Genomic DNA, 49310 nt, shown 5'->3' with positions numbered 1-49310 from the left:
TCGGCTAGGGGGTCATCCCGACTTACCAAACCGATGCAAACTCCGAATACCTACAAGTGCCGAGCATGGGAGACACACGGCGGGTGCTAACGTCCGTCGTGAAAAGGGAAACAACCCAGACCGTCAGCTAAGGTCCCAAAGTCATGGTTAAGTGGGAAACGATGTGGGAAGGCTTAGACAGCTAGGAGGTTGGCTTAGAAGCAGCCACCCTTTAAAGAAAGCGTAATAGCTCACTAGTCGAGTCGGCCTGCGCGGAAGATGTAACGGGGCTCAAACCATGCACCGAAGCTACGGGTATCATCTTTTGATGATGCGGTAGAGGAGCGTTCTGTAAGCCTGTGAAGGTGAGTTGAGAAGCTTGCTGGAGGTATCAGAAGTGCGAATGCTGACATGAGTAACGACAATGGGTGTGAAAAACACCCACGCCGAAAGACCAAGGTTTCCTGCGCAACGTTAATCGACGCAGGGTTAGTCGGTCCCTAAGGCGAGGCTGAAAAGCGTAGTCGATGGAAAACAGGTTAATATTCCTGTACTTCTGGTTATTGCGATGGAGGGACGGAGAAGGCTAGGCCAGCCTGGCGTTGGTTGTCCAGGTTTAAGGTGGTAGGCTGAGATCTTAGGTAAATCCGGGATCTTAAGGCCGAGAGCTGATGACGAGTGTTCTTTTAGAACACGAAGTGGTTGATGCCATGCTTCCAAGAAAAGCTTCTAAGCTTCAGGTAACCAGGAACCGTACCCCAAACCGACACAGGTGGTTGGGTAGAGAATACCAAGGCGCTTGAGAGAACTCGGGTGAAGGAACTAGGCAAAATGGCACCGTAACTTCGGGAGAAGGTGCGCCGGTGAGGGTGAAGCATTTACTGCGTAAGCCCACGCCGGTCGAAGATACCAGGCCGCTGCGACTGTTTATTAAAAACACAGCACTCTGCAAACACGAAAGTGGACGTATAGGGTGTGACGCCTGCCCGGTGCCGGAAGGTTAATTGATGGGGTTAGCGCAAGCGAAGCTCTTGATCGAAGCCCCGGTAAACGGCGGCCGTAACTATAACGGTCCTAAGGTAGCGAAATTCCTTGTCGGGTAAGTTCCGACCTGCACGAATGGCGTAACGATGGCGGCGCTGTCTCCACCCGAGACTCAGTGAAATTGAAATCGCTGTGAAGATGCAGTGTATCCGCGGCTAGACGGAAAGACCCCGTGAACCTTTACTATAGCTTTGCACTGGACTTTGAATTTGCTTGTGTAGGATAGGTGGGAGGCTTTGAAGCGTGGACGCCAGTTCGCGTGGAGCCAACCTTGAAATACCACCCTGGCAACTTTGAGGTTCTAACTCAGGTCCGTTATCCGGATCGAGGACAGTGTATGGTGGGTAGTTTGACTGGGGCGGTCTCCTCCTAAAGAGTAACGGAGGAGTACGAAGGTGCGCTCAGACCGGTCGGAAATCGGTCGTAGAGTATAAAGGCAAAAGCGCGCTTGACTGCGAGACAGACACGTCGAGCAGGTACGAAAGTAGGTCTTAGTGATCCGGTGGTTCTGTATGGAAGGGCCATCGCTCAACGGATAAAAGGTACTCCGGGGATAACAGGCTGATACCGCCCAAGAGTTCATATCGACGGCGGTGTTTGGCACCTCGATGTCGGCTCATCACATCCTGGGGCTGAAGCCGGTCCCAAGGGTATGGCTGTTCGCCATTTAAAGTGGTACGCGAGCTGGGTTTAGAACGTCGTGAGACAGTTCGGTCCCTATCTGCCGTGGACGTTTGAGATTTGAGAGGGGCTGCTCCTAGTACGAGAGGACCGGAGTGGACGAACCTCTGGTGTTCCGGTTGTCACGCCAGTGGCATTGCCGGGTAGCTATGTTCGGAAAAGATAACCGCTGAAAGCATCTAAGCGGGAAACTTGCCTCAAGATGAGATCTCACTGGAACCTTGAGTTCCCTGAAGGGCCGTCGAAGACTACGACGTTGATAGGTTGGGTGTGTAAGCGCTGTGAGGCGTTGAGCTAACCAATACTAATTGCCCGTGAGGCTTGACCATATAACACCCAAGCAATTTGCGTCGAACGACCAGATTGCGGTGACTGTGAAGATGACACGAACCGAAAGTTTGCGTCACAAGCGACACCTGAATAACCGACTGTCACATACCCGATTTGCTGAAGCGCGCCGTATGGCACGACTCGGTACCCGAATTTCTTGACGACCATAGAGCATTGGAACCACCTGATCCCATCCCGAACTCAGCAGTGAAACGATGTATCGCCGATGGTAGTGTGGGGTTTCCCCATGTGAGAGTAGGTCATCGTCAAGATTGAATTCCAGAAACCCTCATCGCTTATGCGTTGAGGGTTTTTGTTTTTATGGCGTTCGCCAAACTTCATCCTGTCGATCAGGCAAGCCTGCCAATATCCGGTAGTCATCCGGATCAACATGCTTATAGCAATCCAGCGCGCTTGCCCTTATGGTTCGGCCTCAGGTTCCAATCGCACTCGCCAAGGAAGCAAGCATGTCCGTAACGACCTCTCTAAGCGCAGGTTTCATGGTGGTTCAAGGTAACCGCCCGGATGAACTGCGCAGTCTGGTCGTGTCCTGGATGCGTCGTTATCCCTTGGCGCCGCTTGAGAACGAGATTGCCCTGGTGCAGAGCAACGGCATCGCCCAGTGGCTCAAGCTCGCATTAGCCGAAGACGCTCAGGATGATGACAATGGCGGCTGCGGCATTGCTGCAGCCATAGATGTTCAGCTACCCGGCAGTTTCATGTGGACGCTGTATCGCACGGTGTTGGGCAGCGATGAAATCCCTTCGGCGTCTTTGCTCGACAAGACTCCGCTGACCTGGCGCCTGATGCGCCTGCTACCCGCACTTATCAATCAGCCGCACTTCGAACCGTTACAGCGTTTTCTGACAGACGACACGGACCTGCGCAAGCGCTATCAATTGTCCGAGCGCCTTTCCGACCTGTTCGACCAATATCAGGTTTATCGCGCTGACTGGCTGAATGACTGGGCCGCTGGCCGTCATCAGCTTCTTGATGCACGGGGGCAGTCCAGACCACTGACAGATGCCAACTGTTGGCAGGCCGAGTTATGGCGTGCCTTGCTGGATGATGTCGGAGCCGAGGGTATGTCGCAGAGCCGCGCTGGCGTGCATCAGCGCTTTATCGAACGCATCGGCAGCATGACCGAAGCGCCACCGGGCTTGCCGGCACGAGTCATCGTTTTCGGTATCTCCTCACTGCCGGCACAGGCGCTCGAAGCATTGGCAGGGCTGGCCAAGTTCAGCCAGGTGCTGCTCTGTGTACATAACCCTTGCCGCCATCACTGGACTGATATCGTTGCCGACAAGGACCTGCTGCGGCACCAGTACAAACGCCAGGCGCGCAAGACCGGCATGCCGATGATCCTCGATCCACAGGCGCTTCATCAACATGCGCATCCGCTGCTCGCCGCTTGGGGCAAGCAGGGCCGTGACTACATCAACCTGCTGGACAGCCATGACGATCCGCGCAGCTATCGTTCGTCCTTCAAGGACGAACGGATCGATTTGTTCAGTGATGCCGAACCCCTCAACTTGCTGAATCAGTTGCAGGACGACATTCTCGAGTTGCGCCCACTGGATGAGACGCGAGAAAAGTGGCCAGCGGTTAATCCTCTGGAAGACCGCTCTGTTCGCTTCCATATCGCCCACAGCGCTCAGCGTGAGGTGGAAGTGCTACACGATCAGCTCTTGGCGCGGTTCAGCAAAGACCCCAACCTGCGCCCTCGTGACGTAATCGTCATGGTCCCTGATATCGACAGCTATGCACCGCATATTCGCGCTGTCTTCGGCCAGATCGAACGGGACGATCGCCGCTTTATCCCGTTTACCCTCGCGGACCAAGGGCAACGTGGTCGTGAGCCGTTGCTGATTGCAGTCGAGCATCTGCTCAAGCTCCCCGATAGTCGTTTCCCGGTCAGTGAAATTCTCGACCTGCTGGATGTTCCTGCGCTGCGAGCGCGCTTCCGGATTCAGGAGCGCGATCTGCCAACCCTGCACCGCTGGATCGAGGGTGCAGGCATCCGCTGGGGGCTAAACGCAGAGCAGCGCGCCGGTCTGGGTTTGCCGAATGCTCTCGAGCAGAACAGCTGGCATTTCGGTCTGCGCCGCATGCTGCTGGGCTATGCCGTGGGGGCCGGTACTGCTTACGATGGCATTGAGCCCTACGATGAAATCGGTGGGCTGGATGCTGCATTGATCGGCCCTCTGGTGGCGCTGATCGATGCGCTTCAGGTCGCCCACACGCAGCTGTCACTTCCAGCAACGCCTGACGAATGGGGCGCGCGTTTGCAGGCGCTGTTGCAGTTGTTTTTTCAGGCCGACAGCGAACATGACGACTACCTGCTGGCTCAGCTCGAAACGTTACGTGAAAACTGGCTGGAGACCTGCGCAACGGTAAAGCTTATTGAAGAGTTGCCGCTGACCGTGGTTCGCGAAGCCTGGCTGGCCGGCCTTGATCAAGGCCGTCTGTCCCAGCGTTTTCTCGCCGGTTCTGTGAACTTCTGTACCCTGATGCCCATGCGGGCCATCCCGTTCAAAGTGGTGTGCCTGCTGGGTATGAACGACGGTGATTATCCCCGCGCTCAGCCGCCACTGGATTTCGACCTGATGGGCAGTGATTACCGCCCTGGCGACCGTTCGCGGCGCGAAGATGACCGCTATCTGCTACTCGAAGCGCTGCTTTCGGCCAGGGATCAACTGTACGTCAGCTGGGTTGGCCGCAGCATCCGTGATAACAGCGAGCGTCCCGCTTCGGTGCTGATAGGCCAGTTGCGTGACCATCTTGCCAGCGGCTGGAAACTGGCTGGCGAAAGCGATGCCGAAAGTAGCCTGGACGACGGCGAGCGCTTGCTGAAAGCCCTGACGGTTCACCATCCGCTTCAGCCGTTCAGCGCCAGTTACTTCCATGCAGGCACCGGCTTTTTCAGCTTTGCCCGCGAATGGCGTCTGCTTCACGAGACCGATGCCCAAGCGCCTGCTCCCATCGAGCTGCCGCCCCATGAACAGGAGGAGCCGCTGTCCATCGCGCAATTGCAGGACTTCCTGAGAAACCCGGTGAAGCACTTTTTCAGTCAGCGCCTGAAAATCTATTTTGAGGTCGCCGAAGCGCCGCTCGCTGATGAAGAGCCGTTCGTGCTGGATGCCCTGGAGCGCTATGGCCTCAGTGAAAGCCTGCTCAGTGCCGCTATGGTTTCTCCCGACAATATCGATGTCGCCCTCAAAACCCAGGCCCTGAAACTGCAAGCCAGCGGCCTGTTGCCTCTTGCCGGGTTCGGTACCAGCATGCAGGACGAGTTGATCGAGCCATTGCCGGACGTACTCAAGCGTTACCACGACCTGCTGACGCTGTGGCCCGAAACCCTGAGCAGTGCATTGCCGATCAGCTTCAGCCACAGCGGTGTGAGCATCGATGGCTGGCTTGGCGGATTACATCGCAACGGCAGCGGCGAGTTACTGCTGGTTACGGCGATCCCCAACAGCATCGGTTCGAAAAAGACCCGCAAATGGCATCGGTTGATTCGTCCGTGGGTGAATCATCTGGTGGCTTGCGCCTGTGAACTGCCGTTGAGCACTGCATTGGTGGCCAGCGATGAAACGCTAATGCTTGAGCCAATGGAAAGAACTGCAGCCGTCAGCACACTCAATCACCTGTTGATGGCCTGGCTGCACGGCATGCAGCGACCACTGCCGGTAGCCGTCAAGACTGCGTTCGCCTGGTTGGGCCAGCCTGCCGACAAAGCGGAAGCCGCAGCCCGCAAAGCGTATGAAGGCGACGGGCAAACCACCGATGGCGAGCGTCGCGAAAGCACCGCACTGGCTCGGCAGTTTCCGGATTTTGACGCTTTAATGGAAAGCGAAGAATTCGCTGGCTGGTGCGAAACGCTCTACAAACCGATTTACGATGCGCCCTGGCAGTCCTTGTCTGGCGGGGAGGGCGGCGCATGAACCAGCAATCGCTCCCTCTGGCGCTGCGTTTTCCGCTGCGCGGCAGTCAGTTGATTGAGGCCAGCGCCGGTACGGGCAAGACTTTCACCATATCCGCGTTGTACGTGCGTCTGGTGTTGGGGCACGGTTCAGAAGAGTCCGGCTTCGGCCGTGAATTGCTGCCGCCGCAGATACTCGTAGTGACCTTTACCGACGCTGCGACCAAGGAGCTGCGCGACCGGATTCGTACGCGACTGGCCGACGCTGCGCGGTTTTTTCGGGACGAGATAGCAGCGCCGGATGGCCTCATCGCCGAGTTGCGCGAGCAGTTCGAGGTCGAGCAATGGCCAGCCTGTGCCAGCCGCCTGGACATCGCCGCGCAATGGATGGACGAAGCGGCCGTATCGACCATCCACAGCTGGTGTCAGCGCATGCTGCGCGAGCATGCTTTCGACAGCGGCAGCCTGTTCACTCAAACCCTCGAAACCGATCACAGCGACTTGCTCGGCGAGGTGCTGCGCGATTATTGGCGCCGGTTCTGCTACCCCATGAGCGGCGACGCGCTGGCCTGGGTACGGAAAAACTGGAGCGGTCCGGCGGCGCTGTTGCCTCGCGTGCGAGGCTTGTTTGGCCGGGACCGTAGCACTATTGGCCAAGAGCCTGCCGAGCTGATCGAGGCGTCTTTGCAGGAGCGTCGGGCAGCACTCGCGGCCCTTAAAGCCCCTTGGGCTGCATGGGCTGACGAACTGTACGCCCTCTGTCAGGACGCCGTGGCGCGCAAGGTGGTCGACGGTCGCAAGATGCAGGAACGCTTCTTCAAACCCTGGTTTGAAAAGCTGTCCGCATGGGCCGCAGACGAAAGCCAGGAAGCGCTGGACCTCGGCACGGGCTTCACACGTTTGACGCCGGAGGGTATTGCCGAGGCCTGGAAAAGCGATCCGCCCTCGCACCCGGCGTTCCAGGCCATGGCCGAACTCAAGCCCGCGCTCGACGGCTTGCCCACACCGGATGCCGCCGTGTTGCAGCATGCTGCGCAGTGGGTCAGCGCCCGTTTTGAAGAAGAAAAGCGCCGTCGTGCCGAAATGGGCTTTGATGACATGCTGCTCAGGCTTGACGCCGCATTGCGCGGTGCGGGCGGCGAGCGACTGGCCACCTTGATTCGAGAACAGTTTCCTGTCGCACTGATCGATGAATTCCAAGACACCGACCCTGTGCAATACCGGATCTTCGAAAGCATTTACCGCCTCGAAGACAACGACCAGCAAACCGGACTCTTTCTGATCGGCGATCCCAAGCAGGCGATCTATGCCTTTCGTGGCGCCGATATCTACACTTACCTGCGTGCCCGCCAGGCCACCAACGGGCGTTGGCACACGCTGGACACCAACTATCGCTCCAGTCACGCGATGGTCGAGTCGGTCAACCACGTCTTCACCCGCGCCGAGCAACGTGTGGAAGGTCGTGGCGCCTTTCTGTTTCGTGACGATAAGGGCAACCAGGTGCCGTTCTCCGACGCCTTGGCCCAAGGTCGCAAAGAGACGCTGCAAGTCGATGGCAGCCCGTTGACTGCATTGACCGTCTGGCATCTGGAAAGTGAGCAAGCGGTGTCCGGCGTCGCTTATCGCCAGCAACTTGCAGCCAGTTGCGCCAGCGAGATCGTGCGCCTGCTCAATGCCGGCCAGCAGGGCAGTGCCGGTTTCGCTTCAGCTGACAAGACACTGCGTGGGCTGCGGCCTGCCGACATCGCGATTCTGGTCCGCGATGGCAAGGAAGCGCAGGCGGTGCGTCAGCAATTGACTGCGCGCGGCGTGCGCAGCGTCTACCTGTCGGACAAGGATTCGGTATTCGCTGCTCAGGAAGCTCATGATCTGCTGTCTTGGCTGAAGGCTTGCGCCGAACCGGATTCCGAACGCACGTTGCGTGCCGCACTGGCGTGTATCACGCTGGATCTGTCGCTGGCCGAGCTGGAGCGTCTGAATCAGGACGAACTGGCGTGGGAGCTGCGCGTGATGCAGTTTCGTGGTTATCGTGCCGTATGGCGCAGTCAGGGTGTGTTGCCGATGCTGCGCCGCCTGTTGCACGACTTCGCACTGCCACAGACATTGATGGCACGCACCGATGGCGAGCGAGTGCTCACCAACCTGCTGCACTTGTCCGAACTGCTGCAGCAGGCCGCCGCCGAGCTGGATGGCGAACAGGCATTGATTCGTCATCTTGGTGATCACCTGGCATTGTCCGGCCAGGCTGGAGAAGAGCAGATCCTGCGCCTGGAAAGCGACGAGCAACTGGTCAAGGTGGTGACCATCCACAAGTCCAAGGGGCTGCAGTATCCATTGGTGTTTCTGCCGTTTATCTGTTCGTCAAAACCCGTCGATGGCAGCCGCCTGCCGCTACAGTTTCACGACGCCGAGGGTCGCCCTCAGATCAGTCTGCAGCCCACTGAAGCGCTGATCCGACAAGCCGACGACGAGCGTCTGGCAGAAGACCTGCGCTTGCTGTATGTCGCGCTCACCCGCTCGGAATACGCTTGCTGGCTGGGCGTCGCTGACCTCAAGCGTGGCAATGCCAACAACTCGATGCTGCACCGTTCGGCGCTGGGTTATCTGCTGGGTGGTGGCACGCCGCTGCCCGAGTCGTCTGACCTCAAGGTGTGGCTGCGTGACCTGGCAGAAGGCTGCGGCGCGATTGTCTTGCAGACAGTTCCCGAGTCCACCGACAACAGCTTCAGCGCGCCGCGCAACGACGCCTCGCTGGTCAAACTGCTGGTGCCTAAACGCCGTGCTGCCGAGAACTGGTGGATCGCTTCCTACAGTGCTCTGCGCATTGGCGATACGGTAACCGCCGGTGCCGACCAGTCGCCTGACAGCCCGCAGGCGCAGAAGCTCTTTGATGACGAGCGTCTCGACCCTGAGGCCCCTCGCGATATTCTGCTTGGCGGCGGCGATATCCATCGTTTCCCGCGTGGCCCCAACCCCGGCACCTTTCTGCACGGCCTACTGGAATGGGCGGGTAATGAAGGTTTTGCAAACACCGCGCACGCTCCAGACAAACTGGAAGATGCCGTTGCCCGTCGCTGTAATCGGCGCGGCTGGAAGGGCTGGATCGAGACCCTGCGCGACTGGTTACAGCAGACGCTGACCATGCCGTTGCGTCTTTCGCCCGATGCCTCTCCAGTCGCGCTGGGCGATCTGGATCAGCCTAATCAGTACCGCGTCGAGATGGAGTTCTGGTTCGCCAGCACCAACGTCAATGTGGCGCAAATGGACGCACTCGTGCGCCGCTTTACCCACGACAACGCGCCACGAGCGGCGACCGAAACCGTCTCGCTCAATGGTATGTTCAAAGGTTTTATCGACCTGACCTTCGAGCACGAAGGCCGCTATTACGTCGCCGACTACAAGTCCAACTGGCTGGGCAGCGATGATGACGCCTATACCGAGCTGGCGATGGAGGCTTCGATTCTCGACAATCGCTACGACCTGCAATACGTCCTCTACCTGCTGGCCCTGCATCGACAGCTCAAGGCACGAATGGCCGACTACGATTACGATCAGCACATGGGCGGCGCGCTTTATCTGTTTCTGCGCGGCAGTCGTGCAGCGTCTCAAGGTGCCTGGTTCACCCGCCCGCCACGCGAGCTGATCGAAAGCCTGGACTTGCTGTTTCAGGGCAAGCCGATACCGCATGATCTGCCGGGAGCATTGGCATGAACCGCTCGTTTGACGATCTGTTGCCTGCCACCCTGGACGACGCCGGCCTTGCCGAATTGAGTCCGCTGACTCGTGTGGATGACCTTCTGATGTTGCTGGAACGCTGGGTCGAACGCGGCTGGTTGCGCGCGCTGGACCGGGCGTTCGTCGCGTTCCTCAGTGAGCTTGATCCCCAGTCTGATCCGCTGGTTTTGGTCGCTGCGGCACTCACCAGCCATCAATTGGGCCACGGTCATGTCTGCCTTGATCTATACGAGACCCTGAAAGAGCCTGACTTTGCTCTCTCACTGCCGCCTGAAGGTGATCAACAAAGCGGAACAATGCTGCCCTCGCAATTGCTCGCAGCGCTGGAGGGAGCGGCCTGGTGCCAGGCGCTCGCCCGCAGCTCGCTGGTGGCCGAGGCAGGGAACTCCAGCGCCGAGGGGCTGCAAAAGCCACTGGTGCTGGCGGAGCGGCGGCTATACCTGCGCCGTTACTGGACCTATGAACGGCGCATTGCTGCAGCCTTGCGCCAGCGTCTCGCGCAAGCCGACGCTCCTCCTGGCGATCTGCCGCAGCGTCTGAACGCATTGTTCAAGCCCGCCAGCCCTGCGTCGGACGCTGTCATCGACTGGCAGAAGCTTGCCTGTGCGCTGGCCACCCGTCGAGCGTTCAGCATCATCACGGGCGGTCCAGGCACTGGCAAGACCACTACCGTGGTGCGTTTGCTGGCGTTGCTTCAAGCTCCCGCCGTGCAGAGCGGACAGCCATTACGCATTCGCCTGGCAGCACCTACCGGCAAGGCAGCGGCACGTCTGACCGAGTCCATCAGCCAGCAGGTCCAGAGCCTGGACGTCAGCGACGACGTGCGCCAAAAAATTCCCAGCGAAGTCACCACAGTTCACCGCCTCCTCGGCAGTCGCCCGGGCACCCGGCACTTCCGTCATCACGCAGGCAACCTGCTGCCGCTGGATGTATTGGTAGTCGACGAAGCGTCCATGATCGACCTGGAAATGATGGCCAACCTGCTTGACGCACTGCCGCCGCATGCCCGTATGGTACTGCTGGGCGACAAGGATCAGTTGGCTTCCGTCGAGGCAGGCGCCGTGCTGGGCGATTTGTGCCGCGACGCTGAAGAGGGCTTCTACAGCCCCGAAACCCAGGCCTGGCTGGAAGCCGTTGGCGGCGAAGACCTCAGCAAGGGCGCGCTGCGCCAAGGCGATGCACAGCAACATCCGTTGGCCCAGCAAGTGGTCATGTTGCGTCACTCGCGCCGGTTCGGGCAGGGCAGCGGCATTGGTCAACTGGCCCTGCTGGTCAACCAGCAGCAGGATCAACAGGCGAGGGCGTTGCTGTCGGCTGGCAGCCACGCCGACCTGTTCGCGCTGACGCTCAAAGGCGAGCAGGACCTCAAGTTCGAGCGTCTGGTGCTGGAAGGCCTTGGCAAGGGCGAGCAAGGTCCGCAGGGGTATCGGCATTACCTGAGCGTGCTGGCCGCCGAGCGCCCGGTCGATGGCGCTGAACTCGACGACGCGTGCTGGACCCGATGGGCGCGCTCGGTGCTGAACGCGTTCGATTCATTCCAGCTACTCTGCGCTGTCCGCAAAGGCCCTTGGGGCGTGGAAGGCCTGAACCAGCGCATCACCCATGCGCTGTTCAATGCCAGCCTTATCGAAAGCGAGCAGCAATGGTACGAAGGTCGGCCAGTGCTGATGACCCATAACGACTACGGCCTTGGCTTGATGAACGGCGACATCGGCATCACCTTGCGCCTGCCCGAGCGTGAGGGCGAGGGCAAACAGGTACTGCGCGTCGCCTTCCCGCGCAATGACGGCAGCGGCGGCGTACGCTTTGTCCTGCCGAGCCGCCTGAACGAAGTGGAAACCGTCTACGCCATGACCGTACACAAATCCCAAGGCTCGGAATTCGCTCACACTGCTCTGATCTTGCCCGAAGCGCTTAACCCGGTACTGACCAAGGAACTGATCTACACCGGCATCACCCGCGCCAAACACTGGTTCAGCCTGATCGAACCGCGCCAGGGTATCTTCGAAGAAGCCCTGCGCCGCAAAGTAAAACGCCTGAGCGGCTTGATGCTCGGGCTTTGAACCTGCCAGCGTGCATCGCCGACCCGCAGCGTTGCGCGCTATCAGGCTTCGCTGCAGACCAGAAGCCACAGGTCATGAGCTGTAATCCACATACTGCGCCATAAGGTTCGGGCGGCTAAAAGTGTCAATCGCGTACACCCGCTGCCACATGGCGTCGACCTCGGTTTTGAACGTGTCGTCATCCATGTCGATCCAGTAGCGAGGGTTGCGGCCGCGCTGCTGATCGTAGTCGGCAGTGACAGGGTCCAGGTGCCGGTACGGTTCGAACAGCGGAATGTCCGGAATCGGGCCGCTGATGTCCATGTAATTCTGCAGGAAGTCCCAGAGTGCGCAGGGACGTTGTTGGAAGTCGTCAGCATTCATCAGCATATGAAAATTGATTTTGTGGTCTTCGTAGCGGTGCTGAAGCAGAAGCCCGTACGTAGGGCCGTGACGATTGCTGGTGGTAATCATATAGGCATCGAACTCATAAAACGGCGCGATGAATTTGTCGATTACACCTTCTTTCCGATGGCGTTTATAGTCGAAGATAGTGACCAGGCCGGTTCTGCGGTTGAGTTCCCACTCAGGGCCTTTTGGGGGGCGGAACCATATTCTGGGGAAGTGATTGATAATAATGTGGCTGATTAACCAGAGGAGTAACGGGCCGCCTAAATACAGTAGGTAAGCCCCTGAAAGTAAATCGACGGTCACTGCCTGCCATGGTCTATGGGATACCGATATCAGAGACAGGTGGGCTAATATTACGAAAGGGGAAAGCACGATAAATCCTCCTTTCCCAAGTTGTAATAGCATTAACCAGAACTGTGACCGTAGGGCAAGAGGCGAGAATCTGAATCTCTCATGGTCACGCTTGTTATGAATGTCGACTTCCTCAAAAATTGCCGGTGTATTGGTTCTGCTTCTATGCTTTTCTTTAGCGATTTCCTTCCAGAATCTCATGTTTTCGGGGGTGGATTCCTCCATGAGCTTCATTGACGTTGCCGGCTGGGTTGCCCCCCAAGGAAGGCGTCTCGAGCAAGAGGTATAAACTCTTGTCCGCAAAGACGGTATTTGCTCCGGAATAGTGTCAGGCCGATAGGCTAGAGACCCGTAGTAGGACCGTCCATTCAAATCAACCATTGGAAAATATCTTATGAGTTTCTTCATCGGCCCAGAAGGGTTGGTTGGTTTTCTTGAAGTTGGGTGTTGCCCAGTCTTGACTGTATTGAGTCGGGTCTTTGACAGGCGGGCCAGGAAAGTAAAGTTTCTCTCCCCCGCGGCTCAGAATGAACTGGGCCCTCACGGCCCACTGGTAATGGTGTCTACTGCTGCCAGTGGGTGAAACCTGATTAACTGGTGTGGCAAAAAACAGTTCCAATGCGTCCAGTTGAAGACGCTGAGCTTGGGGTATTTCAGATCTGTCGGCAATTTCAATTCCTGCGCGATAAGGTACGCCTTGGTTATTCGCTTTTTCGGTAACGCGGCACAGCCTGCAGTCAGCTTGAATGCTTAGGCTGTCGAGACTGCCGATCAGTCCAGGCAACCGACTCTGCAAGCGAATAATTGTGTCCGCGCTACGTATGGCATGGGGTATCTGCGCGTGATAATCAAAGGTGGCATGCGGCTCATAAACCGGATTTTTTTCTATTGAAATACTGATGCCGGCAAGCAGGCTTGTTAGCCGGTAAAAAGCCTGTGATGGATCCTGTAAATAACTGTCGATTGAATGGCTTTCACCGAACGGACCGTTCGCCAACCATGACTCCAGTGGCGTCGAACTCATTAATATGACCAAGCCTACGCCGGCTCCGATCAGCAGTAATGCGGCCCAACCCAATACCGTGAGACCCAGAAGCGTTCCGGCCGCTCCGAACAAGGTTCCCAGCGAGCCTGCTAGCCCACCCAGAGATATCAGCAGATATCCGTACATGGCTTGGTCGTTCCATTGCCATGCGTGCCATGTGTCAATAGCATTTACGACAGAAAGAATTCCTCCGGAAAAGAAAATACCAATCATTCGGCCAGTCACTTTCTCAGTTAACTTTTTGGCTAGAGCTTCACCAAAAAAAGTGGCGGCCTTTTTCGAGGAGATATTAAACAGCGTCTTTCTGGCAATAGAGAGTGATGACCGTTGGCCCGCTAGCTTGACGGCCAGAGCTTCGATAGCAATTGCCATGTCCAGATACGCACCTCCAATACCACCAATTGCTCTCGCGTCATTTTTTCTCGAGCGGTTTGTTCCAGTGCCTCATATTCCGAACTCACATTCCAAACCTCCAGCATCAACACCGCCAGGCAAAACGGCGTCGACCCCAATACCTTGTAAGCCGCCTTGTTCCTCTCCGAATCCAGCCCCTCTATAGCCTCACTCAAGCCGCTCTTCGCCCGGATATGACCGCGTTGCGCCTCACCCACTGCGCCTGCTGCTTCACGAGCGGTTTTAAGTGTTCGGTTCATGTCGCCGACCACCTGCGCGGTCTTGTGTCCGCGAGGAATCACCAGGACCAGATTGTCGCCCTGAGTCAGCCGGGTAGAGGACGGCGGCGGTGGGGCGATATCGCCAAAGGGCGTTCCGTCAGCACGCAGGTATTCGCCATAACGTGTTTTGGGCAGTGACTCTCGACCGGGCAGGTCTTCCAGGCCGAATACATAGTGTTGCGCAGTGACCTTATTACGACGGGTCAGGAAGGCAGCAGCAAAATGCTCGGGCATCATGCTGCGCAGTTGTTGTACGCCCCGGCCTTGGCGTTTGACGTCGATCTTGTGGGTATTGGCACCGAGCCGCTCTTGTATCTTGGCCAGCCGATCGTTTGCCGAGGGGGCATTGGCATGGGTACTTTTTAAACCGCCTTTGGCAGACGCGAGTGCCTGGTTGGCTTTGGCGACGGCGTTCGCGGCGCCGTCCGAGGCGCTTTGCAGGTTTTCAAAGATCCCGATCAGCGCCGCCGTTGTGGCTTTGCCGTTGTTGATGAGAAAAAAGTTCTGCAGGTTGTCTCCCGCCAGCAGGTTGGCGAGGGTGGTGGCATCCAGCGTGACCTGAGTGACAGGGTCAGGCGCTGGCCGGGTCTCGAAACGAGCCAGTTCAGTGGCGCGAAAGCGGCCGTCGCCCATGTTCTTGTCATCGCTAAGCGGCACGACATAGGGCGCGCAAGCAGTCAGCAGATCGCATTCTGGCCAAAGCATAAGATGCAGAGGCGACGTGTCATCGCTGGCGATATGCTCCAGAAACTTCTGCCCCGGGCTCACGGCCTGATCCCAAAGACCAATACCTGTGACTGCATCCACCATATCGCCGCCGGGCGCCAGCGGATCGACAGTGGACGGCAGCAGCGCCAGGGTCGCCAGGGTCCGGCTCAACTCATACATTGCCGCCACGTAGTCGAAACCTTCCAGGCTCAAGTGATCAGCCAGCATTTGTTCCGTGGTGCTTTGTTTCAGACTGTCTATCAGTGCGTCCTGAGCGCTGAGCATGTGCCGCCAGACCACCGCGCGCTGAACCGTGGCCGTGCATTGGTTGATCATTTGCCTGCCAGGCTCATGCAGCTTGGCCATCGTCGTATGCAGCGGGTTTTCCTGGCCGCGAATATTGCGCGGCACCACCAGTTGTTGCACCAGCAAAGCGCTGGCATGGTGCGGGTGGCGAATGGCGTGTCGGGCGCAAAGCGCAAACAGTTGCTGGCATGTATCGACACGTTGCCGCAGATGTCGCACTCGATAGCAGGCATCGTCCAGCAGCACACCGCAGACCTGCCTTTGGCGAGCTTTCTCCAGCACATCGGCGACACTGGTCTGTGCTTCCCAGAGCACACCCGCATCAACGGGCTCTGCGTCGTCCTCGACCGGCAAGCTGGCCAGCAGCGCATCGGCCATCGCTGTCAGTTCCAGGTGCCTGACGTTCTGCACTGTGATGCCTCTGTCAGCTTGGGCGAGAAATGCCCTGGCTTGTCTGAAAGACTCGACCGGAAACTGCCCCGACAGATCGCACAGGTACCGCGCTGGATGATCGAGCAGTCTTTCATAACCGGGCTGCCGGGCGCGTTGCGGTGCAGCCAGACTGACCGGAAACACGTTGTGCTGCAGATTCAGCCGGGTTGCCTTGATCGGGGCGAGAAGTGCCTGAGTGAAAGGGTCTTTGGCATCAAAGTCGAAAAACGCGTCAAGCATCGCCTTGCCATCGGGCTTGCCCTTGTACAGGTCTGTGAAGTGCTTTTTTGACTGGCTCAGGTCAAGGTTTTTGCAGCGGGTGCTTCTTGATGCAGCGTCTTTTTCCAGACGTTCGAGGCGTGGCGCACTGAGCTGAACTTCCGAGAAACACAGCTGCACAGCCGTTGCTTGCCGGTTGTTCCAGAGCGCCGGCAGCCAGATGTCTTCAAGTGCCGCGCCGCGTGGCTTGCGCTCTCCGGGCAGGAAACCGTCTTGCCTCCGATAACGGGCTACATCGATGTCGTGATAAGTGCTGCCGGTTTCGCTGACTTGAATCTCCAGCTCGCGCCACAGTTTCTCCTGATAAAACACATACACATAACCCGCGCGAGCCAGTACCGGCGTGCCGAGGTCGTATACGGTTCGGGAGCCAGGCAGCGGCACAAACGGCAGCACCGGCACTATCTGGTTGAACTGCGCATCGGCCTGTCGTGGCGTGACCTGCGTTTTGTGCAACAAAGGCAGACGAATTGGCTCGCCATCGGTGGTCGCGATCTGCAAGTGAAGGTGCGCGCCGTCGATGTGATCCCAGACTTCCAGGATGCAGCTGTAATGCACGTGATCCAGTTTTTCCGGTCTGGATTGATAAACACGATCATCTTTAGGGCTGATCAACAAAACCTGTTGCCGGTCTGAATGATCCCGGCCCGCGATCTGCACGATCAGCTTGTTCATTTCGCAACAAGGCCCTGCGCTCAGGCTGTCGGTGGTCATTGAGGAGATTCCCTGTTCTGAAGCCGTAAAGCGTCTTCCTGACGCAGGCTCAGGCCTGGCGTGACCAAGGGGTATGGCGGTTTCCAGCGAGACGCGTGCGGATTGTCGATGCTGATCCAGTGTTGATTGCCTTGCGCGATGTCCGCCCAGGTTCCGCCGTACCAGCGAAGTCGAGAAATGGGCCCCAGCCACTGAGTACTGGTTTGCGGTGTCTCGGCGGTAAAGAAATAGCTGGCCGTTACAGGGTGCGAATAGCGCAGAACGCCTCGACGGTTCCCTTCGAATCGGACCATCAGGATGTGTCTGAGGTGAGCGAGTACGACCTCGACCGGCGAAGCGCTTTCGATGATCAGGCCCGGCCAGTCGTCGGGGTTTTCAGAAACGGCTTCCAGTAACGGATGCTGTCCGTCGGCATCCAGAAAAACGGGACTTGCCTGTCTGCTGTTGGTCAGCTCGGTCTCGTCAAAGAGCATGCAGGGCTCTGGGGCGGGCAGCAGTCGGTAAAGCTGTTCCAGTAGCGAATCAGTGCGTTCCAGTAGCACATAAAGGCTCATTGCCGACCTCCCGACTGCGATGCTTTCCGGCAGCCGCAATCGACAAGCGGGCAGTCTGCAGGCGTTCCGCCTTTGGGTTTTTGGCAGAGTTCGACGATCGGCCCTGACCCTCTCAGACGCTGCATCAGCAACAGCCCCGGCTTGCTGTCATCGATCGGTTTCACGAGCCCCGGCCGCAGGGGTGTTGCTTCGGTTCCCGCTGTCGGCTGGCCCCCGGAGTTGAGCTTTATTTGTGGCCCGTTCACGGTCACGCCACTGGGGTCGATCTTGATGAATGAGCCGCCCGCAGTGAAGGTGATTTCGAGACCGGCCTCAATCACCACCTTGTCGCCAGCCTTGATATGGATTTCTTCTCCGGCCTCTGCCAGTAACCCATCACCCGTTTTGATGTGCTGCGTGCCGCCCACGGTCAGGTGATCACTGGCTTTGACTTCAGTCAGCCGGTCACCCTCAACGGTTCGATGCTCGGCTGCCTTGAACACGCTGTAGCTGTTGGCTTCGACATGATCGTGACGCTCATGGCCAACGTGGATTTTCTGATCGTGTCTGATGTGCTGTTCCCAGTCCCGCTGGGCGTGAATGTAGATTTGTTCCTGATCGGCCAGGTCCTCGATGCGCAGCTCGTTCGAACCATTACCACCAGGGCTGCTCAAGGTTTTGAACACACTGCGTGTCTGATGTGCGGGCAAGTCGTAGGGCGGGACGTGTTCGGCGTGGTACAGGCAGCCGCTGATCATTGGGCGGTCGGGATCACCCTCCAGAAAGGTCACCAGCACTTCCATGCCGACTCGCGGGATGACCATCCCACCGTAGCGATTGCCAGTCCAACTGGACGACACTCGCAGCCAGCAGCTAGTGCGGTCATTGGCCTGACCTTCGCGATCCCAATGAAACTGCACCTTGACCCGGCCATGCCGGTCGCAGTGTATTTCCTGATCTTTCGGGCCTGTGACTACGGCGGTCTGGCTGCCGGGTATGCGCGGTTTCGGGTGCCGCAAGGGCGTTCGATACGGAGCTTTCCACGGGGTCACCCGGAAAGTATTGCGATAGCCCTGGCGCAAATTGACGTCGTTTCGTATCGGGTGGGCATGCTCCTCAAGAACTTGCGGCTGACTGCCCTCATGGCGAACGTCCGTCAATAACCAGAGGTCATTCCATGCCTGGTCTGGGTGCTCGCTCAACTGCACAAAATGCCCGCTGACCAAACGCGGTTGATCACTTTGACCTTCGCCCTGTCGGTAATCATGACGATGCCGTTCGAGGGCGCGTCTAGCGAGTTGCTCGCCCCTGTCGCGGTGCGCAAAACCGGCAGGGTAATCGTAATCTTCAAGCTCCGGACTGACGTCACCATGAGCAGAGCCTTGCATGGTCAGATGCGGCTTCTCGAAGTGATAGTCTCGGCGGGTGGTGCTGTCGGAGCGGGTTTCGAGGCGTAGCTTGAAGTCCCGGATTACCGGCTCTTTGCCTGCCAGCCCGTTGTCCTGCTTGTAGATCACTGACTCAAGTTTCGGGAACACCGTCTGGTCATCGCCAAACACCAGATTGTGTGCCGTAAAGCTGTGTTCGAAGTGGTAGTGCAAGCCTTCTTCTTCGCACAGCCGCTGAATGAAGTGCAGATCAGATTCGTTGTATTGCACGCAGTATTCGCGCTCGGGGCAGTTCGTGCCGAGTTCGAACCTGTAGGTGTTGGCGAGCAGATGGTGATCTTCGAGCACCGTGGCGATAATTTGCGGCGCCGTCTGGTGCTGAAAAATACGCTGGTTGGTGCGATGGCCGAGACGGGCCAGACGCGGACGCAGCGTCATTGAGTAATGGGTCAGGCGTGGACCTGAATCGCCTTGGGCAATACGATCAATCAGCCCATGGATGCCGCCGCCGTCAGGAGCAAATTGCAGAAAAGCCGGGAGGCCCAACAAGCTTTCCAGATCCAGCGACGTGCGCTCGCTGACCAGCCCCAGCGTGAAGCAGAAAGGCTGGCTGATGGCTTCATGGCCGGTGAACGCCAGAACCTGAAACCCATGTTTGGGGCCCTCGAGGCTCAGACTGAAGCATGGCTGGTTGGCAGAAGCGAACATCCGAATCTCTCCGAAGTAACGGGCAATCGCGCCCATCGAACGGAGGGAGTCATTACAAGAACAGTGCCACCCTGATTTTGTATATATAAATCAGTTGGTTGAGAATAATCTCTAAAAAAATACAGCAAAAATCTGCGCAGAAAATTGCGCGATTTTACGGCGAGTTGCGCAGCATCAAACGCGTTTCTGAGTGGGCCAAGCGCTTGCGCATCAACCGATAAACCTTGCCGCCGCTGCCTTTCCCAATAAGAACCCCTTGTTCAACTCCGTCACCTCCCGAATGTAATCCCACAGCAACGTGATCCGCTTCAGCTTCCTCAAGTCCTCGCGGCAGTACATCCAGAACTGCCGGGTAACGTTCACTTCCTCCGCCAGCACCGGTAACAGTCGCGGGTCCTGAGCAGCCAGAAAGCACGGCAGGATCGCCAGTGCGCGGCCTTGCAGCGCAGCGGTGTACTGGGCGATGACACTGGTGCTGCGCAGTTGCGCCTGAGCGTTGGGCAGCAGGTTGCTCAGGTAAAGCAGCTCCGAGCTGAATGCCAGGTCGTCGACGTAGCTGATGAAGAGATGCTCGGCCAGATCTGCCTTGCGCTGAATCGGCGGATGGCTGTCGAGGTAATCCTGGGTCGCGTACAGGCGCAAGCTGTAGTCGCAGAGTTTGCAGCACACGTACGGCCCGTGATCCGGGCGCTCAAGGGCGATGACAATGTCAGCCTCGCGCTTGGACAGGCTGATGAAGTGTGGCAACGGCAGGATATCCAGCGAAATGCTGGGGTAGCTGTCGAGAAAGTGACTCAGTTGCGGGGTGATGAAAAAGCTGCCGAAGCCTTCGGTGCAGCCCACGCGAACGTGCCCGGACAATGCCACGCTAGAGCCGGAAACCTGCTCGCAGGCCATGTGCAACGTGCTTTCGATGGACTCGGCGTAGCCCAGCAAGCGCTGACCTTCGGCGGTCATGATGAAACCGTTATTGCGTGACTTTTCGAAGAGCAGCGTGCCAAGCGAGGTTTCCAGCGAGTTGATGCGTCGTGACACGGTGGTGTAGTCCACAGCCAGCCGACGGGCAGCGCTGCTGACTTTACGGGTGCGTGCCACTTCAAGGAAAAACTTCAGGTCATCCCAGTTCAACGATCCCAGGGAGGTGATGTTTTTATGCATGTTGACCCTGCTTTTATCTGCGTTCTTGTTAGAAGTTTGCACATCTATACTCCAAAGCGCGGCCCCTGACCAACTCAAAAACAAGACTGTCGGGAGACCATGACGGCCCCTGTAAAAAGGCTTCGGATGCATGGTTTGCTGAAGGAGAACGCTTCAGATGAATGCCTCATTAAGCGACACATCGACCACCGTTGCCCGTGTGAAACTGCTGATCAACGGTGCATGGATCGACTCGCAAAGCAGCGAATGGCAAGACGTCGTCAACCCGGCCACTCAGGAAGTTCTTGCCCAAGTGCCTTTTGCGACGCCCGACGAAGTTGATGCCGCAGTGGCCGCCGGGCAGGCCGCCTTTCGGAGTTGGCGTGACACGCCAATCGGGGCTCGCATGCGCATCATGCTCAGGTTGCAGGCGCTGATCCGCGAGCACTCCAAACGTATCGCTGCGGTACTGAGCGCCGAGCAGGGCAAGACGCTGGCGGACGCCGAGGGCGACATTTTTCGCGGCCTGGAGGTGGTCGAGCACGCGTGTTCGATCGGTACGCTGCAAATGGGCGAGTTCGCCGAGAACGTCGCCAGTGGCGTTGATACCTATACGCTGCGCCAACCCATCGGTGTGTGCGCAGGTATTACCCCGTTCAACTTTCCAGCGATGATTCCACTGTGGATGTTTCCGATGGCGATTGCCTGCGGCAACACCTTTGTCCTCAAGCCCTCCGAGCAGGATCCGCTGTCGACCATGCTCCTGGTCGAACTTGCGGTCGAGGCGGGTGTGCCGGCTGGCGTGCTCAATGTGGTGCACGGCGGCAAGGATGTGGTGGACGCGATCTGTATGCACAAGGATATCAAGGCTGTTTCCTTCGTCGGTTCGACTGCCGTCGGCACTCACGTGTATGACCTGGCCGGGCGGCATGGCAAGCGTGTGCAGGCGATGATGGGCGCGAAGAATCATGCGGTCGTGCTCCCTGACGCCAATCGTGAGCAGACCCTGAATGCGTTGGTAGGGGCAGGTTTTGGTGCGGCCGGTCAGCGCTGCATGGCGACGTCCGTAGTGGTGCTGGTCGGTGCGTCGAAGCAATGGCTGCCGGAGCTCAAGGCGTTGGCGCAGAAACTCAAGGTCAATGCCGGTCACGAGCCAGGCACGGACGTTGGCCCGGTGATTTCCCGGCGGGCGAAGCAACGCATTCTCGATCTGATCGACAGCGGCGTACGTGAAGGCGCCACGCTTGAGCTGGACGGTCGTGATGTGTCTGTGGCGGGCTATGAAGGCGGTAATTTCGTGGGACCGACGCTGTTCTCGGGCGTTACCACCGACATGCAGATCTACACGCAGGAAATCTTTGGTCCGGTACTGGTGGTGCTGGAGGTCGACACGCTGGATGAGGCCATTGCGCTGGTCAACGCTAACCCGTTTGGCAACGGCACCGGGTTGTTCACGCAAAGTGGTGCAGCGGCGCGCAAGTTTCAGAGTGAGATCGACGTGGGGCAGGTAGGGATCAACATTCCGATCCCCGTGCCGGTGCCATTCTTCAGCTTCACCGGCTCGCGAGGTTCCAGGCTGGGCGATCTGGGGCCTTATGGCAAACAGGTGGTGCAGTTCTACACTCAGACCAAGACCGTCACCAGCCGCTGGTTCGACGACGACAGCGTGAATGATGGCGTGAACACCACGATCAATTTGCGCTGAGCGCTGACTGCCGATAAGGCCAGGGAGAACAATAATGAACATTGCATTCATCGGTCTGGGCAACATGGGCGCTCCCATGGCCCGCAACCTCATCAACGCAGGTCACAGCCTGCAACTGTTCGACGTGAACACGGTTGTGCTGAGCGAGTTTGCCGGGCTGGGCGCCAAGGTCAGCGATTCCCCCAGACAGGCGGCTGAAGGCAGTGAGCTGGTTATTACCATGCTGCCCGCAGCTGCGCATGTGCGCAGCGTGTACCTGAATGACGACGGTGTGCTGAAGGGGATTTCGCCCGGCGTCCCGGCTGTTGATTGCAGCACCATTGATCCGCAGACCATCCGCGATATCGCTGGCATTGCTACGCAGCAGGGCGTCATCCTGGGCGATGCACCTGTGTCAGGCGGAACCGGTGGCGCACAGGCCGGGACGTTGACGTTCATGGTCGGCGGCTCTGTGCAGCATTTTGCCACGCTCAAACCGGTGCTGGCGCTGATGGGCCGCAACATCGTGCATTGCGGCGACGTGGGCACCGGGCAGATCGCCAAGATCTGCAACAACATGCTCTTGGCGATTTCCATGATTGGTGTGTCCGAATCGATGGCGCTGGGCAATGCATTGGGCATCGACACCGAAGTGCTGGCCAGCATCATCAATACCTCGACGGGCCGCTGCTGGAGCTCCGAGGCTTATAACCCCTGGCCTGGCATCGTCGAAACCGCGCCAGCATCGCGTGGTTATAGCGGCGGCTTTGGCGCTGAACTGATGCTCAAGGATCTGGGCTTGGCAACCGAAGCAGCACGTTCGGTGCAGCAACCGGTGGTTCTCGGCGCTGTGGCCCAACAGCTTTATCAGGCAATGAGCCTGCGCGGCGATGGCGGCAAGGATTTTTCGGCGATCATCGAGGGGTATCGTAGAAAATCGTGAGTGCCTATATTGCAGGACGTAGATGTCAGCTTAATGTGTTTCCGGTTTTTGCATTAGGTAAACGCGAAAGAACCGGCTACTTTGGACGTCGTCATACCCGCACAGGGATGCCCGGTACGCTTTGATCAGAAGCACAGCGTCCCTTGCCCCAGGCCTGGCGCTGTACTCATCAAACGTCCCCGACTCAGAAAAAGAAGAGACCGACCATGAAGTTCGAACCCCTCGCCAGGTCGCTGATTGCGACAGCACTGATTGTCGCGTATTTCCCCACATTCGCGGCATCACAAGCCCCGGTTGCCGCTGAAAACGGCATGGTCGTGACCGCCCAGCATCTAGCTACTCACGTAGGTGTCGATGTGCTCAAGGCCGGTGGCAACGCCGTCGATGCCGCGGTTGCAGTCGGGTATGCGCTGGCGGTGGTCTATCCCGCGGCGGGTAACCTAGGTGGCGGCGGCTTCATGACCATCCAGCTGGCTGACGGACGCAAGACCTTCCTCGACTTCCGCGAAAAGGCCCCCCTTGCAGCGACAGCCAATATGTATCTGGACAAGGACGGCAAGATCATCCCTGACCTGAGCGTCAAAGGTCACCTGGCCGTCGGCGTACCAGGCACCGTGTCCGGCATGGAAATGGCCCTGAGCAAATACGGCACGCGCAAGCGCGAAGAGGTCATTGCTCCGGCGATAAAACTGGCTGAAGACGGCTTCGTACTGGGGCAGGGCGATGTGGACATGCTGTCCAGCGCCACCGATGTGTTCAAGGCGGACATGGCCGATTCCGGGTCGATCTTCCTCAACAAGGGCGAACCGATGCAGGTTGGTCAGAAGCTGGTGCAGAAGGACCTCGCCAAAACGCTCAAGGAAGTGTCCGAGAAGGGCAGTGACGGTTTCTATAAAGGCTGGGTCGCCAAGGCGCTGGTCGATTCGAGTCAGGCTGGCAAGGGCATCATCACCCAAGCCGACCTCGACCACTACAAGACCCGCGAGCTGGCACCGGTCGAGTGCGACTACCGTGGCTATCACGTCGTGTCGGCGCCGCTACCGAGTTCCGGCGGCGTAGTCATCTGCCAGATTCTCAACATCCTCGAAGGCTACCCGATGAAAGAGCTGGGCTTTCGCTCGGCGCAGGGGATGCATTATCAGATAGAAGCCATGCGCCATGCCTACGCTGACCGAAACAGCTACTTGGGCGACCCCGATTTCGTCAAGAACCCGCTTGAGCATCTGCTGGACGTCAAGTACGCGGCCAAGCTGCGCGCGGCTATCGACCCGCACAAAGCCGGTGACTCGAACAAGATCAAACCCGGTGTCGCGCCCCACGAAGGCAGCAACACCACCCATTATTCGATTGTCGACAAATGGGGCAACGCCGTATCGGTGACCTATACCCTGAACAACTGGTTCGGCGCGGGCGTCATGGCCAGTAAGACTGGTGTGATTCTCAACGACGAAATGGATGATTTCACCGTCAAGGTCGGCGTGCCCAACATGTATGGGCTGGTGCAGGGCGAAGCCAACGCCATCGCGCCGGGCAAGACGCCGCTGTCGTCGATGAGCCCGACCATCGTCACCAAGGATGGCAAGGCTGTCATGGTCGTCGGTACGCCGGGTGGCAGCCGCATCATTACCGCAACCCTGCTGACCATGCTCAATGTCATCGACTACGGCATGAATATTCAGGAAGCCGTGGACGCGCCGCGTTTCCACCAGCAATGGCAGCCTGAAGAAACCAATATCGATACCTTCGCGGTCAGCCCGGACACGCTGAAGATTCTCGAAAGCTGGGGCCAGAAATTCGCCGGTCCGCAACCACTCAACCACGTGGCAGCGATTCTGGTTGGCGCGCCTTCGCTGGGCGGCAAGCCGGTCGGCAACAATCGGTTCTACGGGGCCAACGACCCAAGACGCAACACCGGGTTGTCACTGGGTTACTGAGTCATCTCGCCAAAAACGCCACAGCCCTGGGTTTCAGGGGCGTGGCGTTTTTGTTTCTGCGGGTCTGTTCAGTTGCGCACCCAACGCTGCCGGCTCCAGCCGCTTAATGCATCGACGGCAAAGACCAGGATCAGCATGGCGAGAATCACCGAACTGGCCTGCGCCTCCTGGAACAGGCTGAGGCTGACGTAAAGCATCTGTCCCAGACCTCCTGCACCGACGAAGCCCAGCACGCTGGCCATGCGAATATTATTTTCCCAGCGGTACAGCGTGTAGGCCAGCAATTGCGGCCAGAGGTTGGGCAACGTTCCATAACCGAATGCCTGCCAGGCGCTGCCACCTTGCAGGCGAATCGCAGCGGCGGGCTCTGGTGAGGTATTTTCCAGCGCTTCGGCAAACAGGCGGCCGAGTACGCCGGTGGTGTGCAGGGCCAGTGCCAGCGTGCCCGCATTTGGGCCGAGCCCGGCAGCCAGCACCATCAGCACCGCCCAGACCAGCTCAGGGATGGCGCGCAGTGCATTGAGCAGCAAGCGGCTCAGGCTGCGCAGCGGCCAGCCCAGCCGACCGGCAGCGGGCAACGCCAACAGCAAACCGACAACAGCGGCCAGCAATGTACCCAGCGCCGACATGGCCAGTGTTTCCAAAGCGCCCTTGATGATTGCCTGCAAGTGCTCGCTGCTGAGGTCGGGGCTCATGAAGCGCAACGCATAACGGCCCATTTGCGTCAGGTTGTCATGACTGCCCAGCGTGAACAGGTCCAGACCGAGGTACAGGAACGACCCGATCACCGCTACGAGTATCGCCAGTAGTAACAGTACGTTGCCCGTGCGTTTCATGTGAACTGCCTGCGCAACAAGCGACTGAGCTGGTCGGCGAGCAGCACCAGCAGCAGGAAGGTCAACAGCATGCTTGCCACCTCGTCACCGGCAAACATGCGCATCGACAGGTCGATCTGTTGGCCGAGGCCGCCCGCGCCGACAAAGCCCATCACCACAGAAGCCCGAACCGCGCACTCCCAGCGGTACACGGTGTAAGAGGTCAGCTCAGCGGCTGCATTGGGCAGAATGCCGTAGGCCAGTGCGGCGAGCCTGCCGCTGCCCGACTGGAGCAGCGCGTGGGCCGGTCGCTGGTCCACGGATTCGAAAATCTCGGCGTAGACCTTACCCAGCATGCCTGCATAGGTAATGGCGATGGCCAATACACCGGCAGTGGGCCCTAGGCCGACTGCGCGCACGAACAGCAGCGCCCAGACGATTTCCGGCACGCTGCGCAAGAAGATCAACAGCCCGCGGACCGGCCAGCGCAGGCATTGGCCAAGCCAGCCGGGCCGCCCGCCGCGAGAGGCTGCCGACAGGGAAAGCGCCTTGCTGGCGAGCAGGCTGGCCGGCACCGCCAACAGCAGCGCGAGGGCGATGCCCGCTGTGGCGATAGCCAGGGTTTGCAGCGTGGCATCCAGCAGCAGGCCGAGGAATTCTGCAGAATGCGCCGGAGGCCAGAACCCGGCGAGAAAGTTGCCCATCGTCCGGGCGTTGTCGGCCTGCAGCAATACAAACGGGTTCAGTTCGGCCAGACGAATTCCCGGCCAGAGCAGGGCCACGGCCAGCAGCGTCAACAGCAGGCGTGGTACCGCCGCCGGGTCGCGCTGGTCCCGACTCAGCATCGCGGTGTCCAAGGCAGGTCGGTGGCGTCGGAGGTGGGTTCAGGGCGCAGTTGTTCATTGGCATATAGCGTGTCGAGATGCTGCCGTTCGACCTCGCTGGCCTTGAGGTCAAAATGGATGCGTCCATCGCGCACACCGATGATCCGCGCAAAGTGCGCCAGCGCCAGCTCTACCGCATGCAGGCTGGCGACCAGCGTGACATTGTGTTCGAGGGCGTGCTGACACAACAACGCCAGCGTGTGATCCGCCAGACGCGGGTCCATTGCCGAGACAGGCTCATCGGCCAGCAACAGTTCTGGCGCCTGATACAGGGCGCGAGCAATACCGACGCGCTGTAACTGACCGCCGGATAACTGCTGGCAGCGCTCGAAGAGCTTGTCGGCCAGATCCAGCCTGGCAAGCACTGCGCGCGCGCCGGGTACATCCAGCGGATGCAGCAGGTTCAGCAGGCTTTTGCCCAGCCCCCATTGGCCCAGCTTGCCCGCCGACACCGCGGTTACCACACGTTGACGTGGGGGCAACGGCGGCGCCTGATGAATCAGGGCAATACGGCTGCGCAGGTGCTGGCGTTGTCTGCTGGAGAGTTGCCAGGGATTGACCCCCAGCACCTCCAGTTGGCCGGCGCTGGGTGGCAGAGCGCTGGCCAACAGGTTTAGCAACGTCGTCTTGCCAGCGCCGGACGGGCCGATAATCGCCACCCGTTCACCACGCGCGACGCTCAGATCCAGATCGCGCAGCGCCCGCGTGCCGTTGCTGTGGCGCAACTCGATTGCGGACAGGCGCAGGGTCATTTCAGCAGGTCAGCAGCGCGTGCGGCTTCTTCGATGCCCTTGTAGTTCTCAGGCTTTGTCTCGATAAAGCGGCTAGCAGCCTGAAGGTCAAGAATTGCCTTCTGCTCAGGGTTGGCCGGGTCCAGGTCAAGGAATGCCTGTTTGATCTTCGCCGCCAGTGCCGGGTCGAGAGTGCCGCGCACGGTCCAGTTGTAGTCGAAGTAAGTCGGTGTGGTCGCGAAGACGTGAACCTTGTTGGTGTCGACCTTGCCGCTGGCAACCAGTTTGTCCCACACACTGGCATTCAGTACGCCCGCATCGACCTTGCCCGCCTGTACCCAGGCAGCGGTTGCGTCATGCGCGCCCGAGTAAGCGACGCGGCTGAAGAACGTCTCCGGCTTGATGTTTTCCTTGAGCATGAAATAACGCGGCATCAGGCTGCCCGACGTCGACGACACCGAGCCAAAGGCGAACGTCTTGCCCTTGAGGTCGGCGAGGGTCTTTACGTTCGGGTCGGAAGTGATGAATTTGCTAGTGAACTGGGCGTCCTGTTCACGCTGTACCAGCGGCAGAGCGTTACCCGTCTTGAGGTTGACCTGGACAAATGTGAAGCCACCCAGCCAGGCCATGTCGAGCCGATCAGTGGCAAGCGCTTCGACCACTGCCGGATAGTCCGCCACTGGCACGAACTCTACTTTCATGCCCAGACGCTGCTCCAGATAAGCGCCCAGCGGTTTGAACTTGCGCAGCAGTTCGGTAGGCGCTTCATCCGGAATGGCCGAAACACGCAAGGTGTCAGCCGCGTGACTGGTCAGCGCGGAGAAGGACAGGGCAAGGCCGGCGGCGAGCGCCAGGGTACGCTTGAGCATGGAAGTTCTCCGGTTCAATAGCGGAAAAAAGGGGAAAACGCCGCCTGAGTGAACAGGCAGCGTTTTGCAGGATTCGGCAACAGTGCGCGGGGATTATAAGAGGCATGGCGAGAAAGGCCAGTTTCACAGGCTGACTGTCGGGGGGGACAACCGGCGGGCGAAGCGGTTTGCGCTGAGGCCGGCACAGCCCCTAGACTCCGCAGCCTGTTTCCCCGTTACCGAGAGTGCCGCGATGAATGAGCCAATCCGCCTGACCCAGTACAGTCACGGAGCAGGGTGTGGCTGCAAGATTTCCCCTAAGGTGCTGGACGTTATCCTCGCCGGCAGCGGCGCTCAGAACCTGGACCCTAAATTGTGGGTAGGCAACACCTCTCGTGACGACGCAGCGGTCTATGCGCTAGACGACGAGCGTGGAGTGGTGTCGACCACCGACTTCTTCATGCCCATCGTCGATGATCCGTTCGATTTCGGCCGCATCGCAGCGACCAACGCGATCAGCGATATCTATGCGATGGGCGGCGACCCGCTGATGGCCATCGCGATTCTCGGCTGGCCGGTTAATCTGCTGCCGCCTGAGGTGGCCCGAGAGGTCATCCGGGGCGGTCGCGCAGTGTGCGACGCTGCCGGTATCCCGCTGGCTGGCGGTCACTCCATTGATGCGCCGGAACCGATCTTCGGCCTGGCCGTCACGGGTGTGGTGCAGAAAAAACACATGAAACGCAACGACACTGCCCAGGCCGGTTGCACGCTTTACCTGACCAAGCCGCTGGGCATCGGCATTCTGACCACCGCCGAAAAAAAATCGAAACTGCGCGAAGAGGATGTCGGCCTGGCGCGCGACTGGATGTGTACCCTGAACAAACCGGGCAGTCGCTTCGGCAAGCTGGCCGGCGTGGCGGCGATGACCGATGTCACCGGCTTCGGTCTGCTTGGGCATCTGGTGGAAATGGCTGACGGCGCAGGGTTGACCGCTCGTCTTGATTTCGCTGCAGTACCGCGCCTGCCTGGTGTCGATCACTATATTGCCGAGGGCTGCGTGCCCGGCGGCACACTGCGCAATTTCGAAAGCTACGGCGACAAGATCGGTTCGCTGAGCGATGCCCAGCGCGACCTGTTATGCGACCCGCAGACCAGCGGCGGCCTGCTGGTCGCTGTCAGCCCGGAAAGCGAGGCGGAGTTTCTGACGGTGGCTGCCGAACTGGGCCTGCTGCTCACACCGATCGGCACCCTGCTGGAGCGACAGACCCACGCCGTCGAGGTGTTCTGATGGCCGACAACAGCAGCGACTACCGCACGCTTTTCCTCAACGATGTGCCGATGATGGATGCCCGCGCGCCCGTCGAGTTTTCCAAGGGTGCTTTTCCCGGTGTGATCAACCTGCCGCTGATGAACGACATCGAGCGCCAAAAGGTGGGCACCTGCTATAAGCAGCACGGCCAGGAGGCTGCCATTCAGCTTGGGCACCAGTTGGTCTGCGGGCAGGTCAAGGACGCGCGGGTCGAGGCCTGGGTCGCGTTCGCCAGAGCCAACCCTAATGGCTACCTGTACTGCTTTCGCGGTGGGCTGCGGTCGCAGACGGTGCAGCGCTGGCTGAAAGAGGCTGGCATCGAATACCCGCGCATCCTTGGCGGCTACAAGGCGATGCGCACCTTCCTGCTCGACACGCTGCACGAGGCCGTCACCGAATGTGGTCTGGTCGTACTCGGCGGCATGACAGGCACTGGCAAAACCGAGGTGCTGACGCAACTTTCAGACAGTCTGGACCTGGAAGGCATTGCCAACCACCGCGGCTCCAGCTTTGGCAAACGGGCCACCGGGCAGCCGGCGCAGATCGATTTCGAGAACCGGCTGGCCATCGACCTGCTTAAAAAACGTGCGGCCGGCATCGAACGATTCGTGGTGGAAGACGAGAGCCGTCTGGTAGGCAGTTGCAACGTGCCGCTGGAGTTGCACCAGGCCATGCAAAGCTGCCCGATGGTCTGGCTGGAAGACAGCTTCGACAACCGTGTCGAGCGCATTCTGGCTGATTATGTGGTTAACCTTTGCGCAGAGTTCATCAACGTCAAGGGCGAAGAGCTTGGTTTCGGGTTGTTTGCCGATCGCCTGTTGCAGAGCCTGAACAACATACACAAACGTCTGGGTGGCGAGCGCCATCAGCGTTTGCTGGCGTTCATGCAGTCCGCGCTGGAAGAACAGCAGCGCAGCGGCGCGGTCGAGCTGCATCGTGCCTGGATCGAAGGCCTGCTCGGCGAGTACTACGACCCCATGTACGCTTATCAGCGTGAGCACAAGGCCGCGCGGATCGAGTTCGCAGGCAATCAAATGGAAGTGTTGGCTTATCTGAGCGAGCGCGCCTCGCAGCCTTAGTCTGATGAGGCTTCACCAAGCGGACAGGGATGCGATGAGCGCAGTTTTCGATTTTTACCACACCCTCGGCTGGGGCCTTTCGGCACTGGTGATCGGCACTTTTCTGCTGGCCGGTACGGTCAAAGGCGTCATCGGCCTCGGCCTGCCCACCGTGGCAATGGGCTTGCTGGGCCTGGTCATGCTGCCGCCTCAGGCTGCGGCTTTGCTGATCATTCCGTCAGCGTTTACCAACGTCTGGCAACTGGCTACCGGCGGCAGCCTGCGGCCACTGCTCAAACGCCTTTGGCCGATGCTGATCATGATATTCATTGGCACCTGCGTCGGTGCGTTCTGGCTGGGCATGAGTGGCAGTCATTCGATGACCAGGGCCTTGGGTGGAGCGCTTCTGCTTTATGCCTTGAGCGGCCTGTTCCTGCCGACGTTTCAGGTGGCAGCGAGGGCCGAGCGCTGGCTGGGGCCGTTGGGTGGCTTCATCACCGGCGTCATTGCATCGGCCACCGGAGTCTTCGTGATCCCCGTCGTGCCCTATCTACAGGCGCTGGGGCTTGAGCGTGATCAACTGGTGCAGGCCCTCGGGCTATCCTTTACCGTCTCGACTGCCGCATTGGCGGTCGGCTTGTCATGGAATGGCGCGCTGGGCGGTGCGGAGCTTGGCGCATCCCTGATCGCGCTGGCCCCTGCATTATTGGGCATGATGCTTGGCCAGTGGCTGCGAAAACGGATCAGCGCGGCATTGTTCAAGCGGGTGTTCTTTATCGGCATGGGCCTGCTGGGGCTGCATCTGCTGATAAAAGGCTGATGAGCCTTATCGTGTGAGCGCTCGCTGACACGCAGATAATAAAAAGCCCGTCACGCTGGACGGGCTTCTCTACGTTGCTTTCAGTGTGTGTCAGTGCGTGCGGGCGACCGCAAATTCACTCAGCTCGACCAACGCATCGCGATACTCGCTCGGTGGCAAGGCGTCCAGGCAGGCGATGGCGCGGGCGGCATAGTCGCGGGCCAGTTGCGCGGTGTAGTCGAGCGCGCCGGCACTTTCCACGGCATTGCGGATGCTTTCGAGGTCTTCCAGGCCACCCTTCTGGATGGCCTGACGAACCAGAGCGGCTTGCTCGGGACTGCCTTCACGCATGGTGTAGATCAGCGGCAGGGTCGGCTTGCCTTCGGCCAGGTCGTCACCGACGTTCTTGCCCAGGGTTTCGGCATCGCCGCGGTAGTCGAGCAGGTCATCGACCAGCTGGAAGGCCACACCCAGATGATCGCCGAAGGTGCGCAGGGCTTCAGTCTGTGCTTCGGACGCCTTGCACAGGGCTGCGGCGCTGTGAGTCGAGGCTTCGAACAGCATGGCTGTCTTGCCGCGGATCACTTCCATGTAGGTTTCTTCGGTGGTGCTGGCGTCGCGGATCTTGGAGAGTTGCAGCACTTCGCCTTCGGCAATGATGCGGGTCGCCTTGGACAGAATCTTCATGACTTCCATCGAGCCCAGTTCAACCATCATTTCGAACGAGCGCGAATAAAGGAAGTCACCCACCAGCACGCTGGGTGCATTGCCCCACAAGGCGTTGGCAGTTGAACGGCCACGGCGCATGCCGGACATGTCGACGACGTCATCGTGCAGCAGGGTGGCGGTGTGCAGGAATTCAATGGTGGCGGCGAGCAGGCGAATATCGTCGCCCTCACGGCCCAGCGCCTTGCCGCACAGCAGTACCAGCAAAGGGCGCAAGCGTTTTCCGCCTGCCGACGTAATGTAGTCGCCGATTTTCGAGACCAGCGGTACGCGCGACGTCAGTTGCTTTTTGATGATAAGGTCAACGGCACTAAAGTCGTCCGCCACCGCGCGATAGAAGGCTTGGGGTTGCATCAGCGACACGTGCTCCGGATAGGTTGCGCCGCATGCTAGGTTGCGAGGTAGAGCGTGTCAAGGTATGACGACCCGCCTCTTGCAACCCGTCATTGCCTTGCGTACAATCGCGCACCCTAACTTTCCTGGGCAGCACCTGCCTTACGCAATTGCAAAAGGGCCGTTCCAGCCCCATGCAGCCATGCCAGCCGATACTCTTCTTATAAAGAGCTGGGTGAGCAGGATTTTCGGAGAAATACCATGTACGCAGTAATTGTTACCGGTGGCAAGCAGTACAAAGTCGCCCCAGGTGAATACCTGAAAATCGAAAAACTGGAAATCGCTACTGGCGAATCCGTTACGTTTGACCGCGTTCTGCTGGTCGGCAATGGCGACGACGTCAATATCGGTGCTCCCGTTGTTGCTGGCGCTACCGTTGTGGCTGAAGTGGTTTCGCAAGGTCGTCACGATAAGGTTCGTATCATCAAGTTCCGTCGTCGTAAGCACCACATGAAGCGTATGGGCCACCGCCAGTGGTACACCGAGATCAAAATTACAGGTATTCAGGCTTAATTCAGCCTAATCCTCAACTGGAGAATTGACTCATGGCTCACAAAAAAGCTGGTGGTAGTACCCGTAACGGGCGCGACTCAGAAGCCAAACGCCTTGGCGTGAAGATGTATGGCGGCCAGGCTATCATCCCTGGCAACATCATCGTGCGTCAGCGCGGCACCCAATTCCACGCTGGCTACGGCGTTGGCATGGGTAAAGATCACACCCTGTTCGCGAAAGTGGAAGGCGTGATCAAGTTTCAGGTTAAAGGCGCCTTCGGTCGCCGCTACGTGAGCATCGTTCCGAAGACTGAAGTCTCCGCAGCGTAATCACGCAGTAGCTTAAAAGCCCTGTCTTGCGACGGGGCTTTTTTGTTTGTAGAGGTAGAGAGGCAGGTGAGTCTCTTGCAAAACTGTTTGTGCGGGCTGTTGTGATGTTGACCTCTGGGGTCGCTGGTTTCTGATCGGTATCGCAACGCTCATTTTTGCAAGAGTCTTATGTAATTTATGTGGTTCTGCTCGTCCCTGTGGCGGGAGGCGTGCGTTATGAAATTTGTAGATGAAGTATCCATTCGAGTAAAAGCCGGCGACGGCGGCAACGGTTGCATGAGCTTCCGTCGCGAGAAATTCATTGAAAACGGTGGCCCGAACGGCGGTGATGGTGGTGATGGCGGTTCGGTCTACATGATCGCCGACGTCAACCTCAACACGCTGGTCGACTATCGCTATACCCGCCACTTCGATGCCGAGCGCGGCTCCAATGGCGGCAGCGCCGATTGCACGGGTCGCAAAGGTGAAGAGCTGGTGCTGCGTGTGCCGGTCGGCACCACCATCATCGACGCGACCACTCAGGAAATCATCGGTGACCTGACCAAGGACGGCCAGCGCCTGATGGTTGCCCAAGGCGGCTGGCACGGTCTGGGTAACACCCGCTTCAAATCCAGTACCAACCGCGCGCCACGCCAGACTACGCCTGGCAAGCCGGGCGATCAGCGTGACCTCAAGCTGGAACTGAAAGTGCTGGCAGACGTGGGCCTGCTAGGTCTGCCGAATGCTGGCAAAAGTACCTTTATCCGCTCGGTATCGGCTGCCAAGCCTAAAGTCGCCGACTATCCGTTCACCACGCTGGTACCGAACCTGGGTGTGGTCAGCGTTGATCGCTGGAAGAGCTTTGTCGTTGCCGACATCCCTGGCTTGATCGAAGGTGCGTCCGACGGCGCTGGCCTGGGGATTCGCTTCCTCAAGCATCTGGCGCGTACACGTTTGTTGTTGCACCTCGTTGATATGGCTCCGCTGGATGAAACCAGCGCGCCGGACGCTGCTGAAGTCATCGTCAGCGAGCTGGAAAAATTCAGCCCTTCGCTGGCAGAGCGTGATCGCTGGCTGGTGCTGAACAAGTGCGATCAGATCCTTGAAGAAGAGCAGGAAGCACGCAAGCAGGAGATCGTGGATCGCCTGGAGTGGACTGGCCCTGTCTACGTGATCTCCGCGATCGCCAAAGAAGGTACCGAGCAACTGACTCGCGACATCATGCGTTACCTCGAAGAGCGCAGCCTGCGTATCGCCGAGGAGCCTGGCTATGCCGAAGAGCTGGCCGAGCTGGATCAGCGCATCGAAGACGAAGCGCGCGCGCAGTTGCAGGCGCTGGACGATCAGCGTGCCCTGCGTCGCAGCGGCGTGAAGAGCGTGCATGACATCGGCGACGATGATTGGGACGAAGAAGATGTGGATGATGAAGACGGTCCGGAAATCATTTACGTCCGCGATTGATCGCTTGAAGTAAACTTGAACGCCGCTACGATTGTTAGCGGCGTTTTTGTATCTCGAATTTGAAAACTCTCTGGCTAAGGTTGGAAGACGATGCGCAGCAAAGTGACGGGCGCCCAGCGCTGGGTTGTGAAGATTGGCAGTGCCTTGCTGACGGCAGATGGCAAGGGCCTGGATCGCAACGCCATGGGTGTGTGGGTTGAGCAGATGGTGGCGCTGCATGAAGCAGGCGTCGAGCTGGTGCTGGTTTCTTCCGGGGCTGTGGCTGCCGGCATGAGCCGTCTCGGCTGGACTGCGCGACCCAGTGCGATGCACGAGCTTCAGGCTGCTGCGGCAATCGGTCAGATGGGGCTGGTGCAGGCGTGGGAGTCGAGCTTTGCCGAATATGGCCGGCACACTGCGCAAATCCTCTTGACCCACGACGACCTGTCGGATCGCAAGCGCTACCTGAATGCCCGTAGCACGTTACGTACGTTGGTCGAGCTTGGGGTTGTACCGGTCATCAACGAAAACGATACGGTGGTCACCGACGAAATCCGTTTTGGCGACAACGACACGCTGGCGGCGCTGGTTGCCAATCTGGTCGAGGCTGATCTGCTGGTCATCCTGACCGATCGCGACGGCATGTTCGACGCTGATCCTCGCAACAATCCGGATGCGCAGCTGATTTACGAGGCGCGCGCCGATGATCCTGCGCTGGATGCGGTGGCGGGCGGCACGGGAGGGGCGCTGGGGCGTGGCGGTATGCAGACCAAACTGCGTGCGGCGCGTCTGGCCGCACGGTCCGGAGCTCATACCGTCATCGTCGGAGGGCGTATCGAGCGCGTTCTGGCGCGGCTCAAGGGTGGTGAGCGGCTGGGGACATTGCTCTCTCCAGAGCGCGAAATGCTTGCGGCGCGCAAACAATGGCTGGCTGGCCATCTGCAGACTCGCGGCACGCTGGTGCTGGACGATGGCGCAGTTTCAGCGCTGGCCAGGGATCACAAAAGCTTGCTGCCGGTGGGCGTCAAGCTGGTGCAGGGCAGCTTCCGGCGTGGCGAGATGGTCGTGTGTGTCGCTCCGGATGGGCGTGAGATCGCTCGTGGCCTGAGCAACTACAGCGCTATCGAGGCGCAGAAGATTATCGGTCACTCATCCGAAGCAATTGTACGTGAGCTGGGCTATATGGCCGAGCCGGAACTGATCCATCGGGATAATCTGATTCTCGTTTGATCAACGTTATTTAAAGGAAGATTCAATGCGCGTCATCAACGGTTTTCTGGCTGCTTTATTGTTTGTACCTGTGCTGGTCTCGGCCGAAGAGATCGGTCAGGTATCGACGGTGTTCAAAATGGTGGGGCCTAACGACCGGATCGTTGTCGAAGCGTTCGATGATCCCAAGGTCGACGGAGTGACCTGCTACCTGTCGCGCGCCAAGACGGGCGGGGTAAGGGGTGGGTTGGGTCTGGCCGAAGATCGCGCCGAAGCATCCATTGCCTGCCGTCAGGTGGGGCCTATCCGCTTCAAGGAAACCCTCAAGGACGGCGACGAGGTATTCAAGGAGCGTACCTCGCTGGTCTTCAAGACCATGCAGGTGGTGCGTTTCTTCGACAAGAAGCGTAACGCGCTGGTTTATCTGGTCTACAGCGACCGCGTCATCGAAGGCAGTCCGCAAAACGCTGTCACCGCGATCCCGATCCTGCCATGGACAGCCGCGCCCGCACCTTGATTCAGGCCTTGCTCGCCTGCCAATGCTCCGCATTGGCAGGTATTTCGTGATCCCTTCCTCGCGCACCCACATCTGAAGCTTTGCAGGTCAATGAGCCCGTGTCGTTTGACGGAGTATCAGGCTGCGGCCTCTGCGTACCTGTTATTTCTGACAGTAGACGGATGGATGAGTGAAGTGGCTTGATGTAGCTCTCGCGTAATAGTCGGCTGAGGTGTTTTTCGCGTTCGAACGGCGAATGTCGGAAAAGGGGCGGTCTGCCGGGGTTCTGTTGAAGTAACTCAAGATATTAAAGGTTGGGTGCTAGTGCCATCCTTGAATTAAATCGGCATTGCTTTCGATTGTGTGGTGTCAGGCGAGCAGATTGTTAATTAATAATCGTGCTCGTCAGTGGGTATGTTCTTGGCGTGTCTGGCGTGTCTGGCGTGTTGCGAGGATCACCAGTTAATGAAGATAGTCTCGTTACAGTATTTGCGAGGGTTCGCTGCATTGTTGGTTGTCGTTGCGCATAACTCGTTTTTATTAGGAGAGGGCTGGGCGGGTCACATACCGGGTGCGTTGGGAGTGGATGTTTTTTTTATTATCAGTGGCTTCATTATGACGCTGATCACTTATCAGTCTCCTGAGCGGCCGATATCGTTTTTTATCAGACGCCTCTTTCGTCTGTGGCCGGCCCTGTTTGTTGTGTGGCTGGTTTCCTGTCTGTTTGTGTATCCTGAGGCCGACTTTTCTCAGAGGGTGTGCAGTCTCTATTTCTGTCTTCAGGACTATAGCGCCGAGGGGCCGTCGTTCGGCTTTAGCCCGCTGGGGCCGCCCTGGACTCTTACCTATGAGGTTATGTTCTACCTCATATTTACCCTTTCAATGAGTATCAGCTATCGCTACCGCAGCGCGGTTTGTGCACTTTTTTTCATGGCGTCTTCGATAGTTTTTCAGCTGTATTATAATGGCCGTTTTGATTTCTCTGCACAGTCTGCGCTTGATAGTCCTACGGCGCATGTTTGGCAAGCCTGGATTAAATTGATTTCCAATACCATCACTGTCGAGTTCATTGCTGGCATGATGTTGGCCGAGTTAATGCTCGCGAACAAGCTGCCCGTTCTGACGCGGTCCGGCCGAAGGCTTATACAAATGACCCTGTCACTTGCAGTGATAAGTGCCTGCATTATCGGGTCGCGGGTTTTCGGCATGAGTGGCGGCTTTTGGCTTGCATTGGTAATCGTGGTGTCGACAGTCATGCTCAGTTACCACTCTGAGGCAGCCGGTAGCGGTGTATTGATTTTTCTCGGTAATATTTCCTACTCGCTTTATCTCGTTCATTACGCGCTGATAATTTTCCTGGGTCGATTCATCCCTGATAACGCATCGACCATTGATAAAGCAGGTCTATTCGTCCTGTCGATCACTGTCAGCATCGGTGTGGCGTTCGTGATGTTCAACTGGATTGAAACGCCGTTTATCAGGTTGGGGAAAAAAGTCGCCAGTGTTTTATCCCCCCGGCAGAAATAGCCTGGGTGCTGCGGCAACAGCATGCCTCTCGGGGGGGATTCTGTAGGCTCACTGCCTGTGCAGCTTTCCTACAGGCAATAAAAAACCGACCCTGAGGTCGGTTTTTTAACAAGCGGATCGCTTAGGCTGCAGCAGCAAGGCTCAGAGCCTTGATGTGACCGTTCAAGCGACCTTTATGGCGAGCAGCTTTGTTCTTGTGGATGATGCCTTTATCGGCCATACGGTCGATAACCGGCACTGCCAGAACATAAGCAGCTTGCGCTTTTTCAGCGTCTTTTGCGTCGATGGCTTTAACTACATTCTTGATGTAGGTACGAACCATGGAACGCATGCTGGCGTTGTGGCTGCGACGCTTCTCAGCCTGTTTTGCACGTTTTTTGGCGGAAGGTGTGTTGGCCACCGTCGAGCTCCTCGAAAGACTTTGTGAAATAGCAAACAAAATAGGCCGCGAATCATGCCGATGAGTTGAAGTCTTGTCAAGGGCAGTTAAGGTGATCCGCTGAGTGGTTGCTACATTTGACCAGAGGATTTATTTCCGGCCTGTGACCTGTAAACTCGCGGCCTTGCTTCGGGCGTTTTTGCGGCGCGAAGTATCGCATAAACGGCTGGCTTAATCGCCCATCCTTTGCCAAGGCGCACAATTCTTTCAATGAACCTACTCAAGTCACTTGCCGCCGTCAGCTCTATCACCATGGTTTCCCGGGTTCTTGGCTTTGTCCGCGACACCATTATCGCGCGCACTTTCGGGGCGGGTATGGCGACGGATGCGTTTTTCATTGCCTTCAAACTGCCCAACCTGCTGCGCCGGATTTTCGCAGAGGGCGCCTTTTCCCAGGCGTTCGTGCCAATCCTGGCTGAATATAAAAGCCAGCAGGGTGAGGAGGCGACGCGTACGTTCGTCGCCTATGTGACCGGATTGCTGACGCTGGCGCTGGCATTGGTGACGCTGCTGGGGGTGATCTTTGCGCCCTGGGTCATCTGGGCCACGGCACCCGGCTTTGTCGATACGCCGGAAAAATTCGCGCTGACCTCCGATCTGCTGCGCGTGACCTTTCCTTATATATTGCTGATCTCCCTGTCATCGATGGCCGGCGCGATCCTCAATACCTGGAACCGCTTCTCGGTGCCTGCGTTCGTACCGACACTGCTCAACGTCAGCATGATTTTCTTTGCGCTGTTCCTGACGCCGTACTTCGACCCGCCGGTGATGGCGCTGGGTTGGGCGGTACTGGTCGGTGGTCTGCTGCAACTGCTTTACCAATTGCCGCACCTGAAAAAGATCGGCATGTTGGTGCTGCCACGACTGAACCTGCGCGACACCGGCGTCTGGCGAGTGATGAAACAGATGCTGCCTGCGATTCTTGGCGTATCGGTCAGTCAGATCTCACTGATCATCAACACGATATTTGCCTCGTTCCTCGTCGCAGGTTCCGTATCGTGGATGTACTACGCCGACCGTCTGATGGAATTGCCTTCCGGTGTGCTGGGCGTTGCGCTGGGTACGATCCTGCTGCCGATCCTGTCTAAAACCTACGCACAGCGTGATCGCCAGGAGTATTCACGGATTCTCGACTGGGGACTGCGTCTGTGTTTCGTGCTGGTCCTGCCTTGCACGCTGGCGCTGGGGTTGCTCGCCGAGCCGCTGACCGTTTCGCTGTTTCAGTACGGCAAGTTCGATGCGCTGGACTCCGCCATGACCCAGCGCGCACTGGTCGCTTATTCGGTCGGGTTGCTGGGCATCATTCTGATCAAAGTGCTGGCTCCCGGCTTTTATGCTCAACAAAATATCCGCACCCCGGTGAAAATTGCGGTCTTCACCCTCATAGTCACTCAGTTGCTCAACCTCGCGTTCATCGTGCCGTTGCAGCACGCGGGTCTGGCCTTGGCTATCAGTGTGGGGGCGTGCATCAACGCCGGGCTGCTGTTCTGGCAATTGCGCAAGCAGGATTTGTTTCAGCCCCAGCCCGGCTGGACGAAGTTCCTGTTCAAGCTAGTGGTTGCTGTCGCCGTGATGTCGGCTGTCCTGCTGGGTTTGATGCACTGGATGCCTGCATGGGACGAAGGGCAGATGCTTGAGCGCTTTCTGCGTCTGGGGGCGCTGGTAGCGGCGGGCGTCGTCACCTATTTCGCGATGCTTCTGTTGCTGGGCTTTCGCTTGAAGGATTTCGCCCGCAAGGCGGTCATGTAGGCTGCATGACAGGGGTTGGCTGTCGGTTTTTTCCGTAACACATCAAGAACGTTGCCCCGCTCTTGGTGTGTTGCCTGTCGTCCACGGCCGTGTGTGGTTATAATCGGCCACTTTATGAGCAAGAAGTGCGTTATGCAGCTGGTTAGAGGCCTTCACAACCTGCGCCCCGAGCATCGGGGCTGCGTCGCCACGATTGGCAATTTCGACGGCGTTCACCGCGGCCACCAGGCTATCCTGGCGCGTCTGCGCGAACGTGCCGTCGAATTGGGGGTGCCCAGCTGCGTGGTGATTTTCGAGCCGCAGCCGCGTGAGTTTTTTGCGCCTGAGACGGCGCCGGCGCGCCTGGCCCGTCTACGAGACAAGCTCGAGTTGCTGAGTGCCGAAGGCGTTGACCGGGTTCTGTGCCTGTCCTTCAATCAGCGCCTGTGCAAACTCAGCGCGGCGAGTTTCGTTGAAACCGTGCTGATCGACGGTCTTGGTGTTCAGCACCTGGAAGTGGGTGATGACTTTCGTTTCGGTTTCGACCGGGTCGGTGACTTCGCCTTCCTGCAGCAGGCCGGCACGACGTATGGTTTTACCGTAGAAGCGGCGCAGACCGTTGAGATCGATGGCGTCCGGGTCAGCAGCACCAAGGTGCGTAAAGCCCTTGCTGTGGCGGACTTCGCACTTGCCGAGCGCATGCTCGGTCGCCCGTTCCAGATCACCGGACGGGTATTGCATGGCCAGAAGCTGGCACGTCAGTTGGGTACGCCCACTGCCAACGTGCAGCTCAAGCGTCGTCGCGTGCCGTTGAGCGGGGTATACCTGGTCAGCATGGACATAGACGGCAAGTCCTGGCCGGGTGTCGCCAACATCGGCGTACGCCCGTCGGTGGCAGGTGATGGCAGTGCTCACCTTGAAGTGCATCTTCTGGATTTTGCCGGCGACCTGTATGGCCGGCGTTTGACGGTGGCTTTCCACCACAAGCTGCGTGATGAGCAGCGTTTTGCCTCACTGGAGGCGCTCAAGACGGCGATCAATGCGGACGTCGCTGCCGCCCGTGCCCATTGGCATGGCCAACCGCTAAACAAGAGCCTGAAATGACCGACTACAAATCCACGCTAAACCTTCCGGACACCGCCTTCCCTATGAAGGCCGGCCTGCCCCAGCGCGAGCCGCAAACTCTGCAGCGCTGGGACAGCATTGGCCTGTACCAGAAGCTGCGCGAGATTGGCAAGGATCGTCCCAAGTTCGTCCTGCACGACGGCCCTCCGTACGCCAACGGCAATATTCACATCGGTCATGCGGTCAACAAAATTCTCAAGGACATGATCCTGCGTTCCAAGACCCTGGCGGGCTTCGATGCCCCTTATGTGCCGGGCTGGGACTGTCACGGTCTGCCGATCGAACACAAGGTCGAAGTGACCCACGGCAAGAACCTCTCTGCCGATCGCACGCGCGAGCTGTGCCGTGCCTATGCCGCCGAGCAGATCGAAGGCCAGAAGTCCGAGTTCATCCGTCTGGGTGTGCTGGGCGACTGGAGCAATCCGTACCTGACCATGAACTTCGCCAACGAAGCCGGGGAAATCCGCGCGCTGGCCGAAATGGTCAAGGGCGGTTTCGTCTTCAAGGGCCTGAAGCCGGTCAACTGGTGTTTCGACTGTGGCTCGGCCCTGGCTGAAGCCGAAGTCGAGTATCAGGACAAGAAATCCTCGACCATCGACGTCGCGTTCCCGATTGCCGACGAGGCCAGACTGGCTGCAGCGTTCGGCTTGACCGCGCTGGGCAAGCCTGCTTCCATCGTGATCTGGACTACCACGCCGTGGACCATTCCCGCCAACCAGGCGCTGAACGTCCACCCGGAGTTCGAGTACTCGCTGGTCGATGTTGGCGACAAGCTGCTGGTGCTGGCGTCCGAGCTGGTCGAAAGCTGTCTGGCCCGCTACAAACTGGAAGGCTCGGTCATCGCGACCACCACCGGTCAGGCGCTGGAACTGATCAACTTCCGTCACCCGTTCTACAACCGTTTGTCGCCAGTCTATCTGGCTGATTACGTAGAGCTGGGCGCGGGCACCGGTATTGTTCATTGCTCGCCTGCCTATGGCGTGGACGACTTCAATATCTGCAAGCAGTACGGCCTGAGCAACGACGACATCATCAGCCCGGTGCAGAGCAACGGTGTGTATGTCGAGTCGCTGGAGTTCTTCGGTGGCCAGTTCATCTTCAAGGCCAACCAGAACATCATCGACAAACTGGTTGAAGTCGGCAGCCTGATGGACACCGAAACCATCAGCCACAGCTACATGCACTGCTGGCGCCACAAGTCGCCATTGATCTACCGCGCCACCGCGCAGTGGTTCGTCGGCATGGACAAGCAGCCTGAAAGCGGCGACACGCTGCGCAAGCGTGCGGTCAAAGCCATTGAAGACACACAGTTCGTGCCAGCCTGGGGCCAGGCGCGCCTGCACTCGATGATCGCCAACCGCCCTGACTGGTGCATCTCGCGTCAGCGCAACTGGGGTGTGCCGATTCCATTCTTTCTGCACAAAGAAAGCGGCGACCTGCACCCGCGTACCGTCGAGCTGATGGAAGAAGTGGCGCAGCGTGTCGAGAAAGAGGGCATCGAAGCCTGGTTCAAGCTGGACGCCAGCGAACTGTTGGGTGACGAGGCCGGTAAGTACGACAAGATCTCTGACACGCTGGACGTCTGGTTCGACTCTGGCACCACGCACTGGCACGTATTGCGCGGTTCACACCCGATGGGCCATGAAAGCGGTCCGCGCGCCGACCTGTACCTGGAAGGCTCAGACCAGCATCGCGGCTGGTTCCACTCGTCGCTGCTGACCGGTTGCATGCTGGACGACCACGCACCGTATCGCGAACTGCTGACCCACGGGTTTGTGGTCGATGAGAACGGCCGCAAGATGTCCAAGTCGCTGAACAACGTGGTGGCGCCGCAGAAGGTCAACGATTCGCTGGGTGCGGACATCATGCGCCTATGGGTATCGGCCACTGATTACTCAGGCGAAATGGCGGTTTCCGACCAGATCCTGCAGCGCAGCGCCGACGCCTATCGGCGTATCCGCAACACTGCACGCTTCCTGCTTTCGAACCTGACCGGTTTCAACCCGGCCACCGACATCCTGCCCGCCGAGGAAATGCTCGCGCTGGACCGTTGGGCGGTGGACCGTACGCTGCTGCTGCAACGCGAACTGCAAGAGCATTACGGCGAATACCGGTTCTGGAACGTGTACTCGAAGATCCACAACTTCTGCGTGCAGGAGCTGGGTGGTTTCTATCTGGACATCATCAAGGATCGTCAATACACCACGGCTGCCGACAGCACTGCGCGGCGCTCCTGCCAGACCGCACTGTTCCACATCTCCGAGGCGCTGGTGCGCTGGATCGCGCCGATCCTGGCGTTCACCGCCGACGAGCTGTGGCAGTTCCTGCCGGGCGAGCGCAATGAATCGGTGATGCTCAATACCTGGTACGAAGGCCTGACCGAAATGCCTGCCGGGTTTGAAATGGACCGCGCCTACTGGGAGCGGATCATGGCGGTGAAAACCTCGGTCAACAAGGAAATGGAAAACTTGCGCGCTGCCAAGGCTATCGGTGGCAACCTGCAGGCCGAAGTGACCCTGTACGCAGAAGATTCGCTGGTTGCTGACCTGACGAAGCTGAGCAACGAGCTGCGTTTCGTGCTGATCACCTCGACGGCCAGTGTGGCCCCGTTCGCATCGGCTCCGGCTGATGCGGTGGTCACCGAGGTTGCAGGTCTGAAGCTGAAAGTGATCAAGTCCAGCCATGCCAAGTGTGCCCGTTGCTGGCATCACCGCGAGGATGTGGGTGTGAACCCCGAACATCCGGAAATCTGTGGTCGTTGTGTGGACAACATCAGCGGTGCAGGCGAGGTGCGTCACTATGCCTAATGCCTCGTTCGGCCGCCTGGCCTGGCTGTGGTTGAGCGTGCTGGTCCTGGTCATTGACCAGGCTAGCAAGTATTACTTCGAGAACGCGCTGACCCTGTATCAACAGATCATCGTGATTCCGGATTACTTCAGCTGGACCCTGGCCTACAACACAGGGGCTGCCTTCAGTTTTCTGGCGGATGGCGCCGGTTGGCAGCGCTGGTTGTTCGCCCTGATTGCGGTGGCGGTCAGTGCTGTGCTTGTGATCTGGCTCAAACGCCTGGGCCGCGATGACACATGGCTGGCTGTCGCGTTGGCGCTGGTGCTGGGTGGCGCGCTGGGTAATCTCTATGACCGCATTGTATTGGGTCATGTGATTGACTTCATTCTGGTCCACTGGCAGAACCGCTGGTACTTCCCTGCGTTCAACGTCGCCGACAGCGCAATCACTGTCGGTGCAATCATGCTGGCTCTGGACATGTTCAAGAGCAAGAAAACCGGAGAAACCGTCAATGGCTGAACAGACGTCGGCTCAAGGCTCGTCTGACGAGTTGCGTATCGGTCAGAACACGCAGGTCACGTTGCATTTTGCCCTGCGCCTGGAAAACGGCGACACCGTCGACAGCACCTTCGAAAAGGCTCCAGCCACGTTCAAGGTTGGCGACGGTAACCTGTTGCCCGGTTTTGAAATGGCGATTTTCGGTTTCAAAGCGGGCGACAGAAAGACCGTACAGATTCCACCAGAAAACGCCTTTGGTCAGCCCAACCCACAAAACGTACAGATCATGCCACGCTCGCAGTTTGCGGGCATGGAACTGTCCGAAGGGTTGCTGGTGATCTTCAATGACGCGGCCAACACCGAGTTGCCTGGCGTGGTGAAAGTATTCGATGACGAGCAGGTCACCATCGACTTCAACCACCCGCTGGCAGGCAAGACTCTGAGCTTTGAAGTGGAAATCTTCGAAGTGAAGGCGATTCTGGCTTCCTGACCTTCGCCGTCAAGCCCGGCTCAGGCCGGGCTGCCCCGTACCAACCATGAGGCACAGCATGCAAATCAAACTCGCCAACCCCCGCGGCTTTTGTGCCGGTGTGGACCGCGCGATCGAAATCGTCAATCGCGCTCTGGAAGTGTTTGGTCCGCCGATCTACGTGCGCCATGAAGTCGTTCACAACAAATTTGTCGTCGAAGACCTGCGCTCGCGCGGGGCTATCTTCGTCGAGGAACTAGACCAGGTGCCGGACGACGTGATCGTCATCTTCAGTGCCCACGGCGTATCCCAGGCCGTGCGTACCGAGGCGTCTGGCCGCGGTCTGAAAGTTTTCGATGCCACCTGCCCATTGGTGACCAAGGTCCACATCGAAGTCGCTCGCTATAGCCGGGATGGTCGTGAGTGCATTCTGATCGGCCACGCTGGCCACCCGGAAGTCGAAGGCACCATGGGCCAGTACGACGCTGCCAACGGTGGCGCGATCTATCTGGTCGAAGACGAGGCAGACGTCGCCAGCCTGCAGGTGCGTAACCCTGAATCGCTGGCATTCGTGACCCAGACCACCTTGTCGATGGACGACACCAGCCGGGTCATCGACGCCCTGCGCCAGCGTTTCCCGGCCATTGGCGGGCCGCGCAAGGACGATATCTGCTACGCCACACAAAACCGTCAGGATGCGGTCAAGCAACTGGCCGACGAATGCGACGTCGTGCTGGTAGTGGGCAGCCCGAACAGCTCCAACTCCAACCGCCTGCGCGAGCTCGCTGAGCGCATGGCCACCCCGGCGTACCTCATTGATGGGGCCGAGGACATGCAGCAGAGCTGGTTCGAAGGCGTCGAGCGTATCGGTATTACTGCCGGTGCGTCCGCGCCCGAAGTGCTGGTGCGTGGCGTGATTCAGCAACTGCAGGCCTGGGGCGCGACCGGTGCGGACGAGCTGGCCGGCCGCGAAGAGAACATCACGTTCTCGATGCCCAAGGAGCTGCGCGTCAAGTCGCTGCTCTAGGCCCCCTCAGCCACACAAGGCTGAAGCCTTCTTGTTATCCTCAAGTCTGACCCTGCCGGTGGCGGCGACTATCACACGATAGTTGCTGACCGGTTGGGCCCAGGCGCATACATGCAGCGTATCGTTGGTTCTGCCTCGCAAACCGCCCAAGCCGTTGAAGCTCATCTGCCTGGCGCGCTTGCGGCTGCCTGCAACCCGACTTTTGCCGTCATTGGCACGTTCTACAAGCAACGTATCGTTTTCATCCGGACCTTTGCCATTCGGGTCGAGTATGATCCGCCAGCCATTGCTCCAGTCATCGTCAATGGCGTGAATCGTCACGATCTGATTGCGCGTTATCGCAGCGACCCTTGCCGAGCGAATGCCGCTGGCCAGTTCCTGCGCGGTTGCAAGCCCCCGACTGGAATCGATCAGTTCTTTGAAAGAAGGTGTTGCGATGTTGGCGAGAATGGCGACCAGTGCGACGACGATCAGTAATTCGATCAGTGTGAACCCTGCATGCCTCATGTGCTTTTCCTCCCTGGAAAACGCTGTTTCAGAACCTTGCGGGCGTTCGTCGTCACAAAACAACCGTACGTCCCGCTATGGATTTTCCTGCGGCGTTGCTGCCTTATAGTCATAACGTCTAGGAGACACTCAATGCGTCATATAGCCAAGGGATTCAGCCTCATCGAATTGTTAGTCACTGTGTCCCTGGTGGGTATCCTGGCGGCTATTGCTATCCCGAATTTCACCAGCTCCATCCAGAGCAACAAGGCCGACACCGAAATCAGCGATTTGCAGCGGGCGCTCAACTATGCGCGGCTCGAGGCGATAAACAGGGGAGTGACGGTGCGTATTGCACCGACCAGCGGGACGGCGTGGACTGGTGAATTGCAGGTGTATCTGAAATCTGACGTCGGCACGCCACCCACTGCACTTCGCAAGGTGCCAGCCATGAGTAGCGGCGGCACGCTGGTCACGGAAAATAACGTTGCGGCACTTGAATTCAACAACCTTGGCGGGCTTGCTGCGCCGGCGACAGCGCTGGCCATGACCTACACCCGGGGCAGCATTACCAAAACAATGAATATTTGTCTGACTGGCCGAATCGTCCTCGGTGGAACCTGCAATGCCCAATAGCGCCCTACATCGTCAGACCGGCATGACACTGATCGAGGTGCTGGTTTCGATATTGATCCTGGCCATCGGCCTTTTGGGCGCGGCCGCCATTCAGCTCAATGCGCTCAAGTACACCGACAGCTCGACCATGAGCAGCCAGGCCAGCTTCATTGCCTACGACATGATGGACCGCATTCGCGCCAATGTTGATGGCAACGCGAGTGCCAACGGCTCGACCAATGTGTTGGCGACGTATAGATTGCCGAGTCTGGCAGCGGCCCCGGTTGCGAACCCTAATAGTGCGCGTGAGCAGGATCTGTCCGATTTCAGAGACAACATCATTACTTTTGCAGGCGCGAGCGGTACGGGCAGTATCGATGTCACCCAGGCACCTGAAGTCACCATCAACATTGGCTGGAGCGATACGCGAGCGGCAGGTGCAAGCAATCAGGCCATAGGCAGCACGACCGGCAGTCCGACTACCCAGAGCTTCAGCCTGAAGTCCCGGATCGGGGTCAACTAATGAGAAAGCTTTCCAGAGGGTTCGGGCTGGTCGAAATCATGGTGGCGCTGGTCATCGGCTTGGTGGTGAGCCTGGGGATCGTCCAGATATTCAGCGCCTCCCGAGCCACCTATCAGAGCCAGAACTCGGCCGCCCGGATGCAGGAAGATGCCCGGTTTATATTGAGCAAACTGATTCAGGAAATCAGGATGACCGGAATGAATGGTTGCCTGAGGCTCGACGGTTCTTTACCCGTCGCGCCTGCAATCAGCCCACCGGCTGCGTTTAACAACCAGATACTCTGGGATAACGCGAACCGCAGGTTGACGCTGGTGACCGCTGATATCGGAAACACTGGCAGCGCGCCGACCTGGACGATCATCTCTGATTGCAAAACATCGACCCAGCTATATGTCGGCCCTCGAGCGCCGGCTGTCGGGGAGATCGCGTTTCCTGTGCGGCAACTGGTTTACACCCTCACCGGGACAGACCTGAGCATTCAGTCCACTACGACGGGAAGGCCGGAGCCGTTGCTGCAGAATGTCGTCGGGTTCGAGGTTTTCTTCGGTATGGTTGGTAACCCGATGTCCTACACCCAGACCATTACGCCAGCCAACGCTGGCGATATACGCAGCGTGCGCATCCGCTTGACATTATCGGACCCTGATCGACGGGTTCAGGATCAGCAGTACAACGTCGTCGCTTATCTGCGTAATCGCTTTTGAACGGGCCGAGCATGAACACTAAAAGGCGTTTCAATTACCCGGTTGCACTCCCTGTCAGGCAACGCGGGATGGTGCTGTTGGTCAGTCTGGTATTTCTGCTCCTGCTGACGCTACTGGGTATTTCATCCATGCAGAACGCTACTCTGCAGGAAAAGATGGCGGGCAGTGTCGCGGTTCGAAATGTTTCGTTTCAGGCGGCCGAGGCGCAACGGCGCCCCGGCGAGTCGAAGATCAAGGCGGCTGACGTCCCAATTCCTGCTTGCAGCCTAAATACCTGCGCCCCACCTGTCGAGTCGACTACCGTGGTTAATCCGGGGGTGGGTACTTCTGGCGTGAACTGGATCGGGACAAGCGTGGCCTTGTTCGGCATCCAGAATCTGGGCACAACAGCTACTCCCATAAGACGTCCTGCAAATTGCACAGGCTCGGTCACGATGTATCGGGTCACCGCCATTGCCATTCAAGGCACGTCGCGAACGGTGCTGGAGAGTATCTATGCGAATTGTTAAGGCGCTTCGTGGCGGTCTGAAATATATCTACGGTGCGCTGCTGGCGCTCTATCTGGCCAGCCCGGTTTATGCCTTCACGCCAGCACAAGTGCCCTTGTTGAGCTCCCCGGCAGTGCCGCCCAATCTGATGCTACTCGTGGACAACTCGGGCAGCATGTACAACATCATCTGGGCATCGGGGTTCGACCCGTTGCTGGATCGCCCGAATATCGATTACTTCTCGACGCAATGCATAAGTGGTCTGGTCACTGTGGTGTGCCCCTTCATAAGTACTATTTCTGGCGACGATACACTGGCACTGGGGGACATCAACGCCCTCAGTATTATCGACCTGTCATTGATGTGCCCTTTCGGCGGGCGCCCTGTTTTTCGTAATGGCAACCAG

The 49310-nt window shown here is 58.6% G+C and carries 37 protein-coding genes, 2 rRNA genes and 1 pseudogene (2 of these 40 running past the window's edge); 28 read left to right on the top strand and 12 right to left on the bottom strand.

Going from position 1 to position 49310, the window contains the following annotated elements:
* The 5 genes from POR16_RS21255 to recD form a co-directional block, all read left to right on the top strand.
* A 23S ribosomal RNA gene (locus POR16_RS21255) occupies positions 1 to 2033 on the top strand (it extends 861 nt beyond the left edge of the window).
* Between the two features lie 157 nt (positions 2034 to 2190).
* Positions 2191 to 2306 (top strand): 5S ribosomal RNA (gene rrf, locus POR16_RS21250).
* A 195-nt stretch (positions 2307 to 2501) separates the two neighbouring features.
* Positions 2502 to 5978: an exodeoxyribonuclease V subunit gamma gene (recC, locus tag POR16_RS21245; RefSeq protein WP_024669815.1), complete on the top strand. Its 3477-nt coding sequence runs from the start codon at positions 2502 to 2504 to the stop codon at positions 5976 to 5978.
* On the top strand, positions 5975 to 9667 hold the full coding sequence (gene recB, locus POR16_RS21240) for an exodeoxyribonuclease V subunit beta (protein ID WP_005895162.1): 3693 nt from the start codon (positions 5975 to 5977) through the stop codon (positions 9665 to 9667). Before recC ends, recB begins: the two co-directional genes overlap by 4 nt.
* A complete protein-coding gene (gene recD, locus POR16_RS21235) occupies positions 9664 to 11754 on the top strand; it encodes an exodeoxyribonuclease V subunit alpha (protein WP_005895164.1) in 2091 nt (696 codons plus the stop codon). The genes recB and recD overlap by 4 nt, the downstream gene beginning before the upstream one ends.
* 72 nt (positions 11755 to 11826) lie before the next feature.
* Here recD and POR16_RS26190 read toward each other — a convergent pair whose 3' ends face one another.
* The 5 genes and pseudogenes from POR16_RS26190 to POR16_RS21205 all read right to left on the bottom strand — a co-directional run bounded on the left by POR16_RS26190 (position 11827) and on the right by POR16_RS21205 (position 20440).
* Complete coding sequence (locus POR16_RS26190; protein WP_042932881.1) at positions 11827 to 12720, bottom strand: hypothetical protein; 894 nt, start codon at positions 12718 to 12720, stop codon at positions 11827 to 11829.
* A 148-nt stretch (positions 12721 to 12868) separates the two neighbouring features.
* Positions 12869 to 16653: pseudogene (locus POR16_RS21220) on the bottom strand (toxin VasX).
* A complete protein-coding gene (locus tag POR16_RS21215) occupies positions 16650 to 17207 on the bottom strand; it encodes a DUF4123 domain-containing protein (RefSeq protein WP_005895170.1) in 558 nt (185 codons plus the stop codon). The pseudogene POR16_RS21220 and the gene POR16_RS21215 overlap by 4 nt, the downstream one beginning before the upstream one ends.
* Entirely contained in the window at positions 17204 to 19282 is a 2079-nt protein-coding gene (locus POR16_RS21210; protein WP_154897066.1) for a type VI secretion system Vgr family protein, read from the bottom strand. Before POR16_RS21210 ends, POR16_RS21215 begins: the two co-directional genes overlap by 4 nt.
* Before the next feature lie 210 nt (positions 19283 to 19492).
* Entirely contained in the window at positions 19493 to 20440 is a 948-nt protein-coding gene (locus POR16_RS21205; protein ID WP_005895180.1) for a LysR family transcriptional regulator, read from the bottom strand.
* Positions 20441 to 20597: 157 nt separating this feature from the next.
* On the opposite strand from POR16_RS21205, the gene POR16_RS21200 reads away from it, so the two are divergent.
* From POR16_RS21200 to ggt, 3 genes are all read left to right on the top strand, one after another.
* On the top strand, positions 20598 to 22124 hold the full coding sequence (locus tag POR16_RS21200; protein WP_005895183.1) for a CoA-acylating methylmalonate-semialdehyde dehydrogenase: 1527 nt from the start codon (positions 20598 to 20600) through the stop codon (positions 22122 to 22124).
* A gap of 34 nt (positions 22125 to 22158) precedes the next feature.
* Positions 22159 to 23046, top strand: coding sequence for a 3-hydroxyisobutyrate dehydrogenase (gene mmsB, locus POR16_RS21195; RefSeq protein ID WP_005895186.1), 888 nt, complete (start codon positions 22159 to 22161; stop codon positions 23044 to 23046).
* A gap of 206 nt (positions 23047 to 23252) precedes the next feature.
* Positions 23253 to 24980 (top strand): gamma-glutamyltransferase, encoded by a 1728-nt coding sequence (gene ggt / locus POR16_RS21190; RefSeq protein ID WP_005895188.1) that lies wholly within the window; start codon positions 23253 to 23255, stop codon positions 24978 to 24980.
* A 68-nt stretch (positions 24981 to 25048) separates the two neighbouring features.
* Here the strand turns inward: ggt and phnE are convergent, their stop codons facing one another.
* From phnE to POR16_RS21170, 4 genes are read right to left on the bottom strand one after another with little or no spacing between them, the layout of a single operon-like run.
* Positions 25049 to 25816 carry a phosphonate ABC transporter, permease protein PhnE gene (gene phnE, locus POR16_RS21185; RefSeq protein WP_005895191.1) on the bottom strand — a complete coding sequence of 256 codons (768 nt, stop codon included), beginning with the start codon at positions 25814 to 25816 and terminating at the stop codon, positions 25049 to 25051.
* Complete coding sequence (locus POR16_RS21180) at positions 25813 to 26640, bottom strand: PhnE/PtxC family ABC transporter permease (RefSeq protein ID WP_005895194.1); 828 nt, start codon at positions 26638 to 26640, stop codon at positions 25813 to 25815. Before POR16_RS21180 ends, phnE begins: the two co-directional genes overlap by 4 nt.
* Positions 26634 to 27431 (bottom strand): phosphonate ABC transporter ATP-binding protein, encoded by a 798-nt coding sequence (locus tag POR16_RS21175; RefSeq protein ID WP_005895198.1) that lies wholly within the window; start codon positions 27429 to 27431, stop codon positions 26634 to 26636. The genes POR16_RS21180 and POR16_RS21175 overlap by 7 nt, the downstream gene beginning before the upstream one ends.
* Positions 27428 to 28279, bottom strand: coding sequence for a putative selenate ABC transporter substrate-binding protein (locus POR16_RS21170; RefSeq protein WP_005895201.1), 852 nt, complete (start codon positions 28277 to 28279; stop codon positions 27428 to 27430). Before POR16_RS21170 ends, POR16_RS21175 begins: the two co-directional genes overlap by 4 nt.
* Positions 28280 to 28511: 232 nt before the next feature.
* On the opposite strand from POR16_RS21170, the gene selD reads away from it, so the two are divergent.
* Genes selD through POR16_RS21155 form a run of 3 tightly spaced genes read left to right on the top strand, consistent with a single transcriptional unit; the run spans position 28512 to position 31445 of the window.
* On the top strand, positions 28512 to 29546 hold the full coding sequence (gene selD, locus POR16_RS21165) for a selenide, water dikinase SelD (protein WP_005895204.1): 1035 nt from the start codon (positions 28512 to 28514) through the stop codon (positions 29544 to 29546).
* Entirely contained in the window at positions 29546 to 30646 is a 1101-nt protein-coding gene (gene mnmH, locus POR16_RS21160) for a tRNA 2-selenouridine(34) synthase MnmH (RefSeq protein ID WP_005895208.1), read from the top strand. The genes selD and mnmH overlap by 1 nt, the downstream gene beginning before the upstream one ends.
* Positions 30647 to 30680: 34 nt before the next feature.
* Entirely contained in the window at positions 30681 to 31445 is a 765-nt protein-coding gene (locus POR16_RS21155) for a sulfite exporter TauE/SafE family protein (RefSeq protein WP_053932112.1), read from the top strand.
* A gap of 90 nt (positions 31446 to 31535) precedes the next feature.
* Here POR16_RS21155 and POR16_RS21150 read toward each other — a convergent pair whose 3' ends face one another.
* Positions 31536 to 32504, bottom strand: a complete 969-nt coding sequence (locus POR16_RS21150) for a polyprenyl synthetase family protein (protein WP_054997003.1) — start codon at positions 32502 to 32504, stop codon at positions 31536 to 31538.
* Between the two features lie 240 nt (positions 32505 to 32744).
* On the opposite strand from POR16_RS21150, the gene rplU reads away from it, so the two are divergent.
* From rplU to POR16_RS21120, 6 genes are all read left to right on the top strand, one after another.
* On the top strand, positions 32745 to 33056 hold the full coding sequence (rplU, locus tag POR16_RS21145) for a 50S ribosomal protein L21 (protein WP_002551971.1): 312 nt from the start codon (positions 32745 to 32747) through the stop codon (positions 33054 to 33056).
* 32 nt (positions 33057 to 33088) lie between these two features.
* Positions 33089 to 33364: a 50S ribosomal protein L27 gene (rpmA, locus tag POR16_RS21140; RefSeq protein ID WP_002551972.1), complete on the top strand. Its 276-nt coding sequence runs from the start codon at positions 33089 to 33091 to the stop codon at positions 33362 to 33364.
* 216 nt (positions 33365 to 33580) lie between these two features.
* Entirely contained in the window at positions 33581 to 34804 is a 1224-nt protein-coding gene (cgtA, locus tag POR16_RS21135) for an Obg family GTPase CgtA (protein ID WP_005895217.1), read from the top strand.
* A gap of 90 nt (positions 34805 to 34894) precedes the next feature.
* Positions 34895 to 36013, top strand: a complete 1119-nt coding sequence (gene proB / locus POR16_RS21130; protein ID WP_005895220.1) for a glutamate 5-kinase — start codon at positions 34895 to 34897, stop codon at positions 36011 to 36013.
* Between the two features lie 25 nt (positions 36014 to 36038).
* Positions 36039 to 36509 carry a CreA family protein gene (locus tag POR16_RS21125; RefSeq protein ID WP_005895223.1) on the top strand — a complete coding sequence of 157 codons (471 nt, stop codon included), beginning with the start codon at positions 36039 to 36041 and terminating at the stop codon, positions 36507 to 36509.
* A gap of 444 nt (positions 36510 to 36953) precedes the next feature.
* On the top strand, positions 36954 to 38015 hold the full coding sequence (locus POR16_RS21120) for an acyltransferase family protein (protein WP_005895226.1): 1062 nt from the start codon (positions 36954 to 36956) through the stop codon (positions 38013 to 38015).
* A gap of 121 nt (positions 38016 to 38136) precedes the next feature.
* On the opposite strand, the gene rpsT is transcribed toward POR16_RS21120, so the two are convergent.
* Complete coding sequence (rpsT, locus tag POR16_RS21115; protein ID WP_005895230.1) at positions 38137 to 38415, bottom strand: 30S ribosomal protein S20; 279 nt, start codon at positions 38413 to 38415, stop codon at positions 38137 to 38139.
* A gap of 249 nt (positions 38416 to 38664) precedes the next feature.
* Here rpsT and murJ point away from each other — a divergent pair, with 249 nt between their 5' ends.
* The 6 genes from murJ (at position 38665) to ispH (ending at position 46088) form a co-directional block, all read left to right on the top strand.
* Positions 38665 to 40203 carry a murein biosynthesis integral membrane protein MurJ gene (gene murJ / locus POR16_RS21105; RefSeq protein WP_024669798.1) on the top strand — a complete coding sequence of 513 codons (1539 nt, stop codon included), beginning with the start codon at positions 38665 to 38667 and terminating at the stop codon, positions 40201 to 40203.
* Positions 40204 to 40335: 132 nt separating this feature from the next.
* Complete coding sequence (gene ribF / locus POR16_RS21100; protein WP_005895236.1) at positions 40336 to 41286, top strand: bifunctional riboflavin kinase/FAD synthetase; 951 nt, start codon at positions 40336 to 40338, stop codon at positions 41284 to 41286.
* On the top strand, positions 41283 to 44114 hold the full coding sequence (gene ileS, locus POR16_RS21095; protein ID WP_005895240.1) for an isoleucine--tRNA ligase: 2832 nt from the start codon (positions 41283 to 41285) through the stop codon (positions 44112 to 44114). The genes ribF and ileS overlap by 4 nt, the downstream gene beginning before the upstream one ends.
* Entirely contained in the window at positions 44107 to 44613 is a 507-nt protein-coding gene (lspA, locus tag POR16_RS21090) for a signal peptidase II (protein WP_005895243.1), read from the top strand. The genes ileS and lspA overlap by 8 nt, the downstream gene beginning before the upstream one ends.
* Complete coding sequence (locus POR16_RS21085) at positions 44606 to 45082, top strand: FKBP-type peptidyl-prolyl cis-trans isomerase (protein WP_005895247.1); 477 nt, start codon at positions 44606 to 44608, stop codon at positions 45080 to 45082. The genes lspA and POR16_RS21085 overlap by 8 nt, the downstream gene beginning before the upstream one ends.
* 58 nt (positions 45083 to 45140) lie before the next feature.
* Positions 45141 to 46088, top strand: coding sequence for a 4-hydroxy-3-methylbut-2-enyl diphosphate reductase (gene ispH / locus POR16_RS21080; RefSeq protein WP_005895250.1), 948 nt, complete (start codon positions 45141 to 45143; stop codon positions 46086 to 46088).
* Positions 46089 to 46094: 6 nt separating this feature from the next.
* On the opposite strand, the gene POR16_RS21075 is transcribed toward ispH, so the two are convergent.
* Positions 46095 to 46595, bottom strand: a complete 501-nt coding sequence (locus POR16_RS21075; RefSeq protein WP_005895251.1) for a GspH/FimT family pseudopilin — start codon at positions 46593 to 46595, stop codon at positions 46095 to 46097.
* 132 nt (positions 46596 to 46727) lie between these two features.
* Between POR16_RS21075 and POR16_RS21070 the strand changes: the two genes are divergently transcribed.
* The 5 genes in view from POR16_RS21070 to POR16_RS21050 are tightly spaced (at most 11 nt apart) and all read left to right on the top strand, a layout consistent with a single transcriptional unit that may run on beyond the window.
* Complete coding sequence (locus POR16_RS21070) at positions 46728 to 47210, top strand: GspH/FimT family pseudopilin (RefSeq protein ID WP_005895253.1); 483 nt, start codon at positions 46728 to 46730, stop codon at positions 47208 to 47210.
* The gene (pilV, locus tag POR16_RS21065; protein ID WP_005895256.1) at positions 47200 to 47712 is read left to right on the top strand and encodes a type IV pilus modification protein PilV; all 513 of its coding nucleotides are present in this window, start codon (positions 47200 to 47202) and stop codon (positions 47710 to 47712) included. Before POR16_RS21070 ends, pilV begins: the two co-directional genes overlap by 11 nt.
* The gene (locus POR16_RS21060; RefSeq protein WP_005895258.1) at positions 47712 to 48416 is read left to right on the top strand and encodes a PilW family protein; all 705 of its coding nucleotides are present in this window, start codon (positions 47712 to 47714) and stop codon (positions 48414 to 48416) included. The genes pilV and POR16_RS21060 overlap by 1 nt, the downstream gene beginning before the upstream one ends.
* A gap of 11 nt (positions 48417 to 48427) precedes the next feature.
* The gene (locus POR16_RS21055; RefSeq protein WP_154897065.1) at positions 48428 to 48925 is read left to right on the top strand and encodes a pilus assembly PilX family protein; all 498 of its coding nucleotides are present in this window, start codon (positions 48428 to 48430) and stop codon (positions 48923 to 48925) included.
* On the top strand, positions 48912 to 49310 hold the beginning of the coding sequence (locus POR16_RS21050; protein ID WP_005895262.1) for a pilus assembly protein. The gene runs 2811 nt beyond the window's last position; 399 of the gene's 3210 nt are visible here — the first part of the coding sequence; its start codon is at positions 48912 to 48914; its stop codon lies beyond the right edge, outside the window. The genes POR16_RS21055 and POR16_RS21050 overlap by 14 nt, the downstream gene beginning before the upstream one ends.

It is taken from the genome of Pseudomonas coronafaciens pv. oryzae str. 1_6, assembly GCF_000156995.2.
In the GTDB taxonomy this organism is placed as follows: Bacteria; Pseudomonadota; Gammaproteobacteria; order Pseudomonadales; family Pseudomonadaceae; genus Aquipseudomonas; species Aquipseudomonas tremae.
This window is presented reverse-complemented; position numbering and strand designations above follow the sequence as displayed.

Excerpts from the sequence above, each read along its gene's own strand:
- recC (WP_024669815.1), top strand. The coding sequence starts at position 2,502 with ATGTCCGTAACGACCTCTCTAAGCGCAGGTTTCATGGTGGTTCAAGGT.
- recB (WP_005895162.1), top strand. The coding sequence starts at position 5,975 with ATGAACCAGCAATCGCTCCCTCTGGCGCTGCGTTTTCCGCTGCGCGGC.
- recD (WP_005895164.1), top strand. The coding sequence starts at position 9,664 with ATGAACCGCTCGTTTGACGATCTGTTGCCTGCCACCCTGGACGACGCC.
- POR16_RS26190 (WP_042932881.1), bottom strand. The coding sequence starts at position 12,720 with ATGGAGGAATCCACCCCCGAAAACATGAGATTCTGGAAGGAAATCGCT.
- POR16_RS21215 (WP_005895170.1), bottom strand. The coding sequence starts at position 17,207 with ATGAGCCTTTATGTGCTACTGGAACGCACTGATTCGCTACTGGAACAG.
- POR16_RS21210 (WP_154897066.1), bottom strand. The coding sequence starts at position 19,282 with ATGTTCGCTTCTGCCAACCAGCCATGCTTCAGTCTGAGCCTCGAGGGC.
- POR16_RS21205 (WP_005895180.1), bottom strand. The coding sequence starts at position 20,440 with ATGCATAAAAACATCACCTCCCTGGGATCGTTGAACTGGGATGACCTG.
- POR16_RS21200 (WP_005895183.1), top strand. The coding sequence starts at position 20,598 with ATGAATGCCTCATTAAGCGACACATCGACCACCGTTGCCCGTGTGAAA.
- mmsB (WP_005895186.1), top strand. The coding sequence starts at position 22,159 with ATGAACATTGCATTCATCGGTCTGGGCAACATGGGCGCTCCCATGGCC.
- ggt (WP_005895188.1), top strand. The coding sequence starts at position 23,253 with ATGAAGTTCGAACCCCTCGCCAGGTCGCTGATTGCGACAGCACTGATT.
- phnE (WP_005895191.1), bottom strand. The coding sequence starts at position 25,816 with ATGAAACGCACGGGCAACGTACTGTTACTACTGGCGATACTCGTAGCG.
- POR16_RS21180 (WP_005895194.1), bottom strand. The coding sequence starts at position 26,640 with ATGCTGAGTCGGGACCAGCGCGACCCGGCGGCGGTACCACGCCTGCTG.
- POR16_RS21175 (WP_005895198.1), bottom strand. The coding sequence starts at position 27,431 with ATGACCCTGCGCCTGTCCGCAATCGAGTTGCGCCACAGCAACGGCACG.
- POR16_RS21170 (WP_005895201.1), bottom strand. The coding sequence starts at position 28,279 with ATGCTCAAGCGTACCCTGGCGCTCGCCGCCGGCCTTGCCCTGTCCTTC.
- selD (WP_005895204.1), top strand. The coding sequence starts at position 28,512 with ATGAATGAGCCAATCCGCCTGACCCAGTACAGTCACGGAGCAGGGTGT.
- mnmH (WP_005895208.1), top strand. The coding sequence starts at position 29,546 with ATGGCCGACAACAGCAGCGACTACCGCACGCTTTTCCTCAACGATGTG.
- POR16_RS21155 (WP_053932112.1), top strand. The coding sequence starts at position 30,681 with ATGAGCGCAGTTTTCGATTTTTACCACACCCTCGGCTGGGGCCTTTCG.
- POR16_RS21150 (WP_054997003.1), bottom strand. The coding sequence starts at position 32,504 with ATGCAACCCCAAGCCTTCTATCGCGCGGTGGCGGACGACTTTAGTGCC.
- rplU (WP_002551971.1), top strand. The coding sequence starts at position 32,745 with ATGTACGCAGTAATTGTTACCGGTGGCAAGCAGTACAAAGTCGCCCCA.
- rpmA (WP_002551972.1), top strand. The coding sequence starts at position 33,089 with ATGGCTCACAAAAAAGCTGGTGGTAGTACCCGTAACGGGCGCGACTCA.
- cgtA (WP_005895217.1), top strand. The coding sequence starts at position 33,581 with ATGAAATTTGTAGATGAAGTATCCATTCGAGTAAAAGCCGGCGACGGC.
- proB (WP_005895220.1), top strand. The coding sequence starts at position 34,895 with ATGCGCAGCAAAGTGACGGGCGCCCAGCGCTGGGTTGTGAAGATTGGC.
- POR16_RS21125 (WP_005895223.1), top strand. The coding sequence starts at position 36,039 with ATGCGCGTCATCAACGGTTTTCTGGCTGCTTTATTGTTTGTACCTGTG.
- POR16_RS21120 (WP_005895226.1), top strand. The coding sequence starts at position 36,954 with ATGAAGATAGTCTCGTTACAGTATTTGCGAGGGTTCGCTGCATTGTTG.
- murJ (WP_024669798.1), top strand. The coding sequence starts at position 38,665 with ATGAACCTACTCAAGTCACTTGCCGCCGTCAGCTCTATCACCATGGTT.
- ribF (WP_005895236.1), top strand. The coding sequence starts at position 40,336 with ATGCAGCTGGTTAGAGGCCTTCACAACCTGCGCCCCGAGCATCGGGGC.
- ileS (WP_005895240.1), top strand. The coding sequence starts at position 41,283 with ATGACCGACTACAAATCCACGCTAAACCTTCCGGACACCGCCTTCCCT.
- lspA (WP_005895243.1), top strand. The coding sequence starts at position 44,107 with ATGCCTAATGCCTCGTTCGGCCGCCTGGCCTGGCTGTGGTTGAGCGTG.
- POR16_RS21085 (WP_005895247.1), top strand. The coding sequence starts at position 44,606 with ATGGCTGAACAGACGTCGGCTCAAGGCTCGTCTGACGAGTTGCGTATC.
- ispH (WP_005895250.1), top strand. The coding sequence starts at position 45,141 with ATGCAAATCAAACTCGCCAACCCCCGCGGCTTTTGTGCCGGTGTGGAC.
- POR16_RS21075 (WP_005895251.1), bottom strand. The coding sequence starts at position 46,595 with ATGAGGCATGCAGGGTTCACACTGATCGAATTACTGATCGTCGTCGCA.
- POR16_RS21070 (WP_005895253.1), top strand. The coding sequence starts at position 46,728 with ATGCGTCATATAGCCAAGGGATTCAGCCTCATCGAATTGTTAGTCACT.
- pilV (WP_005895256.1), top strand. The coding sequence starts at position 47,200 with ATGCCCAATAGCGCCCTACATCGTCAGACCGGCATGACACTGATCGAG.
- POR16_RS21060 (WP_005895258.1), top strand. The coding sequence starts at position 47,712 with ATGAGAAAGCTTTCCAGAGGGTTCGGGCTGGTCGAAATCATGGTGGCG.
- POR16_RS21055 (WP_154897065.1), top strand. The coding sequence starts at position 48,428 with ATGAACACTAAAAGGCGTTTCAATTACCCGGTTGCACTCCCTGTCAGG.